Annotated in this window: 47 protein-coding genes, 2 tRNA genes, 1 riboswitch and 1 other annotated feature (2 of these 51 running past the window's edge); of the genes, 29 read left to right on the plus strand and 20 right to left on the minus strand. The window is 63.6% G+C overall.

Features of this window, described 5'->3' with window-relative positions; genetic code table 11:
• On the plus strand, nt 1-613 hold the 3' end of the coding sequence (locus IPM16_09925) for an ATP-dependent Clp protease ATP-binding subunit (GenBank protein ID MBK9123421.1). Its footprint begins 1,850 nt before the window's first position; the window shows 613 of its 2,463 coding nt (coding positions 1,851-2,463); its start codon lies beyond the left edge, outside the window; it ends in the stop codon at nt 611-613.
• 3 nt (nt 614-616) lie between these two features.
• Here the strand turns inward: IPM16_09925 and IPM16_09930 are convergent, their stop codons facing one another.
• The 5 genes from IPM16_09930 to IPM16_09950 all read right to left on the minus strand — a co-directional run bounded on the left by IPM16_09930 (nt 617) and on the right by IPM16_09950 (nt 8,319).
• Nucleotides 617-3,055: a hypothetical protein gene (locus tag IPM16_09930; protein ID MBK9123422.1), complete on the minus strand. Its 2,439-nt coding sequence runs from the start codon at nt 3,053-3,055 to the stop codon at nt 617-619.
• Nucleotides 3,056-3,090: 35 nt separating this feature from the next.
• Nucleotides 3,091-5,010, minus strand: coding sequence for a glycosyltransferase family 39 protein (locus IPM16_09935; GenBank protein ID MBK9123423.1), 1,920 nt, complete (start codon nt 5,008-5,010; stop codon nt 3,091-3,093).
• 273 nt (nt 5,011-5,283) lie between these two features.
• The gene (locus IPM16_09940) at nt 5,284-6,135 is read right to left on the minus strand and encodes a class I SAM-dependent methyltransferase (protein ID MBK9123424.1); all 852 of its coding nucleotides are present in this window, start codon (nt 6,133-6,135) and stop codon (nt 5,284-5,286) included.
• Nucleotides 6,125-7,288 (minus strand): glycosyltransferase family 4 protein, encoded by a 1,164-nt coding sequence (locus IPM16_09945; GenBank protein ID MBK9123425.1) that lies wholly within the window; start codon nt 7,286-7,288, stop codon nt 6,125-6,127. Before IPM16_09945 ends, IPM16_09940 begins: the two co-directional genes overlap by 11 nt.
• Complete coding sequence (locus IPM16_09950) at nt 7,285-8,319, minus strand: flippase-like domain-containing protein (GenBank protein MBK9123426.1); 1,035 nt, start codon at nt 8,317-8,319, stop codon at nt 7,285-7,287. The genes IPM16_09945 and IPM16_09950 overlap by 4 nt, the downstream gene beginning before the upstream one ends.
• Nucleotides 8,320-8,385: 66 nt before the next feature.
• Here IPM16_09950 and IPM16_09955 point away from each other — a divergent pair, with 66 nt between their 5' ends.
• On the plus strand, nt 8,386-8,889 hold the full coding sequence (locus tag IPM16_09955; GenBank protein MBK9123427.1) for an SH3 domain-containing protein: 504 nt from the start codon (nt 8,386-8,388) through the stop codon (nt 8,887-8,889).
• A 12-nt stretch (nt 8,890-8,901) separates the two neighbouring features.
• On the opposite strand, the gene IPM16_09960 is transcribed toward IPM16_09955, so the two are convergent.
• Nucleotides 8,902-9,393, minus strand: coding sequence for a ClbS/DfsB family four-helix bundle protein (locus IPM16_09960; protein ID MBK9123428.1), 492 nt, complete (start codon nt 9,391-9,393; stop codon nt 8,902-8,904).
• A 106-nt stretch (nt 9,394-9,499) separates the two neighbouring features.
• Between IPM16_09960 and IPM16_09965 the strand changes: the two genes are divergently transcribed.
• The 5 genes from IPM16_09965 to IPM16_09985 all read left to right on the plus strand — a co-directional run bounded on the left by IPM16_09965 (nt 9,500) and on the right by IPM16_09985 (nt 14,005).
• A tRNA-Leu gene (locus tag IPM16_09965) sits at nt 9,500-9,580 on the plus strand.
• 57 nt (nt 9,581-9,637) lie between these two features.
• Nucleotides 9,638-9,710: transfer RNA gene (locus IPM16_09970), tRNA-Gly, on the plus strand.
• A 155-nt stretch (nt 9,711-9,865) separates the two neighbouring features.
• A complete protein-coding gene (locus tag IPM16_09975; protein MBK9123429.1) occupies nt 9,866-10,525 on the plus strand; it encodes a 50S ribosomal protein L25 in 660 nt (219 codons plus the stop codon).
• A gap of 175 nt (nt 10,526-10,700) precedes the next feature.
• Nucleotides 10,701-12,815, plus strand: coding sequence for a serine/threonine protein kinase (locus tag IPM16_09980; GenBank protein ID MBK9123430.1), 2,115 nt, complete (start codon nt 10,701-10,703; stop codon nt 12,813-12,815).
• Nucleotides 12,812-14,005, plus strand: coding sequence for a hypothetical protein (locus IPM16_09985; protein ID MBK9123431.1), 1,194 nt, complete (start codon nt 12,812-12,814; stop codon nt 14,003-14,005). The genes IPM16_09980 and IPM16_09985 overlap by 4 nt, the downstream gene beginning before the upstream one ends.
• Here the strand turns inward: IPM16_09985 and def are convergent.
• From def to tilS, 6 genes are all read right to left on the minus strand, one after another.
• Nucleotides 14,002-14,565: a peptide deformylase gene (gene def / locus IPM16_09990; protein MBK9123432.1), complete on the minus strand. Its 564-nt coding sequence runs from the start codon at nt 14,563-14,565 to the stop codon at nt 14,002-14,004. The genes IPM16_09985 and def overlap by 4 nt on opposite strands.
• Before the next feature lie 56 nt (nt 14,566-14,621).
• Nucleotides 14,622-15,518, minus strand: a complete 897-nt coding sequence (locus IPM16_09995; protein MBK9123433.1) for a hypothetical protein — start codon at nt 15,516-15,518, stop codon at nt 14,622-14,624.
• Nucleotides 15,515-16,405, minus strand: a complete 891-nt coding sequence (locus IPM16_10000) for a hypothetical protein (GenBank protein ID MBK9123434.1) — start codon at nt 16,403-16,405, stop codon at nt 15,515-15,517. Before IPM16_10000 ends, IPM16_09995 begins: the two co-directional genes overlap by 4 nt.
• 2 nt (nt 16,406-16,407) lie before the next feature.
• Entirely contained in the window at nt 16,408-17,430 is a 1,023-nt protein-coding gene (locus IPM16_10005; protein ID MBK9123435.1) for a hypothetical protein, read from the minus strand.
• Nucleotides 17,431-17,812: 382 nt separating this feature from the next.
• Nucleotides 17,813-18,700 carry a response regulator transcription factor gene (locus IPM16_10010; protein MBK9123436.1) on the minus strand — a complete coding sequence of 296 codons (888 nt, stop codon included), beginning with the start codon at nt 18,698-18,700 and terminating at the stop codon, nt 17,813-17,815.
• A 76-nt stretch (nt 18,701-18,776) separates the two neighbouring features.
• Complete coding sequence (tilS, locus tag IPM16_10015) at nt 18,777-20,183, minus strand: tRNA lysidine(34) synthetase TilS (GenBank protein ID MBK9123437.1); 1,407 nt, start codon at nt 20,181-20,183, stop codon at nt 18,777-18,779.
• 114 nt (nt 20,184-20,297) lie between these two features.
• Between tilS and IPM16_10020 the strand changes: the two genes are divergently transcribed.
• From IPM16_10020 to IPM16_10065, 10 genes are all read left to right on the plus strand, one after another.
• Nucleotides 20,298-21,359: a rod shape-determining protein gene (locus IPM16_10020; protein MBK9123438.1), complete on the plus strand. Its 1,062-nt coding sequence runs from the start codon at nt 20,298-20,300 to the stop codon at nt 21,357-21,359.
• Nucleotides 21,360-21,410: 51 nt separating this feature from the next.
• Entirely contained in the window at nt 21,411-22,265 is an 855-nt protein-coding gene (mreC, locus tag IPM16_10025) for a rod shape-determining protein MreC (protein MBK9123439.1), read from the plus strand.
• A gap of 4 nt (nt 22,266-22,269) precedes the next feature.
• A complete protein-coding gene (gene mreD, locus IPM16_10030; protein ID MBK9123440.1) occupies nt 22,270-22,791 on the plus strand; it encodes a rod shape-determining protein MreD in 522 nt (173 codons plus the stop codon).
• Nucleotides 22,792-22,806: 15 nt separating this feature from the next.
• Nucleotides 22,807-25,122, plus strand: coding sequence for a hypothetical protein (locus IPM16_10035; GenBank protein ID MBK9123441.1), 2,316 nt, complete (start codon nt 22,807-22,809; stop codon nt 25,120-25,122).
• A gap of 9 nt (nt 25,123-25,131) precedes the next feature.
• Nucleotides 25,132-26,283 (plus strand): hypothetical protein, encoded by a 1,152-nt coding sequence (locus tag IPM16_10040; GenBank protein MBK9123442.1) that lies wholly within the window; start codon nt 25,132-25,134, stop codon nt 26,281-26,283.
• Between the two features lie 110 nt (nt 26,284-26,393).
• On the plus strand, nt 26,394-28,415 hold the full coding sequence (locus IPM16_10045) for a glycosyltransferase family 39 protein (protein ID MBK9123443.1): 2,022 nt from the start codon (nt 26,394-26,396) through the stop codon (nt 28,413-28,415).
• On the plus strand, nt 28,415-29,386 hold the full coding sequence (locus IPM16_10050; GenBank protein ID MBK9123444.1) for an MBL fold metallo-hydrolase: 972 nt from the start codon (nt 28,415-28,417) through the stop codon (nt 29,384-29,386). Before IPM16_10045 ends, IPM16_10050 begins: the two co-directional genes overlap by 1 nt.
• Nucleotides 29,383-30,315 (plus strand): glycosyltransferase family 2 protein, encoded by a 933-nt coding sequence (locus IPM16_10055; GenBank protein MBK9123445.1) that lies wholly within the window; start codon nt 29,383-29,385, stop codon nt 30,313-30,315. Before IPM16_10050 ends, IPM16_10055 begins: the two co-directional genes overlap by 4 nt.
• A complete protein-coding gene (locus tag IPM16_10060; protein ID MBK9123446.1) occupies nt 30,312-31,097 on the plus strand; it encodes a glycosyltransferase family 2 protein in 786 nt (261 codons plus the stop codon). Before IPM16_10055 ends, IPM16_10060 begins: the two co-directional genes overlap by 4 nt.
• Nucleotides 31,098-31,180: 83 nt before the next feature.
• Entirely contained in the window at nt 31,181-31,564 is a 384-nt protein-coding gene (locus IPM16_10065) for an SWIM zinc finger family protein (GenBank protein ID MBK9123447.1), read from the plus strand.
• A 43-nt stretch (nt 31,565-31,607) separates the two neighbouring features.
• Here IPM16_10065 and IPM16_10070 read toward each other — a convergent pair whose 3' ends face one another.
• Both IPM16_10070 and cadA read right to left on the minus strand, forming a co-directional pair.
• A complete protein-coding gene (locus IPM16_10070; protein MBK9123448.1) occupies nt 31,608-32,846 on the minus strand; it encodes a glycosyltransferase family 1 protein in 1,239 nt (412 codons plus the stop codon).
• 65 nt (nt 32,847-32,911) lie between these two features.
• Nucleotides 32,912-35,110: a cadmium-translocating P-type ATPase gene (gene cadA / locus IPM16_10075; protein MBK9123449.1), complete on the minus strand. Its 2,199-nt coding sequence runs from the start codon at nt 35,108-35,110 to the stop codon at nt 32,912-32,914.
• A 176-nt stretch (nt 35,111-35,286) separates the two neighbouring features.
• Between cadA and IPM16_10080 the strand changes: the two genes are divergently transcribed.
• The 4 genes from IPM16_10080 to IPM16_10095 all read left to right on the plus strand — a co-directional run bounded on the left by IPM16_10080 (nt 35,287) and on the right by IPM16_10095 (nt 42,287).
• On the plus strand, nt 35,287-37,068 hold the full coding sequence (locus tag IPM16_10080) for a GAF domain-containing protein (protein ID MBK9123450.1): 1,782 nt from the start codon (nt 35,287-35,289) through the stop codon (nt 37,066-37,068).
• Nucleotides 37,065-38,927 carry a GAF domain-containing protein gene (locus IPM16_10085; protein ID MBK9123451.1) on the plus strand — a complete coding sequence of 621 codons (1,863 nt, stop codon included), beginning with the start codon at nt 37,065-37,067 and terminating at the stop codon, nt 38,925-38,927. The genes IPM16_10080 and IPM16_10085 overlap by 4 nt, the downstream gene beginning before the upstream one ends.
• 93 nt (nt 38,928-39,020) lie before the next feature.
• Nucleotides 39,021-41,609: a PPC domain-containing protein gene (locus IPM16_10090; GenBank protein ID MBK9123452.1), complete on the plus strand. Its 2,589-nt coding sequence runs from the start codon at nt 39,021-39,023 to the stop codon at nt 41,607-41,609.
• 84 nt (nt 41,610-41,693) lie between these two features.
• On the plus strand, nt 41,694-42,287 hold the full coding sequence (locus IPM16_10095; protein ID MBK9123453.1) for a GNAT family N-acetyltransferase: 594 nt from the start codon (nt 41,694-41,696) through the stop codon (nt 42,285-42,287).
• A 103-nt stretch (nt 42,288-42,390) separates the two neighbouring features.
• Here IPM16_10095 and IPM16_10100 read toward each other — a convergent pair whose 3' ends face one another.
• Both IPM16_10100 and IPM16_10105 read right to left on the minus strand, forming a co-directional pair.
• Nucleotides 42,391-43,401, minus strand: a complete 1,011-nt coding sequence (locus tag IPM16_10100) for an NAD(P)-binding protein (protein ID MBK9123454.1) — start codon at nt 43,399-43,401, stop codon at nt 42,391-42,393.
• A 15-nt stretch (nt 43,402-43,416) separates the two neighbouring features.
• On the minus strand, nt 43,417-44,619 hold the full coding sequence (locus IPM16_10105; GenBank protein ID MBK9123455.1) for a methionine adenosyltransferase: 1,203 nt from the start codon (nt 44,617-44,619) through the stop codon (nt 43,417-43,419).
• Between the two features lie 120 nt (nt 44,620-44,739).
• Nucleotides 44,740-44,845, minus strand: a riboswitch (SAM riboswitch).
• A gap of 170 nt (nt 44,846-45,015) precedes the next feature.
• Between IPM16_10105 and IPM16_10110 the strand changes: the two genes are divergently transcribed.
• Both IPM16_10110 and IPM16_10115 read left to right on the plus strand, forming a co-directional pair.
• Complete coding sequence (locus IPM16_10110; protein MBK9123456.1) at nt 45,016-45,561, plus strand: hypothetical protein; 546 nt, start codon at nt 45,016-45,018, stop codon at nt 45,559-45,561.
• Between the two features lie 84 nt (nt 45,562-45,645).
• Complete coding sequence (locus tag IPM16_10115; GenBank protein ID MBK9123457.1) at nt 45,646-46,191, plus strand: hypothetical protein; 546 nt, start codon at nt 45,646-45,648, stop codon at nt 46,189-46,191.
• A gap of 6 nt (nt 46,192-46,197) precedes the next feature.
• Here the strand turns inward: IPM16_10115 and IPM16_10120 are convergent, their stop codons facing one another.
• The 3 genes from IPM16_10120 to IPM16_10130 are packed head-to-tail and all read right to left on the minus strand — an operon-like array spanning nt 46,198 to nt 52,014.
• On the minus strand, nt 46,198-47,418 hold the full coding sequence (locus IPM16_10120) for a hypothetical protein (GenBank protein MBK9123458.1): 1,221 nt from the start codon (nt 47,416-47,418) through the stop codon (nt 46,198-46,200).
• A gap of 53 nt (nt 47,419-47,471) precedes the next feature.
• On the minus strand, nt 47,472-48,932 hold the full coding sequence (locus IPM16_10125) for a beta-galactosidase (protein ID MBK9123459.1): 1,461 nt from the start codon (nt 48,930-48,932) through the stop codon (nt 47,472-47,474).
• 28 nt (nt 48,933-48,960) lie between these two features.
• Nucleotides 48,961-52,014, minus strand: coding sequence for a hypothetical protein (locus tag IPM16_10130; protein MBK9123460.1), 3,054 nt, complete (start codon nt 52,012-52,014; stop codon nt 48,961-48,963).
• Between the two features lie 103 nt (nt 52,015-52,117).
• On the opposite strand from IPM16_10130, the gene IPM16_10135 reads away from it, so the two are divergent.
• The 4 genes from IPM16_10135 (at nt 52,118) to IPM16_10150 (ending at nt 55,437) form a co-directional block, all read left to right on the plus strand.
• A complete protein-coding gene (locus IPM16_10135) occupies nt 52,118-52,999 on the plus strand; it encodes a PAS domain-containing sensor histidine kinase (protein MBK9123461.1) in 882 nt (293 codons plus the stop codon).
• Nucleotides 53,000-53,020: 21 nt separating this feature from the next.
• Nucleotides 53,021-53,158 (plus strand) — a sequence feature (ribosomal protein L10 leader region).
• Nucleotides 53,159-53,193: 35 nt separating this feature from the next.
• Nucleotides 53,194-53,736, plus strand: coding sequence for a 50S ribosomal protein L10 (locus IPM16_10140; protein ID MBK9123462.1), 543 nt, complete (start codon nt 53,194-53,196; stop codon nt 53,734-53,736).
• Nucleotides 53,737-53,814: 78 nt separating this feature from the next.
• The gene (gene rplL / locus IPM16_10145) at nt 53,815-54,204 is read left to right on the plus strand and encodes a 50S ribosomal protein L7/L12 (protein ID MBK9123463.1); all 390 of its coding nucleotides are present in this window, start codon (nt 53,815-53,817) and stop codon (nt 54,202-54,204) included.
• A 165-nt stretch (nt 54,205-54,369) separates the two neighbouring features.
• Complete coding sequence (locus tag IPM16_10150) at nt 54,370-55,437, plus strand: esterase family protein (GenBank protein ID MBK9123464.1); 1,068 nt, start codon at nt 54,370-54,372, stop codon at nt 55,435-55,437.
• Here IPM16_10150 and IPM16_10155 read toward each other — a convergent pair.
• Complete coding sequence (locus IPM16_10155) at nt 55,415-56,266, minus strand: hypothetical protein (GenBank protein MBK9123465.1); 852 nt, start codon at nt 56,264-56,266, stop codon at nt 55,415-55,417. The two genes, IPM16_10150 and IPM16_10155, sit on opposite strands and share 23 nt — an antisense overlap.
• Nucleotides 56,267-56,559: 293 nt before the next feature.
• On the opposite strand from IPM16_10155, the gene IPM16_10160 reads away from it, so the two are divergent.
• Nucleotides 56,560-57,156, plus strand: coding sequence for a nucleotide exchange factor GrpE (locus IPM16_10160; protein ID MBK9123466.1), 597 nt, complete (start codon nt 56,560-56,562; stop codon nt 57,154-57,156).
• Nucleotides 57,157-57,182: 26 nt separating this feature from the next.
• On the plus strand, nt 57,183-57,671 hold the start of the coding sequence (gene dnaK, locus IPM16_10165) for a molecular chaperone DnaK (GenBank protein ID MBK9123467.1). The gene runs 1,401 nt beyond the window's last position; the window shows 489 of its 1,890 coding nt (coding positions 1-489); its start codon is at nt 57,183-57,185; its stop codon lies off the right edge, out of view.

Here is a 57,671-nt window from a genome sequence, read left to right on the forward strand (position 1 = left end):
GGAGGTCTTCGACCTATTCTTGCAGGTGTTCGACGAAGGACGGCTGTCCGACGCGCACGGGCGGCGCATTGACTGCCGGCACTCCGTGTTCATCATGACCAGCAATATCGGGACGCTCGAAGGCGCGCGCAGCGACCTCGGCTTCCGGTCCGGCGACCCGCAGCTCACGCGCGACTTCCGCGCTTATCTGGGCAAGCACTTCCGGCCGGAGTTTATCAACCGGCTTGACGAGATCATCACGTTCAGCGCGCTCAGCCGTGACACGCTGCACCGCATCCTCCAGAAGCATTTGCACGAGGTTCAGGAGCGCATCAGTCAGCAGAAGCTGTCGCTCGTGCTGACCGAGGGAGCGCAGGAAGCGGTGTTGGACGCGGGCTACGATCCGGCCAACGGCGCGCGCCCGCTGCAGAGAGCGATCGAGCGCATGCTCACGCGCCCCTTGAGCAACTTCATCCTCGTCAACACGCTGGACCCGGAAACGACGATTGTCGGGGAACTCGATCCGGACAATCCGCACCGGATCGTCTTCGGTGTCCCGCAGCCCGTCGAACCAACCGAGGACGAAACGCTCAAAGATGACGCGTCGGTACCCGGCGGTTCCGGCGGAAACTAGCGCCTATTCGCTTGGCAGGTCGAATTCAAGTCCCTGCGACCGGACGAACGCCTCCAGCCCTTCTACGCCCAGCGCCGGTACCCGGAATACGCGGTACTGCTCGTTGTTCAACCACGGCGTGTCTTGGCGTGTGTTCACGATGCGGTCGCGCCCTTCGGGGAACCAGCGCTCAAGCAGCATCGTTGTGCCCGTGTCCTCAACCGCATACATGAACATGAGGTCGCGCGAGGGGTCGAGCTTGAACTTGCCTTCGCGCAGCGCCGCGTCCTGAATCCGCGCCGGCACGTCGCGCGGCGGGATGTCGCCGTTCGGGAACTCGCCGGGGACGAGGCCGGCGTCCATCGCCACACCGCGATAGTCGAAGAAGTTGGCCGCAGCAAGGATAAACGCGTTGCCCCATGCGCCGTCGCTTTCGGCAAACCCGCGCAAGAATTGTCCCGCCTCGCGTTGGGGCGACCACGAGTTCTGGTAGAAGTCGTTGTACGGGCCGAACAGCACGGTGTTCGCCCAGCTCAGGCTGTTGAGCGCAAACAGGCCGATCACGGCGACAGACAGGACGCCCGCGGCCCCGCGCGGCGCAACCCGCCGCAGCGCGCTGACTAGCGCGACGGCGCCAAACGCGGCGAACAGGTATGCGGTCGGCATCGCACCGCTGGCGCGCGTGCTGCTAGGGTTCTCGACCGGGTTTGAGACAGCCACCGCCGAGGGCACCAACATCAGCAGCAGCACGACGATCAAGAACGCCGAGGCGTACTCTTTCGACCGAATCGTCCACATGCCGAACGCCCCCAACCCGACGAGAAACAACGCGCCGGTGAGCGGATCGAAGGCTGGATAGTTCGGCGCGTTGTGGAACCACGCCACGTCACCGCGGTACGTAAACATGCCCATTGCGCGGACGAAGTTGTTCCCCAACTGCGGCAGGTTGCCGACCAGCGCGGATGCCCGCTCACCGATCGTCGCCTGCCGGCTGACGATCGAGCCGTCCTCCAGTGTCTCGGTGATGATGTCGTCGCCCAACAGCCGGCCAGACGCACGCCGCCAGAATTCCTCGGGATGCTCGTTGGAGTACCGGAACAACGGCACGAAAAACGCGAACGACACGAACGCAATCACAATCAAGTTGAACATTACCGCACGCCGCTCGGCCCAACTGCGTGCGATGACTACTACCGCAAACGCCGCCGCGAACACGGCGATCACCGGCAGCATGCGCAGCGCCTGATACGCATACAAGCCAAAGCCGAGCGTCAGGCCGGCCATGACAGCGTCCTCGCGCCGGTTGAAGCGCATGAGCCGGATGACAAACATCAGGAACACCGCCGTCACCATCGGCGTGAGGATGATGCGCAGGCTGACGCGCGTTACGGCGAGGTGCCAGTAGCCGACGGCGACGAACAGCGCCGCCGCAAGCCCGAGCAGCGTGCCGAGCCGTTCATCCTTTGCCCCGATCACAACACGCCCAAGCAGGAAGAAGAGCGGGATGCTCAACAGGCTTTCGAGCGCGCTGGCGATCTTGAGATGGGCGAAGCTCAGCGTCTGCCCGCTCAACGAGCCAAGCGCCGCGACGAAATACATCTGGAACGGCTCGCGTCCACCGTTGTTGGCAAAAAATATGTCGCGGCTGCCCTCTAGCACGTTTTGCGCATCGAGCAGCTTCTCGACGTGGTCACTTGTCATTTCGGCGGGTAGAGCGCTCAGGCCGTTGAAGCGCGCGTAGACACCGATCACCACGATGAACGCCAGCAGCAGCGCGATCCACGGCTCGCGACGCGGAAAATCGCGGATTGCGACAAGCCCGCGGCGCACCGCACCCATCGGCTGCGCGTCCTGCGGCGTGAAGGCCAATGCGGCGGCCGCAATCGCCAGCGCCCAACACAGTGCGCCGACCGCGGAGAACTGGTTGTCGGAATTAAGAATGTACGCGCCAAACATCAGCGGAAGCGACACGATCAGCGGCGCGAGCCGCACGCCCATTGCGGCGCTGATCGGCATGACCGGATCAATCTCCGCGGACTGCGCCTGCCCGATGCGCAGTGCCGCCGCGCCGAGCACGATCGCCGCGATCCACCACGGGAGCGCCGCCCCGGCCGGCACGTCGCGCAGCAGCCCGAGTCGAAACGAATCGTTGGGCTGGTACACCACAGACGTCCCGATGAACGCAAGGACAACTGCCACGACCAGCATGCCGACCCGGATCAGGTCGAGCCGAGCCGCCGGACTCAGGACACTCTCCCCCGCTTCCTGCCGCGAGGTACGCACCGGTGTGCGCCGCGGGCGCGGTTCGGCGACGCGCGGCTCCGGGCTGGCGATCGCGGCGAGGTTGCGCGCCGTCGCACGTGGGCGTCGAAGCAAATCGCCCAGCGCCTCCGACAAGGTTAATTCCTCGAAGTCGCGTTCGGTTTCTGCCGGCGTAGAATCGTTCTGCCGTTCGTCATTCATGCCCTATCACTCCGAGGCGTCGCGCGCCAGCGCCCTCACTCTGTGCTGACGACGTTCTGCGCGCGCAAAAAGTCGAGAAATCCTTGCTGTCCCAACGCCGGGACGCGAAACGTAATCACCGGCTCGGACGACTCGTAGCGGGTCCCGACGCGCGTCCACAGCGGTTCTACCTTCCCCTCTGGGAACCAGTTTACCAGCGAATGCAGGCCGGAGACACTCTCGTATGACAATACAAATAGCACGTCCTGATCCGGATCGTACCGCGAAATGCCGCTGTCCTGCGAGTTGGCATACAGCCACGCGGGAATGTCTGCTAAAAGGACGTTGTTGTTGGGAAAGTGTCCGGGCGGCAGGCCGGCTTGGATCATGACGGCCCGGTAGTCCAGATGGTGCGGAAAGTGGACGAGGTAGGCGTTGCCCCACGTACCCGCTTCGTCGGCGAATTCCCGCATATACCGGCCAACCTCAGCGGTCGACACCGCCAGCCCCTGATTGGCCGCCGCGTATGCCGTCGAAACGACCGTCCATGCGTGACTCGCCATCAAGACCGCGACCAGCGCGGGGACGCCGATCCGCACAGCGGTCCTCAGTGCGGCCGGCAAGGCAGCGGCAAGCGTACGCACCGTTGTCAACAAGCCGAACGCGATCGCCGCGTACAGCACCGGCATCGCGCCGGTCGTACGGATGCTGTTGGGCACCTCATCCAACCGGGCGAAGGTCGCCACGCCCGGCATCAACATGATTAAGAAAGCAAGCGCGAGAAACACGGCGATCGGATCGCGCCTTCGGACGATCAACGCCGCGCCGGCGCCTACACCGGCCAGCATCAGCGCCACCCCTGCCGAATCGACCACCGGATACCCCGGTGCGTTGTACACCGCGAACGTGTCGCCCCGATACGGAAACATCAGCAGGGTGCGCCACAAATTGCCGGCCAGTACTTGCACCGGGTTGTCCTCGGCACAGCGCCCCGTACCGCCGTCAATGCAGCCGGTCTCGGCCCCCAGCACGATTGCGTTGAACCGGAACCAGAACGCGGCCGGGTCGTGCGTGACATAGCGCAGCAGCGGCAGGCAGACGGCCGCCGTCATCACCGCCGCGGCGATCAGATTCGCCAGGTAGCGCCTTCGTTCACCCGCCCCGTGCCGCGTCCACACAGCGCCGATGAAGCACGCCGCAATCACCAGCGCCGGAGCGACCCGCATCGCCTGATAGCTGTACAGCCCCACGCCCAACAGCAGACCGGCGACGAGCGCGTCCTGACGCCGGTTATGTCGGATGACGCGGATCAGCGACCACAACAAGAGCGCGGTCAGCGGCGGCATGAGCAGCGGGCGCAGGGTCATCCGCGTCAAGACGACGTACCACGTCCCTATCGCCCCGGCCAGCGCCAGCATCAGTCCGAAGTCGCGCGCGCGGCGAGACCGGCCCCCGACGATTTCGACCCCGAGGCCGTAGAACGCGAGTATGCCCACAACGCCCTCGATCACGGCTGTGAGCTTGAGGGTAGAGAAATTCGCGCCGCCGGTCAGGGGAGTCACCAGCGCGTTGAGGTACAGATGCAGCGGCTCGCGGCCCCCGTTGTTGGCAAAGTAGATGTCGCGCCGGCCGTCGAGTATCTGCTGGACGTTGAGCAGATTCTCGATCTGGTCCGGGACGAGTTCGGGCGGGATGGCCGGCAGCTGCAGCGACCTCACCACGACGCCCAGCGCGACGATGCCCACGAGGGTCAATGCCGTGTACGGGCGCCGGCGCGGGAACGCGATCAGGGAGGACACGCCGTTTCGCAGCGGGGATGCCCCAGCGGGCATCAAAGCGGCGGTCAGTATAGCCAACCCGACGATCCAGCTTGCCACGCCGAGCGGCGTGAACGCCTTGTTGGTTTGCAGGGCATAGCCGCCGATCAGCGGAAGCACAGCGGCGGCGATCCATCGCCAACGCACCGGGGACGTCACAAGGTCGACCCTCCGCGGCATCGCTGGGAGGCCGTCGCATACCAAGCGCATATGCAAGCGCGCCGAGCGCCAACGCCGCACCCCAATACGGCAGCGCGCGCTCGACCGGCACGGCGATCATCTCGCCCCACTGGCCGCTTATCTTGTTCGGCGCAAAGACCTGCCAGAAGCCGTGCTGTCCACAGAAGAGCGCCGCGATCCACAGCGCAAGCCGGACATACCCGGCCAAATCGGCAGCACGAGGACGGTTGGCGGCATGACGCATCGCCGTTCCTACTTGGTCGGCTTGCGTGCTTTCAGGGCGAGGTTTACGGTCGAACGGCCGGGAGGTTCGTCCAGCACGTTGCGGCGGTCGAACCAGTTGAACGCCGCGAGGCCCATCCGGATCGGGTTGTACCACGGCGCGTCGGGCTGATCGAACTGCGTGCGATCGGCGGTCTGCGCCATGGCCTTCGGCAGCGCGCCGCGTTCCAACAGCGGTTTGCCGAACCCGTACACCAGATTGTGGATGAACGGGAAGCTGTGGTGCGTGAACGCGCGTTCGTGTTCGACATCAAAGCCCGCGCCCAGCGCCGCGCTTCGAAGCTGCTCCGGCGTATAGAGGCGCACATGATTGGCCCAAATGCCGGCGAACGGCCCGTGCTGAATGTGCGTCTTGAACACCGATTCGAGCGACTTGTTGATCGGGTCCCACCAGAAGGGGTAATTGGCGTGCGGCACGGTGATGACCGCCACGCCGCCCGGCTTGAGCACCCGCAGCGCTTCTTTCAGCCCGCCCACGTCGTCGTCGATGTGTTCGAGGACTTCTGACAGAATCACGGCGTCGAACGTCTCGTCGGGAAACGGCAGACCGTAAATGTTGGCGCGTACCAGCGAGATGCCCGGCAGGTGGCCGATGTTGCGCTGCGCCTTCTCAATCACCTCGGCGTCGAGGTCGGCGCCGACCAGCCGCGCCTTGCTGACATACCGCAGCATGTTGAGGTAAAAGCCGCGCCCGCACGGCATATCGAGGATCACCATGTCGTCGCGCGGTTCGACCCACTCGAACACCGTCTCGACACGCTTCTTGAAAGCCATGTCGGCCTCGTTGCGCGTCATGTAGCGGATGACGTCCTTATCGACCATCGACCGCGTACTCCCGGAATGTTTGCTCGTACTGGTCCACGGTCTCCTCAAACGAGAAGATCGCGTTAATCTCATCGTACGGCTTGACGAACGACTCCGGATGCGCCAGCACGCGGTTAATCGCCTTGCCAAACCCCTCGGGATTGCCCTTCGGCGCCAGCAGCCCCATCCCCGTCACGCTGACCGGCACGCGGCCGCCCGGTGTGTCGGTCATTACGACCGGCGTGCCGCACAACATGGCCTCGACCTGCACCAGCGCGAAGCACTCCGAATCGCTCGGCAGGGCCAGCACGTCGATAGCGGCGAAGAAATCGGCCATGAACTGCATGTCGTCCTTGAGGCCGAGGAAGATGAGATGTTCGCGGTACTTGTCTACGATCGGCTTGTATAGATCCCACGTGCTCTCGTACGGAATATCGTACTGACCGGCGAACACGATGCGCGCGTTGGGGTGCTCCTTGTGAATCTCGTCCAGCGCGCGGATCAGTACATCGGGTCGCTTCTCCTGTACGAACCGGCCCGCATAGCCGATCAACGGCGCGCCGTCGGGCGACCACTCGGCGCGGAGCTGTGCGGCGCGTTCGGGGTTCGGCGCCGGCATCGTGATCGGCGGATAGATCGGCCGGACCTTTTTGCGCACCGGCGCGAGGTAGTACGAGTTGTTGGCGTAATCTTCCGAATACGCGATCACGGTTGGCGCGCGCCACGCCATGAAGCGGTAGAACGCGAACATCACCACCGTGATGACCCGGTTGAGAATACCCGCCGGCAGAATCAGATCGCCGTGATGAGTCGGCACGATCCGACGTCCGGTCAACAGGCCGAGCACGCTCAGCAGCGCCGTCTCAAGCATCGGCGTATGGATGCTGACGACGTCGTGCTGGCGCATCAGCTTGTACGCGGCCCAGGGGTACGCTGGCATGTACATGCCGCGGCTGACGGCGAAGGGCAGCGGCGCCAGGCGAACGATACGCACGCCGTTGATCGTTTCGTCGCGTTCGAGTTCGAGCTTGTGGCGAGCGCACAACACCGTGACACTATGCCCGCGCCGCACCAACTCTTCAGCAATACGCTGGATGTAAAGCTGCATTCCGGTCCGGTGCGGCAGGTAATACAGCAGGCAGATGAGGATATTGAGTTTGCGTTCGTTCATGCCACTTCCGCGGGGGGAGAGGCTTGTTGCTCAGCCCGCTGTGTGATCTGGCCAAGCGACACGCCCTCAGCCATCATGCCAATGATGCCCAGAATTCCGTTCACGCCGAGGTTTGTGGCGTGGACGACGATTGCAAAGGCGGTGCCTGCCGCCAGTCCCTCCGGCGTCGACGTGTACCCGAGGGCGCTCAACGCCAACAGGATCGAGCCTTCATACGGCCCGACATTCCCGGGCACCGCCGGCAGCGCCACTGCAAACGACGCCGACGCGATGAACAGCAGCGTTGCGACTGCGTCCGCCTCCGGATAGATCACGAGCATCAACGCCATGCCCGTGAGGAACGACAGGCCCCAACTGATCGCCGTCCACAACAGTGCCGACAACAGCGAGCCGATTCGGGCGATCGGCTGCAACCCGTTGAGCAAATGGTCGAACATCGTGCGCAGGCGTGGGCGCAGCGGGCTGTCTTTCAGGACCGGCAGCCGGCTGGTCACCGCTTCGAACAGCGTGGTCGCCCAACCCCGCTTGGCCGCAAGCAGCACCAGAAACAGGAAACCGCCCAGCGCCAAAATCGTCGTGATTACGCCAGTCGTGCGCAGTGCGTCCGGAACTGGACCCACAGCCAGACCGATCGCCAGAAACACTGCGACGGCCAACAGGTCTAGCAGGCGCTCGACCACGATCGTGCTGGCCGTATGGAAGAACGGCACACCGTCATCGCCGCGGCTCGCCAGCCACGCCCGCGCGACTTCGCCTAAGCGCATCGGCAGCACGGCGTTGAGCATATAGGCGATGTTCATCACGTGGAACGTGCGAGACATGCCCAGTCCGTCGCCAAGCAGCACACGCCAGCGGATTGCCCGGGTGTACAAGCCCAGCGCGGCAAGCAGCGCGGCGGGGATCACCCACGCGTAATTAGCCGTCCGCAGCGATTCCCACAGCAGGGCAAGGTCGATCTGCCGCGCGATCAACACGATGACGACGCCGCTGACCAACGCGCCCAGCGCCAATACGCGCCAATGTCGTCTCAAAGGGGACACTCCTCACCGAAAACCGCGTTATTATAGCATGCGTGCGCAACCAAAGGTCTACACGCCGTGACGCCGAAATCCTCAATTCTGCTCGTGGTACTGGTGCTGGTCGCCGCCGCCTGCGCGCCGCGCCAACCCGACGCCCCAGCCACGCCCGACGTGCCGATTCCGACCGCGACACTCACACCGACACCGACCGCCTCCCCGACCCCGACCCGTACGGCGACACCCGCCATCGTGATCGCGCCGCTGCGGTCAGCGACCGCGGTGCTTTTCCCGGCGACCGTCGTGCCGGTGCCGGTGTGTCAGGATACGCCGCGGTCGCGCATGATCGTACAGGCGCGCGGTCAGGTGACATCGGAAGACCCCAGCCCGCTCAATGTGCGCGAGTCGGCCAGTATTCGCGCCGAGGTACTCACACAACTTCAGGCACGCAGCCTGTTTTACGTGCTGGACGGACCGCGCTGCGCTGACGGGTATGCGTGGTTCCGTATTCGGGCACGCGGCGTCGAGGGATGGGTCGCCGAGGGCGACAGCGAGAACTACTACATCGAGCCGATCTTGCCCTGACGGTTGACCGGCTCAGTCTTCGACGATCGCTTTGATCCAGCGCAGATGGCTGTTGTAGTGCCCTGACGTGTTGCCCGCAATCCAGCCTTCGATCGGCGCGTTGCGGCGTGACGTCGGCTGATAGTGATGGTACGGGAGCGCAAGGTCGGCCTCGCTCATGGCGGCGACCCGCGCGACCACTGCCGCGTGGCTCTCGGCCATGACCGCCCGCACCTCGTCGAGGGGCATATCCGAATAGCGGGGCTGCAGCACGGCATTGACCGCGTCAGACCCCTTCTTAAACACCTCCTCGCTGACGCCAAACCCAGCGATCAGATCTTCGCCGTTCAAGATGCGCAGAAGATGCCCTTCCCACAGCGCGAGATGTATCAAGTGATCTTTGATCGTCCATCCGCCGGCGTCGGTCAGCGCCGTGATCTGCTGCGGCGCCAGCGTGTCGACGTAATCGTGCAGGGCGTCCCAGCTCCGCTGAATGCGCGCGAGCACCTTGTCCGTCGCCATCATACGCCAAATCCTCCTGTGATTGAGTCAAAGGCAAGCGGTGCTATGCTGAGCACGCCACGTGCCGTCTTGCCGAAGCGCGCGCCATACGAGTACAATGCACTCGCACGGGGTTGTGGTGAAATGGCAGACACAGCTGACTTAAAATCAGCCGCCGAAAGGCATGTGGGTTCGAGTCCCACCAACCCTACAGCGGTTCGAAACCCGCTTGACACTCGATCGGCGCGCTCAGTATAATTCAAATAGCGCGGGTGTAGCTCAGTTGGTAGAGCATTTGCTTCCCAAGCAAAGTGTCACGGGTTCGAGTCCCGTTACCCGCTCAGCGTCGGCCGCCCTTTACGGGGCGGTTTTGTTGTGAGGCGACACCGCATATTGACGATGCCGTGCCTCACGACTAGAATGGCGCCACTCTGTTGCACGCATGTCCATCCCGCCTTTTGCGCGGATTGAGCGCACATTTGTTAGGAGTTTCATCGTGGCCGAATTTACCATTGACGCCCAGCCTCGCACGGTGACGGGCAAGAAGGTCGGCGTACTGCGCCGCGAGGGTTTTGTGCCGGCAACGGTCTACGGCCCGAAGTCCGAACCGGTTAACGTACAGATCCCGTATCGCCCGCTGGAACTCGCCCTGCTTAAGGCAGGTGGTTCGAACCTGATCGACATAACGTCCGGCGGCAAGAAGCATACGGTGCTGGTGCGCGAAGTGCAGCGCAACCCGATCACCCGTAAGATCACCCATGTCGACTTCTTCGAACTTGACCTCACGCAGCGTCTTCGCACCGACGTCCCGCTTCAGCTTGTCGGCGAGAGTCCGGCGGTCGAAGGAAAGCTCGGCGTGTTGATCACTGGCCCCACCGCCTTGCACGTCGAACTGCTGCCGTCGCAGTTGATGGACCATTTCGCAGTCGACATCTCGGTCCTGACCGAAGTCGGGCAGTCGATCCACGTGAGGGACATCAAGCTCGAGGAGGGCGTCATCATCCTCAACGACCCGGACGAACTGATCGCCCGCATCACGCAGACCGCCGCGGCCCGCGCCGACGAGGAAGAAGTGACCGAGGGCGAAGAGGAAATGGGTTCGGTGGAGCCTGAAGTTGTCCGGCGTCACAAGGACGAGGACGAAGACGAGGACTAAAGTCTGCGCCTTCATCCACTACCCCGGATTGTTCCGTAGTACAAAGGGAGCGCACACGATGTGGCTCCCTTTTTGTTGCGGGATGCGCGACACGGCGTGTGCTGAAACCTGTACCCAGTGCTAAGGCGGGTCATGCTATAATGCGCTTCAGCATCGTCTTCGGAGAGTGTCGCCCGTGACTTCGTTAATCGGCCGCAAGCTCGGCCCCTATGAAATTCGCGACGTCATCGGTCACGGCGGTATGGCGACTGTCTATTTGGGCTATAGGGCAGACGTAGATCGTACGGTCGCGGTAAAGGTGCTCCCGCCGCATCCCGGCATGAGCGCCGACGCGAACGCACGTTTCCAGCTCGAAGCGCGCACCATCGCCAACCTGCAGCACCCGCATATTCTTCCCCTGTACGATTACGGCACGACCGAGGACGGCGTGCTTTACCTCGTGATGCCTTACATCACCGGCGGTGCGCTGGACCGTATCTTGCGCGACGGCCGGCTTGCGATGGACAAAGTTACGCGCATGGTGCGCGAGATCGCCAGTGCGCTTGACTATGCGCACCGGCAGGGCGTGATCCACCGCGACATCAAACCTGCCAACATCCTCATCGATGGCGAAGGCAACGCGCTGCTGGCAGACTTCGGCATCGTCAAGCTGGCTGAAGGCGGAACCGGCCTGACGGGGACTGGCGTGGTCGGCACGCCCGCCTACATGTCTCCCGAACAGGCGCAGGGCTTCGAATTGACCCCACGCGCCGACCTGTATTCATTCGGAATCGTCGTCTATGAAATGATTACGGGTAAGCTGCCGTTCAGCAGCGACAGCGTCATGCAGTTGATGCTCAAGCACCTGACAGACGCGCCGACGCCGCCGAGCGAGGCGCTTCCGTCGCTGTCTCAAGCGGTCGACACCGTCCTGCTCAAGGTGCTCGAAAAGGAGCCAGAAGCGCGCTATGCATCGGCGACCGCGTTCTTCGATGCGCTGCAGCAGGCCGTGAGCAGTACCGCCCTACCCCGTGCCGGAGACGATCCGACCGTTCGCCTCGGCCCCGGATCCGAAACGCCGGCGAGCACCACACCGCGTCAACCGATCCAAATCAAAATGTCGCGTTCGTCGACGCCCATTACGCTGCCGATCGACCCGGAGAACCCGAACCAACCCGGCACCATTGTGATCCAATCCGAGGGCCAAGGCATCAGTATGCCGCTGATCGTCGGATTCGCGGTCGTCGCGCTGGTCGCGCTCGTCGCGCTGATCGCCGTGCTGCTGTCTACCCGCACCGGCGAAGACCCCGACATCACTAACGCGCGAGCCACCGAGCAGGCGTCGCTCGACCAACAGGCGACGCGCGCTGCCATCGCCGCCCGTCTCCCGCAGTCGTTCGGACAGGTCAGCTTTAGTTCGACCGAAGCGGACATGATGGGCGACAGCATCAACGTCAGCGTGCGCGAGTTTCCTCCGGCGGGTGCCGGCACACAGTACATCGCCTCGCTGCTGGACTCAGAGACCGGCGAGCGCTTGGTGATCGGCCGGCTAACCGTCGATGCAGTCGGCAGCGGCGCGCTGAGTTTCACCGACGGCGAAGGGCGTTCGCTGCCGCTCGTGTTCGATACCGTCGAAGTGTCGATGGAGACCTCGCCGGCCGAGCCGACCTTCGAGGATGTGCGCTTCCGCGGGCGCATCACGCCGCTGCTTCAAGTCGCCATGAACGAATTATTCGTCGCATCAGAGAACGGCCTGCGTGGGCGGAGCCTGCTGGACACGGCGCTGGTCGACGCGAACTTCGCCACACAGCACGCGGGCCTCGCAGCGAATTCCGTGAACCTGCCGGCGCGTTGGACGCACAACGAACACACGCTCAACATCCTGCTGGGAGGCACCGAGGACTTCGACGGCAACGGACGAGGCAGCAACCCCGGTACCGGAATCGGTCTGCTGACGACCCTCGACCGGATCGAGGCGATTCTGCAAGAGGCGGTCAACGCCGAGGACACGCCCTTCCGCATTCAGAACGAAGCCGAACTGGTGCGGGTGTGCCTGCAGAACGTGCGCGAGTGGTCGAATCAAATCATCGCCCTCGAGCAGCAGATGCTGGTAGCCGAATCATTCGAAGATTCGGAAGCTGCCGCCGTACAATCGACCGAGTTCGCCGATATCTTGACGACCGGAGTCGATCAGAACCTGAACGGCACCGTCGAACCGTTCGAAGGCGAATGCGGGCTTGAGCAGATTGGTATCTACGGCCTCATCGTCGCATCGCTGGACTTGTACGAGGTCGACGGCGACACCCCATGACGCGCATTCGTGCCGCGGCGGCGGCACTGATCGCCGTGCTGCTGGCCGCATGCGGCAGCACGCCGCCGCCTGTCACTCCCGGCTTTCCACTCGAGTCGCGCCCGACGCAGACGCCGCTGCCGACCGCCTCAGGCTGGCAGGCAGCCGAACAGCCGATCACCCTCGACACGGCCTCACAACTGCGCGAATTGGGCCGGCTTGAAGCGCCAGAACCCCCCTCGACCGTATTCGCCTACGCGTTGTCGCTCGACAGCAGCATGCTCGCCGGGTTGAACAACGATTTTCTGCTGGTGTGGGATCTCGTTACCGGGTCGATGCTGATCGCCAATGGCCGGCGCGGTGCCAACGCCGTCATGTTCGACCCCGACCGGACGACCGTTTACACGCTTTCGCCGGACGGCGTGCTGCGTCCCTACGATGCGCGCACGGGAAGCACTGGCCAGAACCTGATCCTGAACGACGCCTACAACGGCGTCCACGCGTTCGATCCGGTTGGCGGCTGGCTCGCATTCGGGCGTGAGGACGGCTTTGTCGACATTTGGGACTTGCCGCGCCGGGCGCGTGTTCATGTGCTCGACCTCGGCGAAATCCCGCCGACGGCGATGGCCTTCGATCCGAGCAGCTCGCGGCTTGCCGTGGCCGACCGCAGCGGTACGGTCACTATCTGGGACTACGAAAGCGCCGAACAGATTGGGCGCGAAGAACTCCTTATCAACGTCGTCGAGTTGATCTACGCGCCGACGGGTCGGGCGTTGATCGCCAATACGAGCGACGGTGTCATCCAGCTCAACCCGGCGATCGGCGAGCCAATCCGCCAGCTCACGACGGGGGCATACGCCGGCGTGCTCACGTTCCTGCCCGGCAGCGGCTACCTGCTGACCGGCGGCGAGACCGGCGACATCAACATCTGGGACACCGCGGCGCAGCAGCTACGGTCGGTGCTGCCCGGCACAACCGGCGATCGGCCCAGCGCGGCCATCTCACCCGAGGGCGACATGGTGCTGGCGACGACCCGCGGCGGCAGCCCGTCATTGTGGAACGTCAGCGGGATCGCGCAAGGCACGGTGCTGCGCGGCAGCCTCAACCTGCCGCCGTTGGATACGCTGCGTGCGGTGTGGACGCCCGATTCTCTGCAAGTCTTGGTGTTTGAAGCGTTAGGGCCGGTGCGCGTCTTCGGGGTGTCGCGCTAGGACGCCTGACTCTCGGCGGCTTCCGCCCCGCCTTCTTCGCTCGTTTCCGCATCGGCCGGCTTGCGGCGGGTATCCCACACCTCTTCGGCGATGTCGATAAACAGCTGCCCGTCGAGATGATCGATCTCGTGCTGGAACACCCGCGCTAGCCAGTCTTTCGCCTTGATGCGTATTGGCTTGCCATGCCGGTCCTCGCCGGTGATGACAACCTGCTCATGGCGGAATACAGTGCCGGCATAGCCTGGGATCGACAGGCACGCCTCGACGCCGTCAACCAGCGTGCGGCTGGCCTTGATGATCTTGGGGTTGACAAGGACGTACAGCTTGCCCGCTTCGTCACCGAATTCCTTGCGGCTCTCCTCGTCATCGGTCAGGCGCACGACGATCAGCCGCTGGCTGACGTTGACTTGCGGTGCAGCAAGGCCGACACCGGGAGCGGCAATCATCGTCTCGACCATGTCGTCCACGAGCTTCTGGAAGTCCGGACCGAACGACGTCACCCGAACGGCCTTCTTGCGAAGGACGGGATCGTCGATTTTGATGATTGGAAGTAGTGCCATAGCGCGTCACTCCGTGGGGCGTCGACCTGTTATTGTACCTGAAGACGGTAGGACGCTCAAAACCGAAGGAGCTGCACGAGTTCGAATCCGCCCGCGTTATACAACGCGCAGACCCGGTGCCACATCACCCGAAGCAGCACCTCACGTGTGACAAACAACGTGACGCACACAGTCAACACGCGCAGCCCGTCATGCAGCCCTGCGCTTAACACCAACATCGCTGCGGCTGCGGCCAGCATCGCCCCCTGAATCGCAGTGTAGATTCCGGCCGCTGCGCCGGCCGCCTCGCCCGGTCGAGTCGACCCGTATCCGACACTGATCCCGATCAGCACGCCCATCAACGGAGACTGCACGTTGTCGAGCCACAACCACAGCCCCACCGAACCGAACAGCACGGCCACGCCCACGGCGGTATCGACCGCCGCTTGCGTGTCCCCCTCGTCCGCGGAGCCCGGATCGCCGACGAGCATCAACGCCGTGCCAAGAAGAAACACCACTACGATCGCCATCGCGCCGAAACCGATGATTCCTTGCGCGTTGTGTATGTAGCGGGTCGCGAATTGCCCGTATTTCGACTCTCGAAAAGCGCGCATCGCCAACAGCCACACGGCACCCAACATGCCAGCAGGGGCCAGCCCAATCGACGACAGCCGGTGCTGATGCCGCTCATACGCGACATATCGCGCGCTCATGGCTGCCGCAACCGCTCCGCGCAGTGTGCCGCCGACTGCGATCGCCACCAGCGCGACGCTGAATCCGACCAGCCACAGCACGGGCAGCATCATCAACGCAAACCCGATGGCGGCGGCAGTCAGCCAGCGGGCGCGCTCACTGTCCGGCGTCGGCGGCCCCTTGAGCCGAAGCAGTGGATGCTCGGGAAAGCGCCCCCAATACGCCCACCACAGCCGAAACGTCGTCAGCCAGCCAAAGGTCCGGCCGAAGAATGCGATCATAAGCTTCTGCGGTAAATTGTCACGACCTCACGCACCGACGAATTCATGTGTCGGGCGAACATCACGCACAATCCCCGTAGCGAGAGTTCGCGCGCGGCAATAAAGGCGATCACGAACACCACCGTGCTCGACCAGTCCGACATCAGCCCGACGGCAGACAGGACCATGGTGAGCGCGGCGTGCAGGATAAGCGCCAGCGCGTAATGCGCCACCTGCACGGAGATCAATACGACAGGTGACAGCAATGCAAAGTCGGCTGCTGCCGCCCCGAGCGTCGGAATCATCATGCCAACGATCGACCCCGCCACCAACGCTCCTATGTAGTCTAGCATCATGATCGCAAACACCGCGAAACCATTTAGGAGCATCGCAGGCTGATACAGTAAGCGACCGACATCGGAGAATCGGAATGCGTCACCTCCGCAAGCGGTCAGGATAACCAGCCCGCCGAATGCGGACACGGCAAACAACCACATCGCGTGCAGCCATGCCGCCGCTTGATGCAGCCCCGAGAGCAGCGAATCGCTGCGAACGTAGCGCGTCATCACAGCCCAGACAGCGCCGATGGACCCGGACGTCGTCACGCCCATCAGGTCGAGCAGGCCGTGGCGGCGTGCATCCTGCACCGCCCTGCTCACCCCGCGCGCGATGACGACTCCGGCATACGTGTCGAGGATCAGCACAAGCGACAGCGGTGCGATCCCGTACGCCATCCACAGCACAAGGGCCGCAAACGTCGCGAACATCAACATGACGGTCGGGGTGAACTCCACCCAGAATGCCCGCTTCACTGCCGGCCGCGTGTACCGCAGCGGATACCACAAGAACGGGTGGCGCGGCAGCGCATTGTTGACCCCATGCCACAGCTCGCGCGTGATAAGGTTCATTGTTAGGGGCGTGTTCCCCACGCGAGCACGTTGGGCCGGCCCAGCAAGTTACTCATGCCGGCCGTCAACTCCGTGAAGACTCCGGTATCGACGTCGAGTGCCAGCAGCAGCGACCCGCGTGTGTCGTCCGGCGGGTTGCCGGCAAAGGCGACATGTGTACCGTCAGGGGACCAGACGAGGCGCGGCGGTTCCGGTGTGTGGTCCTCGATCGTGACGCCGCAGTAGCTTCGCGTTTCGCCCGACAGCGTGTCAAATACGTACAGCGAGGCCGGCGCGACGTCGATCTCCGGATCGAGGCCCGTGAGCGGGCTACCCCAAAACGCCACAAACCGCGAATCCGGCGACCAGCTCACCCCGCCCGTACCGACTCCGCCCAGTCGCAGCGGGCCGAACTCGGCCGTCAAATCGGTGACCGTGTTCGCCTCGCGCGTGTCCGGGCTGGCGATCACAAGCTCTGCCCCGTCGGCAGCGTCTTCCGCGACCGGGACAACCGCGGCCAGCAGCGTACCATCCGGCGACCACGCCGCCGCGTTTGCGTATCGTGCCTCAGGGCCGACCTCAACGCGCGGGCTGTCCGGCGCGCGGCGCGTGACTAGATTGACGAGCTGGCGCATAAACCGGCCGTCGCGATAATCCAGCGCCAGCGCCCAGAACCCGCCGGGCTGTACGCTGATCACGCCACGGTTGTCCAGCTCGACCAGCCCGCTCGTTCCTTGCAGATAGAGCCGCTGCCCGGCAGTGTAGATCAGCAGCGAGTCCTCCGACCAGTACTGCACGTCATTGGCGGTGTCCTCATACAACGTGTCGCGCAGCACGCCGTCGAGCGTCATGCGGCGGTACAGTTCCTCTTCGCCATCCAAGTACGTTACCGTGCGCGCGTCCGGGGAAATCCGGCAGTTGGTGCCGCAGATACGCGTGTTTTCGAGCGGATAACGGCTGCGGCCCTCGATATCGACGACCCACAGGCCGCTGCGGTCGAAGGCGGTGAGGATCAGCCCGCCGGGTTCGAACACGCGCTCGCGCATCACGCGCGGCTGGGCCGGGCAATAAGCGGTGGTGGTCGCATTTGGGTGTTGTTCTTCTGTTGTTGATTTAGGGGCTTTGAACACGCCGTTCGGAAATGTACGAATTGGCTTTTCCTCACAGGTCGGCTGGTCTGACGCTGGTCAATGGAAGGGGCTTTCGGACAGTTTAGTGTTACTTTGCGGTTATAAACTAGCTCACCTCAGGGGGCGGGCGTGCGCGGTCATCGGCACGAGAACCGCGTACAAGAAGAACGCGACGATTAGTAGAAAGAAAAAATCAGATTCATCTTTCCCGGCGACATTCGGTATAAGGTGATGGCGCTCCGTTTCGCCCACTAACGTACGAGACATGCGACGGGTGCACGAAGCGCACAAGTCAGGACTAGCGGAGCCGGTCGTTTAGGCGATACCCCACGCCGCGGACGTTTACAATCAGTTCCGGGTTCTGCCCGGCCTGCTTGAGTTTGCGTCGCAAATTGCTGATGTGCGGGCGAATCACCTCGCGCGCCTCGGTCTCGTCAACGGCATAGCTGCGCACCTCGCGCACCAGTTCGTGGCAGGGCACGACGCGACCGCTGTGCGCCCCGAGATAAAGCAGCAGGTCGAACTCAGTCGGGGTCAGGTCGATTTGCTGATCGTCGGCGCTGATCTGATAGCGGCCGGGATAAACCGTCAGCGGGCCGAGCTGCATGACACTGCCGACCTCAGGCTCGTCCCAGCGTTTGGCGTACCCAGCGGAGGTCGCGACCGTGCCCATCGGCGCGCCCGCCGCCGGTATGCCGGGGACAGCGGGGCCTGCCGGCACGGTGTCGATCTGGTCGAGTTCGAAAACATCGCTGCGGATAGACTCGAGGAGCATGCGCCGGCGCCGCATGTTGCGCGACCGTTCGACCCCGCGTGCGATCGCTGCACGCAAATCGTTCATCGAGCCCGGCTTAATGAAGTAGTCGTGTGCGCCGAGGCGCAGCGCTTCGACCGCCGACGGCAGGCTGGCATACCCGGTCATCAGGATGACCACGGCTTCCGGAGACTCGGTCTTTATGTGCCGCAGCAGTTCGACACCATCCATGCCCGGCATCTTGATGTCGGTCAGCACGACGTCAAACTCGTTGGCGGTCAGGTGTTCGAGGGCTTCCGGCCCGCTGGCCGCCTCGGTGACGGCGTAACCGACGCGCTCCAGGTTTTTGCTGATGGAATAACGGTTCGGGCCTTCGTCGTCGACCACCAAGATGTGTGCCGACGTGGCCGGTGCCTGTGAAAGCGCGTGCATAAACTCTCCGTAAAGAACTAGTGCGGGGAAGCTTACGGTATGTCAAGGATAGCGCAATGGTGCCTCGTCTGCAATTCTACGGTCCGATGCTCGAGTGCGGCGCAACAAACACCCATGACGGACGGTTCGCCCGCGCCTCGGTCCGTTCAAACGCGAAGACTTCCCATGACGTGCCATCCCACACTGCGGCGATCTGCCCGTCCACTTCGATGATCGGCACGTGATCGCGGAGCATTCGCGCTGCTTTCACGTTGATCAACCAATCCTTGAGCTTCTGGTGTCCGCCGCCAAGCAGCGCGACGCGGTCTCCCGCATGACGTGTACGCAGGGAAACGTCGCCGCCCCCGACCTCGAGCGCGAACGCAGGGGCGTCGGGCCCGGCGTCGACGTCTGCGCGAAACGGCCTCCACCCAAACGGCACGTCGAGCGCCGCCTCGAGCGGCGCAGCGAACGCGGCAGGCAGCCAATATCCATCATAGGGTGGCGACCACGCACTGGCCGTCTGATACAGCGCGGCGTATTCGCCGTCAAGCTCGACTTGCATCCCGCCCGGCACGTGCACCACTCCGCCCTCCGGCTGGTTCAGCAAGTCGAGCACACTGGCCGTATGCTCGAAAGATGGTTCGCACTCAGGGGCGAGCCGCTGCAGCAGGCACAATAGGGCACGGCGCTGCATCGCCCGGTCAAGTTGGGCGATCGCGGCGCGCCGCACCCAAACCCGATCGCCGTAGCGAACCGCATGCGTATCGGCCCATGCGTCAACCCACGACGTTAGAAAGGCGTCGTCTTCGGCGGCCAACAAGGCGAGCCGCGCCACCGACGCCACTACCGCGGGATTCGCCGATTCCAAGAGGGGTACGACGGTCTGACGAATCCAATTGCGCCGATAGCTCGGATCGCTGTTGGTCGGGTCTTCTCGGAACGCGATCTCGTTGGCCCGGCAGTACGACTCAAGCTCGCGCTTGCGGAGGGCCAACAGCGGCCGCAGCAGGGGCAGAGATGGATGCCCCGGCACGGTCGATTCGGCACGCATACCGCCTAGTCCGCGCGTACCTGCGCCGCGAATGACGTTCATCAGTACGGTTTCGGCTTGATCGTCGGCGTGGTGCGCGGTGGCCACCCAGTCGGCGTGGATGTCTGAGGCGCACTCCGCCAGAAAGGCATAGCGCGCATCGCGGGCGCGCTCCTCGACACCTGCCGCATCCGAGTCGACACGCCCGCGCCCGACCGCGCAGGACACGCCCCAGCGACCCGCCGTCTGCGCCGTGAAGACGGCATCGTCAAAGCTGGCCTCGCCGCGCAGGCCGTGATCGAACGTGGCCGCCGCAATGCGAATGCCCAGCGCCGGCGCGACCTGAATCGCGGCGTGCAGCAGCGCCAGCGAGTCCGCCCCGCCTGAGACTGCGACGAGTCCTGTTGTGTTGCGCCGGCCAATCAGGGCCGAACGGAGTGCTGGGAGTAGGGATACCGCCGATTCGCTCATGCGTTTTGCACTAGCCCGTGATAGATCGTCCGATTATAGTTGCGTGCTGCTGCATTTCGAGGACATCCGTGCCGTATGCTATAATTCGCGACGCGCGTCCGGCCAGGGGGCCTTGTGTTAAGTCCACTCGATTATATCTTCGGGTTGTTCTCACTCGACCTCGGTATTGACCTTGGTACGGCCAATACTCTGGTTGCTGTGCGCGGCAAGGGCATCGTGATCAACGAACCGTCGTTCGTTGCCATTGACAAGAAGTCCAGCCAGCCGCTTGAGGTTGGCGCTCGCGCCAAAGAGATGTGGAGCAAGAACCCGCGTAACATCCTGATCGTACGCCCCCTTCGCGACGGTGTCATCAGCGAGTTCGAAGTCACCGAATCGATGCTCGACCACCTGATTCGCAAGGCGCACGAGCAGTCGTGGGTGCCGATCCCGCGCCCGCGTGTCGTCATTGGCATTCCCAGCGGCGTCACCGAGGTCGAGAAGCGGGCCGTTTACGACGCGGCGATCAACAGCGGCGCGCGCGAAGCCTTCCTGATCGAAGAACCGGTAGCGGCTGCGGTCGGCGCCGGCCTTCCCGTTCAGGAAACCCGTGGCAGTATGATGATCGACATCGGCGGTGGCACGACCGAGGTCGCGGTATTCTCGCTCGGCGGCGTCGTCATCAGCCGCAGCATCCGCGTCGCTGGCGACGAGATGGATGAAGACGTCGTCCAGTATATGCGCACCAAGCATAATCTGCTGATCGGCGAGCCATCTGCAGAGCGTGTTAAGATCGAGATCGGCTCGGCATACCCGCTGCCGACCGAGCGTGTTTATCCGGTCAAGGGCCGCAATCTGGTCACCGGCCTGCCGGCAACGGTCGAGGTCAGTTCGGTCGAAATCCGCGAGGCGCTGTCCGGCTCGGTGAACATCATCATCGACACGGTGAAAGACGCACTGGACGACACCCCGCCGGAGCTGATCGCCGACCTGATCGAGTCGGGCATCTGCATGAGCGGCGGTGGCAGCCAGCTCAAAGGATTGTCGGCGCGCCTGCAGGACGAACTGGGTATTCGCGTGTACGTGGCCGACGACCCGATGACGTGCGTAGCGCGCGGCGCGGCGCGCGTGCTGGAAGACTACAACAATCTGCGCCGACTTCTGGTCAGCTCGAGCCGTGGCAGCACGCAGCACTAGCAGTCCCCGGCGCGGCCTGCCCGTCCCGACTGACATGACGGAACCCTGCCCATGAGGCGCCGCACCAGCAGCATCCGGCTACCCGCCCTCACCCTTCTGATCATCATCTGCGTGGCGCTCATCGTGGTCAGCGGCGGCGGTGGACTCGACGCGATTCGCGGTGTGATCGCCGCGCCGTTTGAGTTCCTCAGCGGGCTGATCAGCCGCGGCAACAGCACCGTTGACGACATCAGCGACCTGCGGCGCACGTACGACGAACTCACGCAGTACGTGGCCGACCTCGAAACCACACTCGCACAGCTCACCGCGGAGGTTGTCGCACTGCGCGAAATCGGCGCCGACTATCAGCGGCTTGCCGACCTCGTCAATTACGTTTCGCAGGTACAGGATCAGGAGGTCGTCGCGGCAGACGTGATCGCGCGCGATACGGTTAGCGCGCTGCGCACCGTCTCGATCAACCGTGGGGCGCGAGATGGCGTGCGCGTCGGCAGCCCGGTCGTCACCGGACAGGGCTTGGTTGGGCGCGTCGTCGCCGTAAGCGCCAACGCCGCCCGCGTGCAGCTCATCAACTCGGAGTTCAGCGCGATCAGCGCGCGCCTCGAAACCAGCCGTGTCGAAGGCAGCGTGATCGGCCAAGCGTCGGGCAACTTGCGCATGACACTGCTGCCGCAAGGCGCCAACGTGCAGGTGGGTGACCTCGTGCGCACCAGCGGCCTCGGCGGCAACCTGCCACCGGACATCGTGATCGGTCAGGTGACCAGCACGCGGCAGTTCGAGTCGGACATCGAACAGACCGCCGAGGTGCGCAGCTTCATCGACTTCGACCGGCTTGAAATTGTGCTGGTCGTGACCAGCTTCGAGCCGATCGACCTGTCGATTTTCGAGCCCACACCGGTCGCGCCGTGAGGCCATGGGCGGATTCCTTGCCATCCCGATCCTCGGCCTCGCTGCTGTCTTCCAAGCGAGCCTTATCCCGATCCTCGACCTCCCCGGCGGCGGCCCCAACCTCACGTTCGTGATCGTGCTGGCGTGGGCGCTCAACGCGCCGGTCGGTCAAGCGGCGCTGTGGGCGCTGCTGGGCGGACTGTTCGCCGACTTGCTGTCCATCGTGCCGCTCGGGACTTCGTCGCTGGGCCTGCTGCTGATGGTCGCGGCGCTCAATGCACTCGGGTCGCAAGTGTTTCAGCTTCGCTTCCTGCTGCTGCTCGTGATGAGCGTGTTCGGTACGATGGCGTATGAGTTTCTGCGCGTCGTGTTGGTCGACCTGTATCAGCTGCTTGGCTACGTTCCCGCTACGGCTTCCTTCCGTATTGACTGGGCAACCGACCTGACGGCTACGGTATTCCCGACGATCGTTTATAATTTCGTCCTGATTCTGCCGGTGTACATCATCCTGCGGCTGTTCCAACGCCGCTTGCCCCGGCCAGAGTAATCGGGAGCATATCCGATGCGCGATCTTTCGACGTTTCAGGGCTGGCGCCTCACGTTCTTTCAGGGCGTGCTGGTGGCCGTCTTTGCGATCTTTGCAATCCGCATGTACGACCTGCAGGTGGCTCGGCAGTCCGACTTTCAGGCCGCCGCCGACGAGAACCGTCTGTCGATTCTGCCGCTTGCCGCAGACCGCGGCGTGATCTACGACCGCAACGACGTGTTGCTCGCAAGCAACGCACCGGCGTACGTCGTCGAGATCACCCCCGCTGCACTGCCGAGCGACACCGCCGGCCGTTACGAAATCTACAACCGGATTTCGGCTCTGACCGGCGTGCCGCCGACGTTCGCCGCCGAGCAGCAGGGAACCGTCTTCGTGCGCAGCATCGAACGCATCGTCAATGAAGGCGAAGGTATCGCGCCGTTCCGTCCGGTCGCCGTCGCCACCGACATCGACCGGCAAGCTGCCGTGCGACTGCTCGAAGACCGCATCAGCCTACCCGGCGTGGACGTGCGTACCGTAGCCGTGCGCGAGTACCCGACCGGCCAGCTCACGTCGCACATCGTCGGCTACATGGGCCCGGTGAGCGCCGAGGTCGCGGAGGCTCTGCGCGAGTTGGGCTTCGACCCGCGTTTCGAGCGCGAGGGATACGCCGGTGTCGAGGCCTACATGGAGAACGTCCTCGCCGGCGAGCGCGGATCGATCACGCGCGAGATCGACGTGGCGGGCGAAGTGCAGCGCGAGCTTTCCGTAGTGCCGCCGAGCTCCGGCAACAGCCTCAGGCTGACAATCGACGTCGAACTTCAGGCGGCGGCGCAGGCCGCGCTTACGGGGATGCTCGATCAACTCAACGAAGAGTCGCAGTCTCGCGGACAAGGTATTCAGAGCCAGCGCGGGGTCGTTATCGGCATGGACCCGCGGACCGGCGAAATCCTCGCGATGGTGAGCTACCCATCCTACGATAACTCGCGATTTGCGCGCGCCATCGACGGCGAGTACTACCTGACCGTCCTCAACGATCCGCTCACGCCGCTCCTCAACAAGGCCTCGGGGTCGCTCTATCCGCCGGGATCGGCTTGGAAGCTGATCACCGCGGCGGCGGTGCTGGAAGAGGACGTCATTTCGCCCAGTGCGACGTTATTCGATCCGGGCGACTTGATCGTGGAGAACCGTTACGCACCTAACGACCCGGCCCAAAGCCAGCGCTTCGTATGCTGGAACCGTGAGGGGCACGGCAGCCTCAACATGGTGGGCGCGCTCGCCAACTCGTGCAACGTGTACTTCTATCAGGTCGGGGGCGGCAACCCGACCGTCAGTCCGCTTCGCCTGCGCGAAGGCGGCCTTGGTATACGCAACCTCGTTCGTTATGCCCAAGCGCTCGGCGTCGGGTCGGAGCTGGGGATCGAACTGGTCGGCGAGCTGGCGGGCCGTATGCCCGACCCGGACTGGAAGCGGCGGATTTACGGCGAGAACTGGTCGACCGGCGACACCTATAACGCCGCATTCGGACAGGGCTACATTACGGTAACGCCGCTGCAGATGATCACGTCTGTGCAAGGACTGGTCACCGGACAGCTCTTGCAGCCGACTCTCATCCGCGAGGTGCTAGACGAGGCCGGTAATCCGATCAGGCCGTTCGAGCCGATTGTTGCGCGGACCATCCGTCTCGACGCTCCAAACCCGGACGGTACGCTGACCCTGTTCCTGCAGGAAGATATGATCATGAAGGGCGCGGACAGCCTCGCCTGTACCTGCGAACCGAACAGTCCCTACTTCAACGCCGTGCGCTGCAGCCCCGACCTCTACCGCAATACAGTCGATGTCGATCCGGCGCCCTTCAGTGAAGATCTGCGGTCGTACAGGGTGCATGTCCCGTTCAACTATACGTTCAACGGGAGTGTATGCAGCCCACTCCGCTTCGACGCTGACTACACGCCGGCGTTTTTCACCCAGGAAAACTTGCAGATCGTCCGGCTCGGTATGCGCGAAGCCGTTCTGACCGGTACCGCGGGCGGCGCCAACCTGCCGTATGTCGCCGTCGCCGGTAAAACCGGCACGGCCGAATACTGCGACGACATTGCCTTTGCGTTGGACAACTGCGAGTTCGGCAACTGGCCGGATCACGCATGGTTTACCGCTGATGCGCCCTACGAAGAACCCGAGATTCTGCTGATCGCGTTCATCTACAACGGTATCGAGGGTTCGACTTACGCGCTTCCGGTCGTGGTCGAGACGCTCGAAGCCTACTACCGGCTGAAGAACGAGCGCGCCGACATCGCGAGCATGCTCGATGGTGAAGGCGTTGCTATCGCCCACGCCAAGTTGTCGCCCTAGGACACGCGGATGACCGACTGGTTCGACATTCCCGCGCGCGACACGCTCAAGTATGTGGCTCCGGCCGCGCTCGCAACCGTTATCGCGTTCGCGGCGTTTACCCTGATCGGCAATACGCCGCTGCTGCGTGCGTTGGGGTTGTCGGCAGCCGTGGCCGGCGTCGCGCTGACCGTGCGCAGTATGGGCGCGCTGATGTCGCTGGTGGGCGGGTTGGCGATTGCATTTAGCCCGGCGTATTGGGCACAGACCGGCGGCGGTGGCAGCACCCCGGCAACGATTGTGCTGGCACTGGGCGCCGGGGCGGTGCTCGCGCTGGTCATCATTATCCTCGTACAGCGGCCGTACGTCGCCGTTGTGGCCGCACTGGCCGCCTTTGCCATGGTCTTCATCTCTCAGATCGGCGAACCGCGCAGCCTGCGCCTGACCGTTCTGGCATCGGCATGGTTGATCTACCTGCTCGTCCAGGCGGTGTTGACGACCAATCCGCGCCCAGACGAACCCCCGCGTTTCGGGTATCGGTTCGCTGCCGCGCTGCGTGCCGGCATTCTGCTGATTCTCGCCGCCGCGACGATCAACGATCCGCTGTTTGTGCTGTTCGTGCCGGCCGTGGCGCTCGGCATGATCGAGTCGCGCGCGCGTATTCCGATGTGGTACTGGCTGATTCTGGCCGTGATCGTCGTGTTCGGCATCCGCGGGATCGTGCTCGCCTACGTCTCGCCGCAATGGTGGGGCGCAACGGTCGACGCGGCGCTCAGCTCACGCGCAAACGTCCCCTACCTTGTCGCCGATGGCTGGCGCGACGGCGCACGCTGGATCACCACGTTCGGCCTGCTCGGGTCTCAGTTCACCATCGTTGGGGTAGCGCTGAGCGTTCTGGGCGTAGCGCGGCTTGCGCGCTGGTATCCGCCGCTGGGTACGGTCATGATGGTCGCTTACGCGACGTTCTTCGCGTTCGGTCTGGCCTACTTCGGCCGTGACCGGTCCACGCTGCTGCTGCCGCTGCTGATGATCCAGACCTTCCTGATATGCTATGCCGTGCACGCCATCGGGCAGTGGGCCAGCAAAGTCTTGCGCACGCCGGAAGTTCTGACCGTACGCTGGGCAGCGCCGGCGGTGTTGGCGATTCTTCCCGCGCTTCTGTTTCTTCAGGTGGTGAAGTAACGCGTATCGGCGGTGAAAACCCGCACAATCCAACTGTTCAGCCGACTGTTCGCTGGTACAATACGCCTCAGTTTCATCTCTAAAGTGCTGATATTGCAGAACGGCGCTGCATGACGAAAAACAGCCGACTCAGTTTCGCGCTTGCCGTGATTCTTCTGCTGGCAGGCGCGGCACTGCGCGCATACGCTATAGGTCAAGTCCCGCTTGGGCTGAACCAATCCGAAATCGTCGATCTCCGCCTGACCGAAACGGTGCGTCAAGGCAGCGTGCAGGTGTTCTTCGCGCTCGGCGAAGAAGGGCGCGAAACGCTGTACCCTGCCGTAATCGCCGGCCTGACGTCGATTCTTGGCACCGGCACGATGGTGTTCAGTTGGATCGCCTTCGCAATCGGTATGATCACGCTTGCGTTGGCATACGCGCTGGGCCGCCGCTTGTACGGCGATCTGGCCGGCTTGGCTGCGCTCGGATTCCTTGCCGTAACGTGGTGGCCGGTGCTGCTGTCCCGATCGATCGGCCGCGAAACGGTGCTTCCGCTCCTCGTGATTAGTGTTTTGCTCGCATTGGCGATGGGTTTGCCAGTCTACGGCCCACGCCGACCCGCGTCATCTCAAACGGCAGCATTCGCGGGGCTGGGCGTCGCCGTTGCCGTTGGAATCTATTTGCATCCGTCCGGTCTGGTTGTCGGACTATTGACGCTGGGGTTCGTCGGTTTCTATATGGCATTCGGCCGGCCTCGGTTGACCGACTCGATCCGCCGTTCGATTGGATTCACCGCGCTGCTGGTGGTGATCTTCATTGTGCCGTACCTGCTCAGTGCGATGAACCTGCCGCACCTTAGCGGCGCGGTGCGCCTCTTTTCCGGTTTGACATCCGACCCGACACCAGTCTGGGAACGCGCATTCAACGGTGTCATGGGGCTCGGTCTCAATGGCGACAGCAATCCGGCCGTCAACATCCCGGGCCGCCCGTTTACCGATCCAGTCTCCGCCCTGATCGTCCTGCTAGGCGCGGTCGTCGCGCTGCGCTACCTGAGCCGACGCCTGCGCTACACACTGCTCGCAATCGGGCTGCTTGTGCTCGGACCGTTAGTGCTGTTCGCGCCGAACAGCCCGTCTTGGATCGCGTCCAGCATCCTAATCCCTATACTCGCGCTGTGTTTTGGGCTGGGCATCACCGCGCTCGGCGCGCTGCTGCGCCGTCGTGTGGCCGCGGGGCTGATCCTCGCATCGCTCTTGATCTTCAATTTCGGCTGGACCTTCCAGGACTTGATCTTTGTCTGGCCGGAACTGCCAGAGGTCCGGTCGGCGTACAATTCGCGCATCGCCGAGCAGGCGATGGTGATCGACAGGTCGGCCAACGACATCCCTACCCTACTGTGCAGCACCGACTTCGGCAACGTCCGCGCGAGCACCGACTTCAGCAGTACGCGCCTGCTTGCGCTGATGTTGAACAACCGCAGCGCCCCGCTGCGTGCGCTCGACTGCGCGTCAGGATTGGTGTTCCCCAACGGCGGCGCGAAATTTCAGCTCATCTCGCCCAACCGTGCGCTGCTCAACAGCGTCGATCCGTCGGTCACGCGCTGGTTCGAACTGGCGGACGGTGCGGCGCGCGGTATTCTGCAGTTCTCTATCGAGTCGCAGTTGGCAGAGCTGACGGGACTCTTCACCACTGCGGCCCCCATCCGGCTTGAGCCCGATGTGTCAGTCACCGAAGACGTGATGTTCCCGCCGCTGCGGATGGAGAACAACCTGACCTTCCTCGGCTACGAGACTGTGATGACGCGCGTGCAACCGGGCGGCATCCTGCCGGTCGTGACGTATTGGCGCGTCGATGGCATGCTGCCGCCCGATCTGGTCGTATTCTCGCACCTGTATGGCGACTTGGGTGCCGCGCCGCTTGCGAATATCGACAGCATCAGCATGCGGCCGACCAGCCTCGCCGAACGCGACGTATTCATGCAGGTCCACCTCCTGCGACTGCCCGAGACTTTGCCCGAACGCGAATACGACATCGCCGTCGGTGCGTACCGCACGCAAAGCTCGCAGCGGCTTCAAGTGCTGCTTGAGCCTGATCAACGCCCCGCAGGCACCCGCTTGATCCTGTACAGCGTGGAGGTCACCTCGAACCCGTAATGTTCGAACTGGTCTTTTTGGGCACGTCGGCCTCCGCTCCGTCGATCCATCGCGGGCTGCCATCGCTCGCCGTACTGGCCGGGGAACATCGGTACTTGGTCGACTGCGGCGAAGGGACACAGCGGCAGATCCTGCGCTCCGGCATCGGTTTCAAGCGACTCAATCGCGTGCTGCTCACGCATGCGCACCTCGACCATATCCTCGGCCTCGGCGGGCTGATCTCGACGTTCGCCAACTTCGAGTCGGTTGACTTCATCGAAATCTACGGCGGCAAACCGGCGCTCGACCGGGTAGACACCTTGCTGTTCTCGGTGGTGCTGCGAGAAGAACGCAACCCGATGCCGATCAATCTGGTTGACATTCACCGGACCGGCCGCTTGCTGGACGCCCGCGCTCACGAGGTTTATGCCTTCCCGGTTCAACACCGTGGCCCGGGCTGCTTCGGCTTTGAGTTCCGCGAACGTTCGCATCGGCCGTTTCTGGCCGAGCGCGCCGCCGAGCTTGGGGTTCCGACCGGGCCCGAGCGCGGCATGCTGGTGCGCGGGGAGTCGATCGTGCTGGCAGACGGGCGCAAGATCGCGCCGGAAGACGTGCTTGGGCCGGAAGTGGCCGGCGCGAAAGTCGTCGTCATGGCCGACGTCGGCCGTACCGACACGCTCGTCGACCAGTGCCGTAATGCCGACGCATTAGTGATCGAAGCGACGTTCTTGGACGAACACGCCGACGAAGCGCGCGCATTCGGGCACATCACAGCAAGGCAAGCTGCCGAGTTGGCCGTCGCGGCGGGCGCGCGTTCGCTAATCCTGTGGCACGTCAGCCGGCGCTACCGCGAGCGCGACATCGTCGCCGAAGCGCGCTCGGTATTCCCGGAAGCTATCGTCGCCCGCGACTTCGATCACTTTGCCATTAAGCGTGGCGAAGGCGCGACCCGGCTTACCCCCGTCCACGCGCGCGAGGACGAGTCACAGTGAGTACCGTCCGCCCCGACCTCGTGGTCGTGCTCGTGACGTGGAATTCGGCAGGCGAAATTCGCGCCGCACTGAACAGCCTGCTTGCCGACCTCGCCAGCACGTCGCTGGGGTGGCGCGTAACGGTCGTGGACTCGGCATCGACCGACGGCACGCCGGAACTGATTCGCGCCGAATTTCCGCAGGTCGAGCTGATCGCCAGCACGGAAAACCTCGGCTTCGGCCGGGCCAACAACCTTGGCTTGACGCGCGCAGGCTTCGGAACGGACGCCGCGCCGAGGGCGGCCTACCTACTTAACCCAGATACGATCACCCATCCGGGCGCAACACAGATCCTGTTCGACACGTTGATGTCGGCGAACGATGTCGGCTGGGTGGGCGCCCGGCTTGAGTACGCAGACGGATCGTTTCAGCACGGGGCGTTCCGGTTTCCCGGCCTGCGCCAGTTGTGGGCCGAATTCTTCCCAACCCCCGGCCGCTGGATTGAAGGGCCGTTCAACGGGCGCTACCCGCGCGCGCTGTACGACGCCGGCGAGCCGTTCGACGTCGACTTCACGCTGGGCGCGACGATGATGCTGCGCGCCGAGATGATCCAACAAACCGGCATGTTCGACTTACAGTTCTTCATGTACTGCGAAGAGATCGATTGGGCATGGCGCGCCAAGCGCGCTGGGTGGCGCGTCGTGTGCGCCCCGCAGGCAGTCGTCACGCACCTCGGCGGCCAAAGCACGTCCAAAACTCGCCCCCAGAGCGTGATCAATCTGTGGACGAGCCGAATGCAGCTCTATGTCAAGTACTATCCGACATGGAAGCTGTGGTTGGCGAGCAAACTGGTGGCCGCGGGCATGTCACGCAAGGTACAGGCCGAGCGCGACCCCGAACTGCGGTCGGCCTATGAGACGGTACGCTACACGGCGATCGGGATGCGATGAGCCGCCTCACCGCCGTCATCCTCACGTATAACGAGGAGGCGAACGTCGCTGACTGCCTCGACTCGGTCGCGTTCGCCGATGCACGCGTCGTGTTCGACTCCGGCAGCACTGATCGCACAGCCGAAATCGCGCGAGAGGCTGGCGCGACGGTGATTCAGCGCACGTTCGATAACTACGCCAATCAACGCAACGCCGCGCTGGACGCCGTTGCCGATTCGAGCGATTGGGTGCTGTTCGTCGACGCGGATGAGCGCGTCACGTCTGCCCTCGCCGATGCCGTGCGCCGCGCGGTCGATCAAGGCCCCGCGTACGCAGGTTGGCGCATTGCGCGCCACAACTATATCTTCGGCAAGCTCACGCTGGGCGCAGGATGGTACCCCGACTATCAGACTCGCCTGCTGCGTCCGGATGCTGCGCACTACGATCCCGAGCGCAAAGTGCACGAGGTCGTCCAGCTCGATGGACCGCTGGGCACCATCGACGAGCCCTTTGTCCACATCAATTACACGCGTTTCGACCAATTCGTCGCCAAGCAGCAGCGTTACACTGCCTACGAGGCGCGTATCCTCTACGAGCAAGGCGTTCGACCGAAGCCGCACAACTTCATCCTTCAGCCGCTGCGTCACTTCCGCTGGCGCTTTTTCACACTCAAAGGCTACCGCGACGGCCTGCACGGGTTGCGGCTCTGCGTCCTGATGGCGTGGTATGAGCTGCGCAAGTATCAGATGCTGGCGTCGTTATGGCGTGACCACGACCGCCGCTCCGCCTCAAACCCCCAATAATTCGCTCGCATGTTCTAATGCACATCTAATGCATTGATCTGTATAATAATAGAACAAATGTACAGTAGTGTGGGGACCATGCGATGATTCCCAAGCATATCAAGAACGTTCAAACCCGCAGCCGTAAGCTGCAAGCCCGGCAGGTCGGCCGGCAGACGATCGTCGTCGACAGCGCCACCGAAGCCCCCGGTCGTCACATCGTGACCGTCCGTTGGGATCCAACGCACGCGCGCATCGTCGCTACCTGCACCTGCAACTGGTCGAATCACAACGGTGTGGCGTGCACGCACGTCATGGCCGCGTTGGAGCTGCTCGCTGAGAAGAAGGGTCGCCGGTTGAGCTATTGGCACTCGGAAGACGAGGCGCGTCGTCAGCGCCACAAGCGGCTGTTCCTCACCCGCGGCGGAGACACGAAGGGCGTGTGGGTGACGAGTCGCCCGGTGAAAGAACACGCCCGGGCTGCATAGCCACCTCGTCGAGACCCGGTCGAATGGCCGGGTCTCTTCTTGTCTATTCGGCGCCAATCACCTGCTCAACCGCATCGGCTGCCGCCTCTACTCCGCCAAGCGCCGCCATCTCCGCCGCCAGCGTGCGGCAGTTCTCCAACACCCACGACTCCCGCATGATTGCCCGCGCGCCTTCCCACAACTTGCCTTGACGCACGTCATGTGCGGTCAGGTTCAGCCCGACCTTGGCCTGCGCCGCCCGCCGGGCCTGCCCGCGCTGATCGGCGGCATGCGGCACGACGATCTGCGGGACGCCCCACGTCACCGCAGCGTGCGTCGTGCCCATTCCGCCGTGGTGGATCATCAGGCGAGCGCGCGGTAGCACGGCGTCGAACGGCACGTAGGTCACAAGGCGCGTCCCTTTCGGAAGCGCGCGTACCAGCTCGGCTTTCTTGTCCGGCTCGATCGGGTTGTTCCCGATCGCGACGACAGGCAGCAGACCTTCGCGCGCCGCGGCCTGCGCGCCCCACGCGTAGAAGCCGAGGTCGCCAGTAAACGTGACCCCAAGCGTGACGACCGCCAGCGGCGTCTCGCGCGGCACGTTTTTCAGCCACTCCGGCTCCGGCACAGCGTGCGCCACCCCACCCACAAAATGGTTCTCGGGAAGCAGCGCGTCGGCCTCGGCCTGATACCATCCCGGCGTGAAATACACGGTATGGGCATGCGGAGATTGAACGCTCGGCGTCGCGCCTTGCGAGAAGTTGGCGCCCGTCACGCCGAACTGCGCCGTCAGCCGTTCGACTCGCTCGCGGCTTTCACTGGCGAGTGTCTTCTGCACCCAGAACAGGCCGTCCTCCTCCAGTTCACGCATAGCCGGCCAGCCGCACACGATCATGGGGACAGCAAGCGCCTCTGCCGCTACCGCCGATGCACTCAGAAACGGATCGGTCAGTATCGCGTCCGGCGCCCCGTCGGTGCGCGCAAGATCCAGCAGCGAACGCGTTCCCGCGGACACCTTCGTCTCGTCGAGCCACGTATCGAGCGCCCGCTGATAGCGCAGGCGCACGGCTTCTTGCGGCGGGAGCGTCGACACGTCGGGCGCTGGTGGTGGAGGCCACAGCCATCCGGTATCGCTTACAGGTGCAAATCGCAGTCCTGCCGAGCCAATCGCACTGCGCAGCGCTTCGCCGCTGACCCATGTCACATCGTGCCCGCGCGCTTGGAGCACACGCGCTGTCCGCAGAAAGCCGCCCCAGTCGGTATGGCTATACAACGGCGCGGAGACGCACCAAATCCGAGCCACGTTCGCTCCTCGCTATCCTAAATGGCGTTGCATAGGGAGACTCTAGTGTATGGATGTCGGCTTCGCTATGCCGACGCGGCGGTTCGCACCCAGCGCAGCGGACGCATCCCGTTGACGGTGACGATCAGTGCCATCCCAACGTCGGCAAAGACCGCGGCCCACAGCGACGCCGACCCTTCCAGCGCCAGCACCATGAAGATCGCCTTGAGCGCAAAGCTGAGCGCGATGTTCTGCCGGATGACGCTGCGTGTGAAGCGCGCCAGTCGGATCGTTAGCGGAAGCAGGCGCAAGTTGTCGCCCATTAGCGCGACATCGGCAGTTTCGACGGCCTGCGGGCTGCCCATCGCGCCCATCGCAACGCCGATGTCCGCCGCCGCAAGGGCAGGCGCATCGTTGACTCCGTCGCCGACCATCGCCGTTACGCCGTGCGACTCGCGGAACCGCCGAATCGCGTCGGCCTTGTCCGCCGGCAGCAGACCCGCATACACGGTCTCAATGCCAACCTGCTTGGCGATCGTGCGCGCGGCCGCCTCGTGGTCGCCGGTCAGCATGGCCGTATTCAGTCCCAGCGTGTGAAGTTCAGACACCACCTGCCCTGCATCGGCGCGCAGCGTGTCGGCAAACGAGATCGCGCCTTGCACGGTGCCGTCCGCCTTGACCAGCATCGTCGTACTACCCTGCGACTCGGCCTCGTGCGCCCAACTGCACAGCGCGTCAGCATGCGGATGCTCGGCGTCGAAGTAGGCGTGGCTCCCGATCAGCACGTCGTGGCCGTCGACCGTGCCGTGGATGCCACGCCCCGGAAGGGACTCGACCGATTCTGCAGCGGAATACGCCTGTGCGTTCGCGCGCCCCGCCGCCGCGGCGACAACCGCCTCGGCCAACGGATGTGCAGACCGCTGTTCGACCGCCGCCGCCAACCCGAGCAGGTCGTCGCACGCCGCGCACGCGGGATCGCCGGTGCATTCCAACGAGCGCCAGCCAACGACTTGCGGACGCCCTTCGGTCACGGTACCGGTCTTGTCGAGCGCGATTGCCTTGACTCTCCCGAGCATCTCGAGATGCGCCCCGCCTTTAATCAACACGCCGCGCCGCGCCGCCGCGGTTAAGCCGCTGATGACCGTCACCGGTGTGCTGATGACCAGCGCGCACGGACAGGCGATCACCAGCAGGGCGAGCGCGCGGTACAGCCAGCCGTGGCTCTCTGGCGTATCGAAGAACGGAGCGCTGAACAACAGCGGCGGAAGCACGGCAACCGCCAGCGCCAGCAGCGCGACCGCCGGCGTGTAGATCGCGGCGAACGAGTCGATCATGCGTTGAGTCGGCGCCTTGGCAGCCTGCGACTCCTCGACCAGCTTGACGATCCGGCTGAGCGTATTGTCTTCCGCCGCGGCCGTGATCTCGATGTGCAGCACGCCATCCCCGTTGATCGTTCCGGCGTACACTGCGTCGCCTTCGGCGCGTTCGACCGGCAGCGACTCGCCTGTAATCGGCGCTTGATTCACCGCGCTCCTGCCACTGACGATGACGCCGTCGCCCGGTACCGCCTCGCCCGAACGCACGACAACCCGATCGCCGATCGTCAGCGCATCCGCCGCGACTTGCGTTTCGATGCCCGCGCTGTCAATTCGCCGCGCTGTCCGCGGCTTGAGCGCCAGCAGCGCACGAATGCTGCGGCGCGCGCGCTCGACGGTGTAGCCTTCCAACGCCTCACCGACGGCGAACAGGATCACGACGACCGCGGCCTCGAGCATCTCGCCGATGATGACCGCCCCAACCGCCGCAATCGTCATTAGCATGTTGATGTTGAAGCGACGATTGATCCGAAGTCCGTTGATGCCGGAGCGCGCAATCGGGATTACCGCGACCACCAGCGCGCCAAGCAGCAGCCCGTCGGCCATACGCGGGTCGATGACGCCCAGTATCGCCAGCACGACGGCGATGACGGCCAGCAACGCGCCGGCAAGCGCCATGCGCGTTTCATTTGCACCGAGCAGATAGTCGACGAATCCGACAGCCCCGCCTCGGCCGGCGTTCGTTTGATCGGCCGCGGACGCTTGCGCTTCGTTATGGAGGGACTTTCCGAGTGCGTTGGCGCGCACCTGAAGCTGCTCGAACGACGCGCTGCCTGTGACGATCAGTCGCGCTCCCATGTAATCGACGTGGGCGGCTTCGACACCACTCAGCCGCCGGATTCCGTCCTCCAACTCGCGGGCGCAGTTGGCGCAGTCCATGCCTTCCACGCGGTAGGTTCGTCCGGTCATCGACCGTATCCTTATTGAGACTCAACCTCAATATATGAACATTTGTTCATATCTTGGGCCCGAGTGTGCCACATCCCATACACCTTGTCAAATTCGCCGCTTGGCCGTTGACCGGTTGCCGCATCGCACGGTTACCACCTATACTTGGCAGATCGCGTGTCGTACGGGTTACGCGCATGACCTCCACGCCTACCGGGATGCAATCGACCGAAGCGGTCGCCATCGAAATCAACGAGCTCAAGCCCCTGCTCACCGCTACGGAGCAGGCCTTGCTGCGCCAAAGCGAGCTGCTGCGTTCGCGCGGGCTGGGCCTGCCGTCGATGACCCACACGGCGATCAATAGCTTGATCCACTCGCTGGATACGTTTCTGCGCATCCTCCGCGATGAACAGCGCGAGGTCGCGCAGCTGCGCACGTTGGTCGCCAACTCGGCCTCGTTTAGCGGGTCGTTCGACCTCGACGAGATTCTGTCCGATGCCATGGACGGCATCATCACGATGACCGGCGCCGAGCGGGGCTGCATCATCCTCGTCGACGACGCAGGCAACTTGGACTTTCACGTCCTGCGCGACGGTACGACAGCCGCCAATCGCGGTCAAGTGCTGGACGGGTCGAATGCCGAACAGCAATTCAGCCGTTCGATCATTAACCGCGCGATGGAGACCGGCGAGGCGCTCCTCACTCACAACGCCCACGACGATCAGCGGTTGGTCGGTATGCAAAGCGTCGCGGCGCTCGACCTACGCTCGGTCTTGTGTGCACCGCTGCGCTATCGCGACGACATGCTCGGCGTGGTGTATGTCGACAATCGGCTTCGCTCCGGCGTATTCGGCGAGCGCGAGAAGGCGCTGCTGGTCGCTTTTGCCAATCAGGTCGCTGTTGCCATGAGCAACGCGCGCCTCTTCAATAATCTGCAGGCGACGATCAGCGAGATTACGCAAGTCAAGGAGCTGACCGACAACGTCTACAATAGCATCGACAGCGGGGTCATCACGATCGACGGCGAGGGCTTCGTCGTCCAAGCCAATCGTGCCGCCGCCGACCTGCTCGACCGGCCAGACCCGAATGCCCTGAACGGACAGCCGGTCGCCGACCTGCTTGAACCGGTCCTTGAGCCGCTGGCACGCGCGATTACGCAGGTCAATTCCGGCGCGCGCGAATCGTCGTTCGAAGCGACGGCAACGTTTGGCAGCAAGCCCAGCGTCGTGATTAACGTCCGCGTCAACCCGCTTGTCGGGCGTGACGTGCACGGGGCCGGCCACGTCATCGTGCTCGAAGACCTCACCGTTCAACGCGAGCGGGCCGAGACTCTGCGCATGTTCAAGTATTACCTGCCGCCGGAGATGGTCGACAACATCCAGCAGATCGCCGGGCTCGGGTTTGAAGGCGAGCGCCGTGAGGTGTCGTGCATGTACGTCGACGTGCGTCCGCTGGCCACCATGCCGGCCATGCGTCCACAGCTCCTCATGGAAGAGGTCAACATTTACTTGTCGCGCGCGACCGACTGCATTCACGAAGCCGGCGGCATGATCGACAAGTACATGGGCACCGAAATCATGGCATTGTTCAACACGCAGCTCAATCCGCTGGCCAATCACGCGGCCTGTGCGATTAACGCGGCCCTGCAGATCCACGAAAACTTCGCTGTGATCTACGACTCACTCGGGATCGACCAAGCCCAGTACCGCATCGGGATCAACACCGGCGTGGCGACGCTGGGGAACGTGGGCAGCAACACGCGCCGCGACTTCACCGCCATCGGCGACGCGATCAACCTTGCCAAGCGCCTCGAAGAGAGCGCGCTCGACGGCCAGATCGTCATCAGCGAAGACGTCCGCACCCATGCCGAACAGCACCCTCTGCCGGGCATCGGCAAAGTCGAGTATCACGCGCTGGAACCGCTGCAGGTCCGTGGTCGCCAGCAGCAGACCGCGATCTACTTGGCACGGCCGTTATGAGCGAAGACACTTTCCGCATCAGCGAAGGCGGCCCGTCCGAACTGCCGAATAACAGTCAGGAGGCCGCGCGTAAGCTCGCGCAGCGGGCCGATGACGTCGTCACACTGCTCAAGAGCCAGCGCGACCTGCTGCGCCAGCGCGGCATGAACCTACCGGTCGGCGCGCTGGAGACGGTGCTGACCGTCAAAAGCCGCCTCGAAGCCCTGAACAAGAAAATCGTATCGACGCTGATCGAACTGCGCACGCTGCGCGCGCTGGCCGAGACGACGTCGCTCATCACCAGCAACCTCGACACCGACGACGTGCTCAATCAGGTGATGGACACCGTTGTCGGACTGACCGGCGCCGAACGCGGTTACATCGTCCTGAAAGACCGCGAGACCGGGGCCTTCGACCAATTCACCGTGGCCCGCGGCATCGACATCGACTCGCTGTCGGCCGACCGCACGCCCGGCATTCCCAACCGTGACTACGCCGTCAGCCGCACGATCATCAACGAGGTCGCAACGTCCGGCCAGCCGGTGATCACGACCAATGCGCTGGAAGACGAGCGCTTTCAGTCGCAGCAGAGCATCGTAGGTCACGCCATGCGCAGCGTGCTTGCCGTACCGCTTCTGGTGCGCGGGGAGCTGACCGGCATTGTGTACTGCGACAACCGCGTACTGGCGGGCTTGTTCGCCCAGCGCGAACTCGAGCTTGTGACGACCTTTGCCGAGCATGCCGCGGTCGCGATCGACAACGCCCGCCTGTTCCAAGCCCTGCGCGACCAGCTCGCCGAGGTCACTGCCCTGCGCGACGAACTCGACCGCATCTTCGAGTCGATCACCGCCGGCGTGCTCACGCTCGACCGCTCCGGCACGATCACGCTGTGCAACCGCGCCGCGACCACTATCTTCAACGCGCCGGATGCCATGACGGGCGGCGTGCTAACCGACTACGTCAACGAAATGCCCGGCCCGCTGCAAAGCGCGATGACGTACGTCCGCGCTTCTAGTCGGCCCATGCCGTTCGACTTGGCGCTGTTCATCCCCGGGCGCGGCGAGTGCCATCTGAACATCGTCATGTCCCCACTGGCGGACGGCACCGGCTTGGCGCTCGTGATCGACGATCTCACCGTCGAGAAGGCGCGCGAGCAGCAGTTGGCCGAGGTCACGCGCTACCTGCCAACCGCGCTGGTCAAGAATCTGGCGTCCGTCTCCAATTCGGATGTGCGCGGGCAGGAGCGTCAGATCACAGCCATGTTCTGCGACGTGCGCGGCTTCACGCGCTTCAGCGAGAACATCGACCCCGGCGAGGTCGTGCGCGTCATCAACCAGTACTTGAGCCTTGCCAGCGACGCTATCGGCTTGTTCGAGGGCGTGGTCGATAAGTACATGGGCGATGCCGTCACGGGCCTGTTCAATACGCAGCTGAACCCGCAGGAAGACCACGCCATCCGGGCCATCAGTGCCGGCTTGACCATGCTGGCCGAGTTGGCTGCCCTACACGAAACGATGCCGGAGAACTACCGGCTCGACTTCGGCATCGGGATCGACAGTGGACTGGCGGTGTTGGGCAACGTCGGCAGCATGGACCGGCGCGAGTTCACTGCGTTGGGCGAGCCGACCGTTTTGTCGAAGATCCTGCAAGAGAATGCGCGCGCATCGGTGCTGATCAGCGAAGCGACGTACAAATTGGTGGCCGAAACCTTCCAATGCGAACCGGTCGTCCTCGAAAAGACCAAAGGCTACCAAGACTTGACCACGGCCTATCGGGTTGTACGGCGCAAGCACAATACGGGACTGGTCGCGCTCCTGATCGACTCCGAGCTGGCCGACCTGATCCACAAGACCGATTCGGCAGACAATGCCGTCGATTAGCGCCATCGCTTGCGCGAATCCTCATAGTCAGCTAACCCAAATTGCGCATAATGCGGCGATCACCGCGGACCGCAAATTATGAAGGAACCGCCCATGAATCGGGTACGCCTACTCCTCATCGCCGCCTTGATATTGGCCGTGGCGGCAGTGAGCCTTGCACAACCCCTACCTCTGACCGTCACACCGCCCGCCGGGCCGGTGGGCACCAACCATGACGTCGTGGCGACCGGTCTCGAACCCAACGCCGGCTATCGACTCGAGGTCGTCCTGCGCGACACCGGCGCGAATGTGTTCACGACCGACCTCATTTCAGATTCGAACGGACAAGTCACCATCAGCCTGCTGACCGAGCCCAGCGACACGGTCGGCGTGTACGACCTGACATTGTTCGAAGGCGACGTTCCGGTGCGTACCGGCACGATCACGATTACCGCCCCGTTCGAGCCGCCATCGGGCACGACATTATCCTACGGTGACGTGGTTGAGGGTTCGCTGGCCGTCGGTCAGGCGGAGTCGATCTACCTGTTTGACGGCGCTGAAGGCGACATCGTCAGTATCATACTGCGCTCGTCGGACTTCGACGCGTTCGTATGGCTGTACGGTCCTGACGGTGCACAACTCCGCTACAACGATAACGGCCTGCCGCCGACGAGCGACGCCGCACTGCTGACCTACGCATTGCCGTCCACGGGGCGATACACAATCGTGGCTACCAGCAGAGAGGCCGCCGAGGGCAGCGGAAGCGCCGGCCGCGGAGCTTTCACACTGTCGCTTACGGCCGCGCGCGAGGCGCAGGAAGGCGCGATCGCACCCGGCGAGACGATTTCCGGCGAGCTGGGGCTGTTGGCCCAACGCGCGCAGTACACGTTTAGCGGTCGCGCCGGCGACGTAATCACGGTCGACCTGCGCTCGGAAGCGTTCGACAGTTACCTGCGCCTGTTCACGTCCGACGGTGAACAGCTCGCGCAGGATGATGACAGCGGTGGCGGCCTGAACGCGCGCATCAGCCGCTTTGTATTGCCGTCCGACGGCGAATACGTCATCGTGGTCGACGGCTTCCGCGGGTTCACCGGCGAGCGCCGTCTGCAAGGCGTTTATACCGTTTCGCTTGAGATCGAAGGGCAGGGCCCGGTTATCGTGCAAGCGACCCCGCAGCCCTCCACCCCGACGCCTGTCCCGGCGATTGCCGGCGCGGTCGGCGAGATCGACTATGGCGAGACAGCCGTCGGCGAACTGACCGAACAGGCCCAGACCGGCACATTCCGTTTCAACGGCACGGCCGGCGACCGCGTGACGATCACGCTCAACTCGAGTGCCTTCGATCCGAAGGTGCGGCTGATCGCGCCTGATGGCACAGTGCTGGCCGAAGACGACGACAGCGGCCCCGACCTTAATTCGCTGATTAGCGAGTTCACCCTCCCGCGCGATGGCGAGTACGTGATCGAGGTCGACGGGTTCCGCGGCGCTTCCGGCGACCGCGTCCTGCTCGGCGAGTTTTCGCTCAGCCTCACGGCAGCCGGCGCGGTGGCGACCGCCCCGACGCAGGCGCCCGAGTCGACACCTGCCCCGCAAGCCGGCGGCGCGATCGCTGCCGGCCAGACCGTGACCGGCGAGTTTACCGAATCCGCCCAGACGGCAGTCTATGAGTTCACTGGCCGTGCCGGGGACACGGTCACGATCGACCTGCGCTCGGACGAGATCGACCCGCTCGTGCGGTTGATCGGGCCGGACGGCACGGTGGTTGCCGAGGACGACGACAGCGGCGGCGGTGTGCAGGCGCGCATCAGCGACTTCACGCTGCCGGCCGATGGCACGTACACCATCGAGGTCGACGCCTTCCGCGGCATCGACAGCAACCGGCTGATCCTCGGCGCGTTCGAGCTGGCGCTCTCCGTCGTCGAAGCGCCAGTCGTGCAAGCGCCGACTGCAACGCCTGAACCGGCCACGCCGGAGCCGACCGCACCGCCCGACGGCGCCACGCCGACCGCACCTTCGACCACGGTTATTCCGGCCCGGGCTGGAGAGGTCACGACCATCAACCCCGGCGATGCCATCGCACTGACGTTTGAGGGCGGCGAAGGCGAAGTGTTCGAATTCAGCTTCCGCGGCAGTGCAGGTGATGTCGCCAGCTTCAACGTGCTCAGCGACGGTGCGATCGACACCGCGATGGAGATCCAGGCCGACGACGGCTTTGCGGTCGCCAGCGACGACGACAGCGGTCCAGCCGCCGATCCCGAACTGCTCGGTGTCGAGCTTCCCGCCTACGGTGGGTATCGATTGATCGTCCGTCCGGTCGCTCCCGGCGCCACCGGCACCGCCACGCTCAACTTCATCAGCTACGTCGGGACGGCGATCGGCGAAGGCGGCATCAGCGTCAGCCTGAACGACAAATTCGGCCCGCAGTCGCTGCGCTTTACGGGCCGCGCCGGAGAGACGGTTCGCCTCGTGGTCACGAGCGTGTCGCAGGTCGGCGGCGAGCCGGAAATCGTCGTATCTCAGGGTGCCAATACCCTCGCCAGTCAGGTGATCGGCCGCAATCTACGCCTGACGTTCGAGTTCATCACGCCGACCGACGGTCGCGTCGACGTCAAGGTGCTGCGCGAGGCCGGCGCCTATGGCGAACTGCAGATCTCGCTGGAGCGTGTAGTCGAAGAGGAAGAGGCGCCCACTGAGACCGAATAAGGTCAGATAATTTAGCGATCGGGACGCCGTGATGCGGTTGGACACGGCGTCCTGTTGCGACTGCGCACTTTTTTGGGGGGGAAGATGTCGTGGTTTTCGACGATCCATACGCCGCGCCTGACCATCCGCGAATACGCCGAGGGCGACGCGGAAGACCGCGAGGCGCTCATGCGCGAGGCGTTCGAGAGCGACTATACGCTCGAACAACACCGTGGCTGGCTCGACTGGACGATCGCGAGCTACCGCGAGCACGGGGCGATGTCGCAAGCGCCATACGGAGACTATGTCGTCGCGCTGCGTGACACGGGCGAGGTCGTCGGGTCAGTCGGGCTGGTGCCGGCAGGCGTGCCGTGGGCGGTACTGCCGGCGTTTCGGCTTCCCGGTGAACCCTACCACACACTCGTCAGCGCAGAGTACGGCTTGTTCTGGGCGACTCGCAGCGCATGGCGCGGTCACGGAATCGCCGTTGAGGCCGCGCGAGCCTTCATGTACGAGTTTCTGTTCGGCGTTATGCGCGTTCGCCGCGTGATCGCAACGACCGACCGCGATAACTTGCCCAGCCAGCGCGTGATGCACAAATTGGGGATGACGGTGTACGAGAACCCCGACCCTGAGCCGTTTTGGTTTCAGGTCATCGGTGTACTGACCCACCCGGAGTTGAGTGGGCTGCAGGGCTAAAGCAACAAGTCGAGAGTGATGAGTGAGGAGAAACTGCCAAAGTACATCGCTCAATGAACGCTACACGGCTCGATAGCAGATCCTGCGACGTTCGACCATTGGCCTAAATCAGTGCCGGATAGACGCGGTCGGCGGCAGCGAAGCCCGACCGAATGCGATCGGCAATCGTCGGTCGCTTATCGGTGACGACGTAGTCGCTGCCGGCGACGGCGACGCCGTCAGGCAGGGCACGGTGCAGCGCCTCCATGCGCGCGGCGAATCCCGCATCCCGCCATTCCAGTGGTTCATCAAACGGCCACGCGAAGAGATGGGGGCGGATTTTTGGCGCGACGCGCAGGTCGAATAAAGTGGCTATTTGCTCGGAGATTCCGCGATTTTCCCATTCGGGATCGCCTGCTGTCGGGTCATAGCGCAGCCCGAACTGATGCCAGGTCATGCCATCCGGAACGCGGATCGGATGATCGACGCGGACGACGTACGTGATCGGTTTTCCTCCGACTCGCATGCCGCGTAGATCGCGGTCTATGTCCTGCGTGTAATGGACGATGTTTACACGCAGGATCGAATCGAAGCGGTAGTTGACAAGCTGCGCCGCCGCTGCGGGGCTGAGACTGCGTAGAATTCGTTCTGCGCGCGGCGCCGGCACAGCGATGATAACCGCGTCGGCTTCCAGCACCGTTCCGTTTTCCAAGCACAAGCAGAAGCGCGGAAATCCATGTGCGCGGGCGTTCGCGTCAAACTCGCCGATCGAGGTCACAGCAGATCTCAGCAGCAGAAGCTCCTCGAGCTGCGGCTTTAGCGCCCTCACGACCGAGGCCTGACTGTGCCGGAACATCACCCAGTCGCCGGGTTCATGCATGTCGATCGGGATCAGCTCATCCTCGAGGCCGATCTCATCCCACAACTCGTCATTAGGGTCGTCTAGTGTTCCCACCCGACCGAAATCCACAACGATCCCGCCAATCAAGCGTGCGCCCCGCAGCGATCCGCCCCACTTCGAATTCAGCTCGATGGTGGTTATCCGGATGTAGTTCCGCTCCCTGAGCGCGTGGGCGGCGGCAAGTCCCGACACCCCCGCGCCGATGATGACGGCATGAGGCAGCTTAATGGGCATAGGGGTGTCGTTCGGCTACTCGAGGCCCGCAGCAGCCCGCAGCGCAGCGGCGCGGTCGGTCTTCTCCCACGGCACATCGAGGTCTTCCCGGCCGAAGTGCCCGTAGGCCGCCACCTGCCGGTAGATCGGCTGGCGCAGTGACAGGTCGCGGATGATCGCTGCCGGGCGCATGTCGAAGTGCTTGCGGATCAGGTCGATGATGACGTCATCCGGCACCACGCCGGTGCCGAACGTCTCGACCGCCAGCGACGTCGGGTGTGACACACCGATCGCGTAGCTCACCTGCAGCTCGAAGCGCGATGCCAGCCCGGCCGCGACGACGTTCTTCGCAATGTAGCGGGCCATGTACGCCGCGCTGCGGTCAACCTTGGTCGAGTCCTTGCCGCTGAACGCACCGCCGCCGTGACGGGCCACACCACCGTAGGTGTCGACGATGATCTTGCGACCGGTCAGGCCCGCATCGCCCTGCGGCCCGCCGACCACGAAACGGCCGGTCGGGTTGATGAAGATGCGCGTATCCTGATCGATCAAGTGCTCAGGCACGACGTGGCGAATGATGTCGCGCGTGACGACTTCCTTGATCGTGCGCTGGTCAACGTTCTTCGCGTGCTGCGTGCTGATTACGATGGTGTCGACGCGCTTGGGCTTGCCGTGTGCGTATTCGACCGTCACCTGGCTCTTGGCGTCCGGGCGCAGCCACGAAATCTCGCCGGACTTGCGGGCCTCGGCCAAGCGGCGCACCAGCTTGTGCGACAGGCTGGCTGTCAGCGGCATGAGTTCCGGGGTCTCGTCACACGCAAAGCCGAACATCATGCCCTGATCGCCCGCGCCGATCGCCTCGATTTCGGCATCGGTCATGCGGTTTTCGCGCGCTTCCAGCGCCTGATTAACACCCTGCGCGATGTCTGGGGACTGCTCGTGAATGGCGACCATCACGCCGCACGTCTCGGCATCGAAACCGCCGGCGTCCGACCCGAGGTAGCCGATCTCGCGCACGGTTTGCCGCACGATCTTCTCGATGTCGACGTAGGCCGTCGTCGTGATCTCGCCCATGACGACGACGAGGCCGGTGGTCGTCGCGCATTCACACGCCACACGGGCGTTGGGATCCTGCGTCAGGATCGCGTCCAGCACCGCATCGGACACCTGATCGCACAGCTTGTCCGGGTGACCTTCCGACACCGACTCCGACGTATACATGAAGCTCGGCGACGTCATGAACGTCAATGTGCTTGATTGCGCCGCGCGTTCCAGCGATGCCATAACTCGGTTCCTCGTTGCAACAAAACGAAAACGCCGCTTACGGTGAAGGGCGTCTTGGGTAGGGCGTGGGGCTTCCACTCATCTCCCAGAGGCGACCTCTGCAGGACTTGGCACCGTGCCGGGGCTCCGGGGGTTGCCGCGAGTTCGTCGGGCCTGATCCCTCCCTCGCTCGTGATGAGTGCAGATAAACTGCACGAATACAGCGGCTGTGCCGCGTTAAGAATCAGTGTATCACGGGGTTGGCGCGCAATCAACGGTTCGGCGCGTGACCGCCCGGTCACGACGCGGTCACGCGATTTGGCCTTTCGCGGTACAGTGGAGAGTGCTCGCACCACACCGGGGAGGTGTCGCATGTTCCGTCTCGTCTCGCGTATTCTGGTCGTCGCCTATATTGCCGTGCCAATCGCCGCGGGGGTACTGGTCTACGGTTCCGTCCGTACGTTCGTGGACACGGTGTCGCCAGTCTATGAGACGGCCGCCGACGCCATCGACGACGCAGCCGAAGCGCTCCGAGATGAACTGGACGACCTGCGCGACAACTTCCAGCCGTTGGTCAATGCGGTCAACAGCATCCGCTCGGCCCTCAACACCGTCGCCAACTTCATCTCCAATCGGGTCAACGCAGTCATCGACTTCGTCAACGGATTTCCCGGCATCAACATTCCGTCGTTCGGGGGGATCAATCTGCCGAACATCATCAACCTCAACTTCTTGAGCACGATCAGCGAGAACGTGACCGAAATCGGCGACAACATCGGCACGATGGTGCAGACCACCACGCAGTCGTTAGCCGCCCAAGTCTCCCAGCTCGGATTGGCGCTGTTGCTGGTCATCATCTGGCTTGCGCTAACGCAGGTGCTGATCATCTGGGCGGTGATCCGCAACCTGTGGGGATAACGTCGCACTCCAGCGGGTACTCAGCGCGAGTCGGCAACTTCAAATATAGTGGTCATATCCGATCACGCTGTCCCGAGGTGACCCATGATCCGCTTACTGCTCATCGTTTTAGTCGTCGCCTACATCGCCGTGCCGATCGGTGCCGGATTCATCCTGTTCACAACCGCGCGCGACATGGTCGATACCGTGTCGCCGGTCTACGAGGCGGCATCGGAGTCGCTGGACGAGGCCGCGACCAACCTATCCGCGACCTTGTCCGATCTTAAGGACGACTTTCAACCCGTCGTCAACACGATCAACAGCTTGAGGAACCGGCTTGACGACGTGGCTGACTTCATCGAAGACAACGTGAACGACGTCATTGACTTCGTCAACAATACGCCGGGCGTCAACATCCCCGACTTCGACGGCATCACGATTCCGGCGGCGGTCAACGTCAACTTCCTGACCGACGTGGGTGACGACGTCAGCGACGTGATCGACGACGTGCGCGACATCATCGACACGACGCGCGAGACGGTCGCGGCGCAGACCAACATGCTCGGCCTCGGTGCGCTGCTCATCGGCGCATGGCTGGCGCTCACGCAGGTGCTGGTGATCGTGGCGATCCTGCGCAGCTTGGGGCGGTGATGCCGCCTACTCGCACGGATTGTACGGGTCAAGCGGGGTCTGCATCTGGTCGGGCGGGTAAGCCGGCAGGATGAAGTCCCCGCACACTTTCTCCATACGCAGCAGGGCGTCGAACGCGGGACGCAGCGCGATGTAACCCATGTCGAGGCGCGGCACGGTGACTGAGAACCAGTACTGCTCGTCCTCCTCGGTCCAGTGCACGTCGGCAAGGAAGATCGCGCTCATTAGGCCGACCCACGGCCGCCAATGTTCGGCGGCGTAGGCGTACGCCTCCCGCAGGTACTGCGCCTGCTGCTCCTCAGTCACGGCGTACCAACTGTAGTCCGGGTTGTTCGGGTTGGTCGTCCAGCCGACCTCGAGCAGGGCCATCTGGCGCGCCGCATCCCCGTTGGCGATCATGATTTTGCGCAGGTCTTCGATGCGCCGGAAGCTCATCCAGCGATGCCGGCCTTTCGCCACAGCGTCGTCCGGGCCGACATGCGGCGCATCGTAGCCGGCGGCATGCGCGCCGACCACGTCGACATACTGCTGGAAGCCGGCATCGTACATATCCTGTAAGTACAGGTCGTCGCGGCGGGCGGTCGCGTCGTCGTTGCCGGTCGGCGATAGGCCGGCGGAAATGATGATCGCGCCCGGGTCAGCCGCACGGATCGCGCCGCTGCACGCCGCCAACAGGGCAACGTAGTCGCGGGCATTGGGCGCGAACCCGCCCCACTCGCGCGAGAGGTTCGGCTCGTTCCACACTTGATAGGCACCGATGCGACTGGCATAGCGATCGGCCACCGCGCCGCAGTAATCCGCCACGTCGGCGAGGTCGGCGGCAGGGCCATCGTGCGCGTTGAGCGAGAAGCCGTCGGGCCGCGCCCATTCCGGCGTCAATCCCAACCGCGCGACCATCTGCACACGGCGCGCCTCCAGCCCGTCCATGATCTCGTCAAGCCGGCTGAAATCGTACGGCCTGCCCGGTTCGCCTTGCAGGTCGTCCCATGCCACGGTGTGCTTGATGTGCGTGAATCGCATCATCCGGATCCAGTCCATCTGCGTGCTGGCCAGCCCGCCATCCCACCACAGAAAGGCGTGGATCGCGTATGTCAGCGACTCGAACGGCGGATCGACCACGGCCGCGCCCATGAACGGGTCGTCATCGGGGCGCACAGTTAGGAGCACGAACGCGCCGATCGTGACGATCAGCGCGACAGCCATCAGCGCCGCGATGCGAACAAACACCGCCCTCCGCACCCGGGCGGGCGCGGAGGGCGAAACAGACGCTTTCATCGGGTTTACTGAATGCCCTTGTATTCCCTACTCCACTCGCCCAGCGCGTCGAACACGGGGCGATGTACGAAGTTCGGGCCGATGATCGAATACGGGACGTTGTCGTTGTCTGGCGCCCAACCGGCTTGCGGGCCGTAGTTTAGGTTCCACAGAATGGCGATCCGCACCGTGCCCATCTCAACCATCAGATCGAGCGCCTGCAGCGTCCAGTCGCGTTGTTCTTGTAAGGTGTTGTCGACGGCGTAATCCCAGCCCGCCGGCACGCCTTCGAGATCCTCGCCCGACGCCCAGCCGAACTCGGTGATGCACAGCTTCTGCGTGCCGCCGGCGGCCTGAACGCGCGTCGCGTAGTATTCGAGCGTGCTGCGGAAGCTCCAACTGTGATGCGGGTTGTCGAACGGCCCGCGGAACGTCGCTGACGGATCGTCGGTGACGGAGTCCCAACGCTCGAGCGGATTGAGGTTATAGCCGTTGTGGTGCGCGCCGATGCAGTCGGCATAGTTGAGCATGCCGGCCTGAATCATGGCGTCGAAGTAGGCGAAGTCGTCAATTGCGCAGACCTCGCCTTGCGCGTTGGTGCAGCCGCCGGTGGTCGACAGCGCGCCGCTGACAACGATCATATCCGGCTTGATCTGCTTGATCGCCTGATAGGTCTGGCGCAGCATTTCGACGTAGTCCTCGGCGCGCAGGCCGCGCACCGACGTCCACTCACGGTCGAGGTTCTGCTCGTTCCACACCTCGATGGCATGGAAGCGGTCGCCAAACCGGGTCACAAGTTCGGTCACGAAGTTGACGTAGGTCTGGTAGTCTGCCGGCGGCCCCTTGCGCGTCAGATCGACGCCGGGTTCGCGCGCCCAGTCCGGCGCATCCACAACCGAGAGCAGCACGCGCGTGCCGGTATCATCAGTCGCGCGAAGCGCCGTACGCAGGAAGCGGAAGTCGTACTCTCCGGGCGACGGCTCGGTAAACTCCCAGCCGATCTGAACCTTGATCCAGTCCATGTGCAGCTTCTGGTGCACATCGCTCATCCAGCCGCGCATCTCGTCTTGATCGTTGCTCGGCGGGACCTGTACCTGAATGCCCAGCTCGAAGTCGTCGACGTCAATCGGAGAAATCGTTGGCGTGAGCGTCGGCAGGGGTTCCGGCGAGGCTGCCTGCGCCTGTGCGATTACGACCGGGGTGGACTGCGCCGACTCGACTGCCGGCGCCGCGGTTGGCTCGGGGGCGTCGGTAGGCTGTGGCGGCGTAGTGCTGGTCGGGGCCGGCACGTCGGTAGCAGGCGCCGCTGCCGCGGGGTCGGTCGCGGTCGGAAACGCGACGTTCTCCAAGGCGCTTTCGGAAGCAGACGTCGGCGTGTACGTCAGGTAGATCCCGAAGAACGTCAAACCGGCGATGATGAAGGTCAGCATCGACCACGTCAGGACGAATCCTCGAACCTGATGTTTGATGACCGGCGTACGAGACATAAGTGTGCTCCTAGTGTCGGTGATGTGATTAGCGAGCGCCTGCGATCGCGTCGCAGGCAGGACAACCGCCGCCGGGCCGGATAATGGCATACCCGGCCTGCGGATCGTTGGCATCGTACGTGCGGAAGTCGATATTCCACACAATCAGCAGCTTAACCCGGCCGCTCTGCGAGGCAATCGCCATCGCTTCGGCGAGCCACGCGGCCTGCTGCGCGACCGTCGTGTTTGCGCCCCACGCGAAGTTCGGCGCGATCGTGCCGTAACCCTCCGGCGTGACGTAACCCAACTCCGTAAAGCACAGCGGCCGATTGGTAATTCCGCTGTACACGTTGATCATAGTCGTGAAGAAGCGCGTATAGTAGTCGCCGCGCGGGTCGCCACTGGTCGCGCTGGGCGGCACGATACCTTCATTATAGTGGACGCCTACACAGTCCAAGTAGTTCAACCCGCCGGCAGCTACCACTTCCGCCAGCCAAGCGTCGTCGTTGCGCACGGCACCCGCCGGGAAGTCAAGCTCCCCTCCGGTCGGCGCTGGCGCGGCGGAGATCACCATCGTGCCGGGGCTGACGCTCTTGATGGTGTTGTACGCGCTCGCGAGCATGGCGACGTAGTTTGCGCCGCTAATCTGCCCGCGCGGCCACTCGCGATCGATGTTCGGTTCGTTCCAGACCTCGATCGCATCCGGCCCTGCCGAGGCGATCCCGCCGAGCCAGTTGGCGAAACCCTGAATGTAGCCTCCGCCGCCAAGCGCAAGATCGTTCGGGGAACCCAGCGCGCTCACTAGAATCTTGAACCCGCGGTCGCGTGCGGTTCGCACCACGTCGGCCACCGCTTCCGGCCCGGTGCCGGGCGAGTAGCGCACCTGTACCTTCATCCACGTCATGCCGGCACGCTGCATCGCGTCAATCGCCGCTTGGCTCTCGACACTGGTAACCTGCCCGCCGTACTCGAAAACACCGGTGATAATCGATCCGGGGCCGGGGTTGATCGCGGCGAACTGGCTGCCCGGGCCAAACTGCGCGCTGCGCGTCGGGATGATCGGCGACAGCGTAGGCGTTTGGGTTGGAATCAGCGTAGGTTCCGCAGTCGGCAGCGGGCTTGGCGTGGGTGTCGGGCGCAGCACGGCCACCTGCGCGCCGCTGCGGGCAACGGCTTGTTCGCCGTCCACGACCTCAACGTTGATCGCGAAATTGCCCTCGACCGCCTCCAGCGTCACGACCAGTTCCTCGTTGAGGCCGGTGATGACCTCGCTGCGCACCCCGCTGTTGTCCTGCACGCGCCAGCGCAGCGACAGATCGGGGACGCTCGGTTCGATCGGGAGCGAGAGCTTGTAGTTCAGCACTGATTCCGGCACACCGGCGGCCAGCCCGCCCGACGACAGGTCGGAAAGCGCCGCGCCACCGATCAAGTGCGGGCGCAGTTGGTCGAGCCGGAACCGCAGCGCGCCGGCGGTCGTTAGCCACACTTTCTCGACAGCGGTGCCGTCCGGATTGCGATATAGGATGTAAGGCGCTTGTACGGCCACTTCGACGCCGGGCAGGGCATCGAATCCATCGAGGCGGGCGCGGATGATGTCCCCGGGCGCGGCGACGTTGCCGGCCACCTGCACATTACCCAGCTTCGACAAGGCGTCGGTGTACGACACCGGCACGAATCCGCCCCGTGTCTCACGCAACGACAGGGCGTTCAGCCCAGCCAACAGCTTGTACCGGCTGACTTCGCGCGTTGCCCAGCGAAACAACGCCTCGATGCGTTGATCGGGGCCGGACGCGTACGACAGCGGGTCGAGACCGAGTTCGACCTGCAGGTAATCCGTCACCAACCCGATCTCGCGCCAGTCGAACACGCCGGTATCCCACTCGCCATCGGTATTCTCGGGCGCTGGCACGATCACCCCAAGCAGCAGTCCATTGGACGAGAACGCCTGCTTGAGTTCCCTAACGAAGTCAGAGAACGCGCCGCGGGCGTCCAACGGCAACCCACGATACTCGATGAACAGGCCGTCGAACCCGCTGCTGATCGCCACAGAGACGAGGTTCAGGATGTGCGCCTGCCGCAGTGCCGGATCGTCGATCAATGCGACCACGGTCTGTACGTCGATGGCGCGCGGATCGTCGAAATTGCGCACAATCGGCATAACTCGATAGGCGGCGTTAGTGACGAAGCCGGGCGCGAGGCTTCCGATGAGCTGACCGGCGGCGTTGGGGGTCAATCCGGCCGGGCTGACAATCGACGCGAGCTGTGCGGCTTCGCGGGTCAGCTCTTGCGTGATCTCGACGGGGACGACGACCGTCGGGTCCACGGGCGACGCGCTGAACAGCCCGACATAATCGACGACCCGGGCTGACGATACGAGCAGGGTCCCCGCTTGCGTAAGCTGCGACGGCAGAAACCGCCAGCGGTCGGTCTGCGAGTCGTAGCCGTATATGTCAAGCGTGTCGAGGTCGACGCCTTCTGGCAGGTCGAAGTCGAGTGCGATATCGGGAGAAGCGCGCCCGATGGTGTCAAGCCTGTAGATGGGGCTCGCTGCCGCCAGTGCCGCCGGCAGCGCACGGTGGGCCGCCGCGCTGTCCTGATCGGAAGCGAACGCCTCCACGGACAGCGCACTGAGGGCAACGCCGAACTCGTCTGCTGCATCTAAGTCATCGACGATGACACGGAGACCGTCCGCAGCAGCCGCGTTGTTCTGGCCGTCGAACATCACGTATTCCGGCCCAAACAGCGACTCGGCGAGGTTGAACGGCGGAAGGAACAGCCCGACCACGATCAACCCGGCAGCGACGATCAGCGCCGTCGCGGCGATTACGATGCACCCGAGCGTGTTCGGCCCGCGCCGCCGGTACACAGACATCACCTGTGGCTCGACCGGAGTTACCGTTCGAGCTTCGCCGGTGGATGGACCATTAGGGGGTTGTTCCGTCATGCGCGCTTGGCAAGATCCCTGACTGTAGTGGTTCGAGAGTGTAACAATGCAGCCGTCGATGCGGTAGGGCGAGCGCCGCGCCGTTGGGGATGCGTCGGTCATGCGCACTTGTTCCAGAATCCATACTTTCGAACCGCCGCCGAACGGCAATCGCGGCATCGACAAAGATCAATAACCCCAGACAAAACCTTACGAAATCGCAACAACGTTCCGTGGTACCGTGGGCAAAGCGCAGCTATGCGAAGGCCGCAAAGTGCAAGCCGTGTACGAGATTGACGTCCCAAGCGAGGTTCAAGACCACAGCCCGACACAAGGCGCGTGGGTGTGGTCCTTGCGCTCCGGCGTCATGCGCTGGTCGCACAAGATGTTCGAGATTTTCGGCGTCAACGAGCGCCAGTTCGACACTACGATCGAGAACTACAGCCGCTTGATTCACCCCGCCGACCGGCGGCGCGTACAGGTCGCGCTGATGCAGGGCATTCGGGAAGGGAGCATCGGGCCGTTTGTCTATCGGATCGTACGCCCAGATGGCGAGCAGCGCACGGTCGAGGCCGTGATCCGCATGGAGTACGACATCGATGGGGTCATCCGGCGCGTGAGCGGCGTCCTTACCGACGTCACCGAGCGCAGCACGGGTGGGACAAGCCAGGCGTCGGCGGCTGTGACCAAGCCGTTCAACGCCACCACCGCTCTGATTGACGAGTGGCGCGCGTTCGGCCGCGACATGGCCGACCGGCGGGGGTTAGCGTTCGAGTGTCGCATCGGCGACCGTGTGCCAGCCGACCTCCCCTTCGATAACACACTCCTCACACAGATCGTCAACCAACTGCTGCGGAACGCCTGCCAGTTTACGGCGCGTGGCAAGGTTGGGCTGTCGATTGCGCTGCGCGACTCCGTGCTTGAGATCAGAGTGTGCGACACCGGCGCCGGTATCCCGCCGCACGCCACGATCCTGGCCCTGCGCGGCCAACGACTGCACAGCACGACAACCGGCACGGACGAGGACGAGACAGGCCACGGCCTGCCGATGGTCCGGTCGTACGTCGAACGGCTCGGCGGCAGCTTAATGGTCGCCAGCACAATTGGCGCAGGCAGTACGTTCACCGTGACGCTTCCGCTGCCCACAAACGCACCCGGCCCTTGACAGCGCGACCCCTACACCTATAATTCCGACCGTACTTTGCCGCAGAATGCAGGTGGGTTCGCCCTTAATTTCCTGCCGAGGTAAAGGCGCATAGGGACTGATTCACAGACCGTATGGCGGCCTTTGCGTTTTGCGCGAGGCCGCTTTTTCTTTGCGGCACTCAAGGTCGGTTTATCGGTAAGGAGGGTTGACCTTTGGCACTCACACGTGAGCGCAAGAACGAATTGGTCGCCCAGTACGTCGATCTGCTCAGCAAGACCCGCGGCTTCGTTGTCGTTCAGGCTTCTGGCCTGAGTGTCAAGGAAATCGACGGCCTGCGCGCTGCGGTTCGCAACGCCAACGGCAAGTATGTCGTGGCCAAGAACACGCTGCTGTCAAAAGCCCTCGAAGACGCCGGATTCGCCGTCCCCACGGACTTGCTCAAGGGCCCCAACGGTATTGCATTCGGGTTTGATAACTTCCCGGGTGTGGCCAAGGCGGTTCTCGACTATGCAGCAGACGCGACCCGCGTAGAGAAGATGAAGATCGTCGGCGGTCAGATGGGCAGCAATGTCCTGTCTGATAAGCAGGTCGACGCCATCTCGAAGCTGCCGTCGCTCGACGAACTGCGGGGACAACTCATCGGGCTGATCGTGGCTCCGGCCACCGGCATCGTCAGCGTCATTCAGGCGGCCAACAGCAGCGTGGTTAACGTGCTGCAGGCATATCTGGACGACCGCGAGCAGGGCGCGGCCTAGCCCATCCGGGCGGCACGTCCCACACACTTTTTCGCATACGCGCACATTGCGCAGATCGCACCTAAGGGAGCATCAGTCATGGCCGATTTGAACAAGCTGGTTGAAGATCTGAGCGCGCTGACCATTCTGGAAGCCGCCGAACTCAAGACCCTTCTCGAAGAGAAGTGGGGCGTGAAGGCCGCCGCTGGCGGTATGATGATGGCCGCGATGCCGGCTGCCGGTGGCGCTGCCGCCGCGGCCGAAGAAGTCGAGGAAAAGACCGAGTTCGACGTCATCCTCGTCGATGCCGGCGCCAACAAGATCAACGTCATCAAGGTCGTCCGCGCCCTGACCTCGCTGGGTCTGAAGGAAGCCAAGGACGTCACCGAGACCGCAGGCGCCAAGGTTCTGGAAGCCGTGTCGAAGGACAAGGCTGCCGATGCCAAGAAGCAGCTCGAAGACGCCGGCGCCAAGGTCGAGGTCAAGTAGTTTCGACCCCTGCCAAAACAGCCACGACGGCCGTTCCCAAACCGGGAACGGCCGTCTTGATTCATGGCCTTTGCGCGCCGATAATCTGCGGTTATTGACGCCTTAACGCGCACCTCCTATAGTCCAAGGCACACGTTGAGACCGCAAACCGTCAGGAGCCTTGCAATGGCCGATCACCCGCTTGTTGAGCAGGCGCAAAGCCTCGGCACGCCGCTGATCGACGGCGACACCGCGACGTTCGTCTGGATCGGTGAGACTGCGCCGGAGCTGATCGGCGACTTCAACGACTGGGGTGCGTCGGCACTCGGCTCGGTGCAGATGACGCAGGTCGCCCCCGAAGTGTGGACACATGCGCTTACCCTGCCATCCGACGCATACATCGAATACGTCTTCACGACCGACCCCGACGACCCCGACAAGAGCTTGCTTGACCCGCTCAACCGCCGGCAGGTGAGCAACGGGATGGGTCGCACCAACAACTACTTCGCGATGCCCGGTCGCCAGACGAACGTCGCCGCCGAGTTTGTCAGCGGCGTACCGCAAGGCGACGTCACCCGCCACGCGATCTACAGCCCGATGCTGCTCAGCGGCAACCGGCGCGACGTGTGGCTGTATCACCCGCCGACCGACGAGCCGGCGCCGCTGATCGTCGTATACGACGGCAAAGACTATTTCAGGCGGGCAAACCTCACGCAGATCGTCGCCAACCTGATCGCCACCAAACAGATTGCGCCGGTCGCTTTGGCCATGATCGACAATGCCCGTGAGGACCGGTTTCTGGAGTACAACGCCACGGAGACGGTTCTGGCTCAGGTTACCGAGCTGGTGATGCCGCTGGCGTATAACAATCTAAACCTGATCGACCCGGACATTTCGCCCGGTGCGTGGGGCGTGATGGGCGCGTCGATGGGCGGGCTGATGGCCATGTACACCGGCCTTCGCCTGCCGCAGGTCTTCGGCAAAGTCATTTGTCAGTCCGGGGCGTTCCAATACGATCTGACGGACTACCCGCCGATTGTGGACGTGCTGGTTCGCGGTCTGCCGAAGGCGCCGGTTCGAATATGGCAGGACGTCGGCCGATTCGAGTGGCTGCTGGCCGAAAACCGGGCCTTCAACGCGCTCCTGAACGAACATGGATACAAGGTTACATTCCGCGAGTTCAACGGCGGCCACAACTGGTCGTCGTGGCGCGACATGCTGCCTGCTGCGCTCAGCGCTCTGTTTCCGGCGTGATCGAACGTTCGCGCGGCGTGCCCCATTTGGCACGCATCGCCGCGCGCTCCTCCGGGCTGAAGAAGTGCTGCGCGAGGCGACTTTCGTAGTAAGTATCGAGGATTTCATCGGGAATGGTGAGGCGCGCGTCGAATTCGCGCCGAAGCTCGGCGTAATCCTTCTGATCGGACCGGTTGACGCGCGGAATTGACAGTCCCTGCACGCCCGTGAACGCGCCGATCGCCTCCGCCTTGGCTTCGTCCGGCAGCTCGGAACGGACCACCAGCAGCGAGAACGGGCCTTTGGTGTACGTCGCCCATCCCTGTTCGCGCGGGAACGAGTCGCGATACACGTCAATCCCCAGCACAGGCTGAATCTGACGGTCGAAAAACTCCACCGTATAGCGCCCATGAATGTACTTGTTCAGGAAACGGTCGAGGGCTTTCTCGACGGTCAGAACACGCCCTTTGGCCGCAGCACGTTCGCGCATCGGGGGGACACGCATGAAGAATCCCGACACCATCACCGCGATGGGATCGCGCACCGTCGCGATAAACAGCGTACGTCGTTGCGCGTCAACGATGTGGCGTTTGATCCAGCGCCAGCGGCGCGGTTTGAGCCGGTCGTCCGTCAACGCGTCGTCGGTGAGCATGTGGGTGTGCAGCGTGAACGCTCCACGCCGGTCCAGCGCCTCGGCCACCGAGTTCGAACCGCTTCCGCCGGTGGAATACAGAACGATTGGCGTCTTGCGCAGCACATACAACTGCGCGTGCAAGCGAAACCATTCCCTCGCGAGGTAAGGCAGATTGCCAATGGAATTGTCGTAGCGGGTCAGTTCTCGCCGGTTCAATAGATCCACCTCGGCTCTCGCGGCCCCTAGACCATGATACACGCGCATAGGGTACCGAGATTGAATGTGTGCCGATCATATCACAGCACAGGTCGGCACCTGCTGCCACGCGCAGCACGGCATCCGAACGTCAGCGCGGTTGTCTTGTTCGCGATGGCAGCTGTACGGGTGGTGTACAAGACGGCGCCACCGCATAAGAACACCCTTAGACGGGGAAATTCATACAAAATTCTATGACTCGGTTGATATACTGCGGTCGTTGTGACCAGTCATCGTAACCGGGAGAGAATGCATTGAGTCAGGAATCGACGACGCCCGTAGACGAGGCCGCCGAAGAATCTGCCGCGGCCGCGGAGCAGACGCCGAACGACAGTCAAGACGAGGTCGGCGAAGACACTGCGAGCGTGGAAACTGTGGATGCCGAGGCTAAGGCAGAAGTCTCTCCGGAGGTAGCGGTATTGTTGGCAAAGATAGAGGAATACAAGGACGGATGGCAGCGTGAGCGCGCCGAGTTCGCCAACTACAAGCGGCGGGTCGAGCGCGAACAGGCCGAAGTCCGTCAGCGCGGCGTTCACGACGCCGTGGCGCGCGTGCTCCCCATCATCGACGATTTCGAGCGCGCGATGCAGTTCGTCCCTGAGGAGTTCAAGGAGAACCCGTGGCTCAACGGCATTGACCTGCTGCTGAGCAAGTTCGACAAGTTCCTCACCGAATCGAATGTTGAGAAAATCGACCCGACCGGCGAGCCGTTCGATCCGACACGGCACGAGGCGATCGGGCTCGAAGACACCGACGAGGTCGAAAGCGGCCTCGTAAGCACCACCCTGCAGAAGGGGTACATCAGCGGCGATCGAGTGCTGCGCCCTGCGTTGGTTCGCGTCGCTAAGTAGGCACAAGTCAGAGGAGTAGCAAACACATGGGTCGCATTATCGGAATTGACCTCGGGACCACCAATTCGGTCGTGGCAGTCATGGAAGGCGGCGAACCGACCGTCATTCCGTCGTCTGAAGGCGGCCGGCTGATCCCGTCGGTCGTAGCGATGAACAAGAACGGGGAACGCTTGGTCGGGCGCGTTGCGCGCAATCAGGCCATCATGAACCCCGACAACACCATCTTCTCGGTGAAGCGCTTCATCGGCCGGCGCTTTCAGGACCGCGAAGTACAGGATGCGGTCAAGCGCGTCCCGTATCAGGTTAGCGCCGCGCCTAACGGCGACGTGCGCGTGAAAATGGCCGAACGCGACTACAGCGCGCAAGAAATCTCTGCGATGATCTTGCAGAAGATCAAGGCCGATGCCGAGGCGTATCTGGGCGAGAAGATCGAGAAGGCCGTCATCACTGTGCCGGCGTACTTCAACGACAGCCAGCGCAACGCCACCAAGGACGCCGGCCGCATCGCCGGGCTT

The organism is Candidatus Flexicrinis affinis (assembly GCA_016716525.1).
Taxonomy (GTDB): domain Bacteria; phylum Chloroflexota; class Anaerolineae; order Aggregatilineales; family Phototrophicaceae; genus Flexicrinis; species Flexicrinis affinis.

Coding starts and splice junctions, on each gene's coding strand:
- mreC (MBK9123439.1), top strand. CDS start 21,411: ATGAGGCGCCGCACCAGCAGCATCCGGCTACCCGCCCTCACCCTTCTG.
- IPM16_10115 (MBK9123457.1), top strand. CDS start 45,646: ATGATCCGCTTACTGCTCATCGTTTTAGTCGTCGCCTACATCGCCGTG.
- IPM16_09985 (MBK9123431.1), top strand. CDS start 12,812: ATGACGCGCATTCGTGCCGCGGCGGCGGCACTGATCGCCGTGCTGCTG.
- mreD (MBK9123440.1), top strand. CDS start 22,270: ATGGGCGGATTCCTTGCCATCCCGATCCTCGGCCTCGCTGCTGTCTTC.
- IPM16_10040 (MBK9123442.1), top strand. CDS start 25,132: ATGACCGACTGGTTCGACATTCCCGCGCGCGACACGCTCAAGTATGTG.
- tilS (MBK9123437.1), bottom strand. CDS start 20,183: ATGAGCGAATCGGCGGTATCCCTACTCCCAGCACTCCGTTCGGCCCTG.
- IPM16_10010 (MBK9123436.1), bottom strand. CDS start 18,700: ATGCACGCGCTTTCACAGGCACCGGCCACGTCGGCACACATCTTGGTG.
- IPM16_10150 (MBK9123464.1), top strand. CDS start 54,370: ATGGCCGATCACCCGCTTGTTGAGCAGGCGCAAAGCCTCGGCACGCCG.
- cadA (MBK9123449.1), bottom strand. CDS start 35,110: ATGACCGGACGAACCTACCGCGTGGAAGGCATGGACTGCGCCAACTGC.
- IPM16_10090 (MBK9123452.1), top strand. CDS start 39,021: ATGAATCGGGTACGCCTACTCCTCATCGCCGCCTTGATATTGGCCGTG.
- IPM16_10100 (MBK9123454.1), bottom strand. CDS start 43,401: ATGCCCATTAAGCTGCCTCATGCCGTCATCATCGGCGCGGGGGTGTCG.
- IPM16_09940 (MBK9123424.1), bottom strand. CDS start 6,135: ATGGTCGATAAGGACGTCATCCGCTACATGACGCGCAACGAGGCCGAC.
- IPM16_10005 (MBK9123435.1), bottom strand. CDS start 17,430: ATGCGCGAGCGCGTGTTCGAACCCGGCGGGCTGATCCTCACCGCCTTC.
- IPM16_10095 (MBK9123453.1), top strand. CDS start 41,694: ATGTCGTGGTTTTCGACGATCCATACGCCGCGCCTGACCATCCGCGAA.
- IPM16_10060 (MBK9123446.1), top strand. CDS start 30,312: ATGAGCCGCCTCACCGCCGTCATCCTCACGTATAACGAGGAGGCGAAC.
- IPM16_09960 (MBK9123428.1), bottom strand. CDS start 9,393: ATGATGGCGACGGACAAGGTGCTCGCGCGCATTCAGCGGAGCTGGGAC.
- IPM16_10085 (MBK9123451.1), top strand. CDS start 37,065: ATGAGCGAAGACACTTTCCGCATCAGCGAAGGCGGCCCGTCCGAACTG.
- IPM16_10130 (MBK9123460.1), bottom strand. CDS start 52,014: ATGCCGCGATTGCCGTTCGGCGGCGGTTCGAAAGTATGGATTCTGGAA.
- IPM16_10110 (MBK9123456.1), top strand. CDS start 45,016: ATGTTCCGTCTCGTCTCGCGTATTCTGGTCGTCGCCTATATTGCCGTG.
- IPM16_10000 (MBK9123434.1), bottom strand. CDS start 16,405: ATGAACCTTATCACGCGCGAGCTGTGGCATGGGGTCAACAATGCGCTG.
- IPM16_10105 (MBK9123455.1), bottom strand. CDS start 44,619: ATGACGTCGCCGAGCTTCATGTATACGTCGGAGTCGGTGTCGGAAGGT.
- IPM16_10050 (MBK9123444.1), top strand. CDS start 28,415: ATGTTCGAACTGGTCTTTTTGGGCACGTCGGCCTCCGCTCCGTCGATC.
- IPM16_10080 (MBK9123450.1), top strand. CDS start 35,287: ATGACCTCCACGCCTACCGGGATGCAATCGACCGAAGCGGTCGCCATC.
- IPM16_10045 (MBK9123443.1), top strand. CDS start 26,394: ATGACGAAAAACAGCCGACTCAGTTTCGCGCTTGCCGTGATTCTTCTG.
- def (MBK9123432.1), bottom strand. CDS start 14,565: ATGGCACTACTTCCAATCATCAAAATCGACGATCCCGTCCTTCGCAAG.
- IPM16_09995 (MBK9123433.1), bottom strand. CDS start 15,518: ATGATCGCATTCTTCGGCCGGACCTTTGGCTGGCTGACGACGTTTCGG.
- IPM16_09945 (MBK9123425.1), bottom strand. CDS start 7,288: ATGAACGAACGCAAACTCAATATCCTCATCTGCCTGCTGTATTACCTG.
- IPM16_10065 (MBK9123447.1), top strand. CDS start 31,181: ATGATTCCCAAGCATATCAAGAACGTTCAAACCCGCAGCCGTAAGCTG.
- IPM16_10035 (MBK9123441.1), top strand. CDS start 22,807: ATGCGCGATCTTTCGACGTTTCAGGGCTGGCGCCTCACGTTCTTTCAG.
- IPM16_09930 (MBK9123422.1), bottom strand. CDS start 3,055: ATGAATGACGAACGGCAGAACGATTCTACGCCGGCAGAAACCGAACGC.
- IPM16_10125 (MBK9123459.1), bottom strand. CDS start 48,932: ATGTCTCGTACGCCGGTCATCAAACATCAGGTTCGAGGATTCGTCCTG.
- rplL (MBK9123463.1), top strand. CDS start 53,815: ATGGCCGATTTGAACAAGCTGGTTGAAGATCTGAGCGCGCTGACCATT.